The organism is Bacillus sp. NPDC060175 (assembly GCF_042728695.1).
GTDB lineage: Bacteria > Bacillota > Bacilli > Bacillales > Bacillaceae_G > Bacillus_A.
The window spans coordinates 1-53,413 of the sequence record NZ_JBHWYR010000035.1 but is presented as its reverse complement, the minus strand read 5'-3'; the positions used below and the strand labels follow the sequence as shown (position 1 = coordinate 53,413).

General features: G+C 34.8%; 44 protein-coding genes, 2 pseudogenes, 1 riboswitch and 2 other annotated features. Of the genes and pseudogenes, 34 read left to right on the top strand and 12 right to left on the bottom strand.

The genetic code is table 11. The features are described from left to right. Positions 1-21 precede the first annotated feature (21 nt). On the top strand, positions 22-1,356 hold the full coding sequence (locus tag ACFWDE_RS17840) for a D-serine ammonia-lyase (RefSeq protein ID WP_377893664.1): 1,335 nt from the start codon (positions 22-24) through the stop codon (positions 1,354-1,356). Between the two features lie 928 nt (positions 1,357-2,284). Continuing rightward, entirely contained in the window at positions 2,285-3,532 is a 1,248-nt protein-coding gene (locus ACFWDE_RS17835) for a DUF445 domain-containing protein (RefSeq protein WP_377893662.1), read from the top strand. Between the two features lie 30 nt (positions 3,533-3,562). Here the strand turns inward: ACFWDE_RS17835 and exsE are convergent, their stop codons facing one another. The 4 genes from exsE to ACFWDE_RS17815 are packed head-to-tail and all read right to left on the bottom strand — an operon-like array spanning position 3,563 to position 6,507. Beyond that, positions 3,563-4,519 carry an exosporium protein ExsE gene (exsE, locus tag ACFWDE_RS17830; protein ID WP_377893660.1) on the bottom strand — a complete coding sequence of 319 codons (957 nt, stop codon included), beginning with the start codon at positions 4,517-4,519 and terminating at the stop codon, positions 3,563-3,565. Further along, positions 4,516-5,586 carry a hypothetical protein gene (locus ACFWDE_RS17825; protein ID WP_377893658.1) on the bottom strand — a complete coding sequence of 357 codons (1,071 nt, stop codon included), beginning with the start codon at positions 5,584-5,586 and terminating at the stop codon, positions 4,516-4,518. Before ACFWDE_RS17825 ends, exsE begins: the two co-directional genes overlap by 4 nt. Next, complete coding sequence (locus tag ACFWDE_RS17820; protein ID WP_377893657.1) at positions 5,579-6,022, bottom strand: hypothetical protein; 444 nt, start codon at positions 6,020-6,022, stop codon at positions 5,579-5,581. The genes ACFWDE_RS17825 and ACFWDE_RS17820 overlap by 8 nt, the downstream gene beginning before the upstream one ends. After that, the gene (locus ACFWDE_RS17815; protein WP_377893666.1) at positions 6,019-6,507 is read right to left on the bottom strand and encodes an RNA polymerase sigma factor; all 489 of its coding nucleotides are present in this window, start codon (positions 6,505-6,507) and stop codon (positions 6,019-6,021) included. Before ACFWDE_RS17815 ends, ACFWDE_RS17820 begins: the two co-directional genes overlap by 4 nt. 276 nt (positions 6,508-6,783) lie before the next feature. Between ACFWDE_RS17815 and ACFWDE_RS17810 the strand changes: the two genes are divergently transcribed. The 5 genes from ACFWDE_RS17810 to ACFWDE_RS17790 all read left to right on the top strand — a co-directional run bounded on the left by ACFWDE_RS17810 (position 6,784) and on the right by ACFWDE_RS17790 (position 11,895). Beyond that, positions 6,784-7,422: a response regulator transcription factor gene (locus ACFWDE_RS17810; RefSeq protein ID WP_002064723.1), complete on the top strand. Its 639-nt coding sequence runs from the start codon at positions 6,784-6,786 to the stop codon at positions 7,420-7,422. A 4-nt stretch (positions 7,423-7,426) separates the two neighbouring features. Beyond that, complete coding sequence (locus tag ACFWDE_RS17805; protein WP_377893655.1) at positions 7,427-8,527, top strand: sensor histidine kinase; 1,101 nt, start codon at positions 7,427-7,429, stop codon at positions 8,525-8,527. A 136-nt stretch (positions 8,528-8,663) separates the two neighbouring features. After that, positions 8,664-9,602, top strand: coding sequence for an ABC transporter ATP-binding protein (locus ACFWDE_RS17800; RefSeq protein WP_002148977.1), 939 nt, complete (start codon positions 8,664-8,666; stop codon positions 9,600-9,602). 36 nt (positions 9,603-9,638) lie between these two features. Further along, a complete protein-coding gene (locus ACFWDE_RS17795) occupies positions 9,639-10,748 on the top strand; it encodes an ABC transporter permease (RefSeq protein ID WP_377893654.1) in 1,110 nt (369 codons plus the stop codon). A 1-nt stretch (position 10,749) separates the two neighbouring features. Further along, the gene (locus ACFWDE_RS17790) at positions 10,750-11,895 is read left to right on the top strand and encodes an ABC transporter permease (RefSeq protein ID WP_377893652.1); all 1,146 of its coding nucleotides are present in this window, start codon (positions 10,750-10,752) and stop codon (positions 11,893-11,895) included. Positions 11,896-11,939: 44 nt separating this feature from the next. On the opposite strand, the gene ACFWDE_RS17785 is transcribed toward ACFWDE_RS17790, so the two are convergent. After that, positions 11,940-12,878, bottom strand: a complete 939-nt coding sequence (locus tag ACFWDE_RS17785) for an esterase/lipase family protein (RefSeq protein ID WP_377893650.1) — start codon at positions 12,876-12,878, stop codon at positions 11,940-11,942. A 118-nt stretch (positions 12,879-12,996) separates the two neighbouring features. On the opposite strand from ACFWDE_RS17785, the gene cls reads away from it, so the two are divergent. After that, a complete protein-coding gene (cls, locus tag ACFWDE_RS17780; RefSeq protein WP_377893648.1) occupies positions 12,997-14,208 on the top strand; it encodes a cardiolipin synthase in 1,212 nt (403 codons plus the stop codon). A 57-nt stretch (positions 14,209-14,265) separates the two neighbouring features. Here the strand turns inward: cls and pyrH are convergent, their stop codons facing one another. After that, positions 14,266-15,006, bottom strand: coding sequence for a UMP kinase (pyrH, locus tag ACFWDE_RS17775; RefSeq protein WP_377893647.1), 741 nt, complete (start codon positions 15,004-15,006; stop codon positions 14,266-14,268). Between the two features lie 378 nt (positions 15,007-15,384). Here pyrH and ACFWDE_RS17770 point away from each other — a divergent pair, with 378 nt between their 5' ends. The 6 genes from ACFWDE_RS17770 to ACFWDE_RS17745 all read left to right on the top strand — a co-directional run bounded on the left by ACFWDE_RS17770 (position 15,385) and on the right by ACFWDE_RS17745 (position 25,532). Further along, a complete protein-coding gene (locus tag ACFWDE_RS17770) occupies positions 15,385-16,656 on the top strand; it encodes a cation:dicarboxylate symporter family transporter (protein WP_377893645.1) in 1,272 nt (423 codons plus the stop codon). 24 nt (positions 16,657-16,680) lie between these two features. Continuing rightward, positions 16,681-18,120 (top strand): aspartate ammonia-lyase, encoded by a 1,440-nt coding sequence (gene aspA / locus ACFWDE_RS17765; protein WP_078180912.1) that lies wholly within the window; start codon positions 16,681-16,683, stop codon positions 18,118-18,120. A gap of 74 nt (positions 18,121-18,194) precedes the next feature. Then, positions 18,195-19,907 (top strand): oxaloacetate-decarboxylating malate dehydrogenase, encoded by a 1,713-nt coding sequence (malS, locus tag ACFWDE_RS17760; protein WP_377893643.1) that lies wholly within the window; start codon positions 18,195-18,197, stop codon positions 19,905-19,907. Positions 19,908-19,972: 65 nt separating this feature from the next. Continuing rightward, positions 19,973-21,271: a sensor histidine kinase gene (locus ACFWDE_RS17755; protein WP_377893641.1), complete on the top strand. Its 1,299-nt coding sequence runs from the start codon at positions 19,973-19,975 to the stop codon at positions 21,269-21,271. A 2-nt stretch (positions 21,272-21,273) separates the two neighbouring features. After that, positions 21,274-22,206, top strand: coding sequence for a response regulator (locus tag ACFWDE_RS17750; RefSeq protein WP_377893639.1), 933 nt, complete (start codon positions 21,274-21,276; stop codon positions 22,204-22,206). A 119-nt stretch (positions 22,207-22,325) separates the two neighbouring features. Further along, complete coding sequence (locus tag ACFWDE_RS17745; protein ID WP_377893638.1) at positions 22,326-25,532, top strand: SNF2 helicase associated domain-containing protein; 3,207 nt, start codon at positions 22,326-22,328, stop codon at positions 25,530-25,532. 135 nt (positions 25,533-25,667) lie between these two features. Here ACFWDE_RS17745 and ACFWDE_RS17740 read toward each other — a convergent pair whose 3' ends face one another. Further along, positions 25,668-25,799, bottom strand: coding sequence for a DUF3934 family protein (locus ACFWDE_RS17740; protein ID WP_000047589.1), 132 nt, complete (start codon positions 25,797-25,799; stop codon positions 25,668-25,670). A 408-nt stretch (positions 25,800-26,207) separates the two neighbouring features. Beyond that, positions 26,208-26,467: a binding site (T-box leader), on the top strand. A gap of 70 nt (positions 26,468-26,537) precedes the next feature. Between ACFWDE_RS17740 and asnA the strand changes: the two genes are divergently transcribed. Then, on the top strand, positions 26,538-27,521 hold the full coding sequence (gene asnA, locus ACFWDE_RS17735) for an aspartate--ammonia ligase (RefSeq protein ID WP_377893636.1): 984 nt from the start codon (positions 26,538-26,540) through the stop codon (positions 27,519-27,521). A 144-nt stretch (positions 27,522-27,665) separates the two neighbouring features. Then, positions 27,666-28,115, top strand: a complete 450-nt coding sequence (locus ACFWDE_RS17730; RefSeq protein WP_377893635.1) for a helix-turn-helix domain-containing protein — start codon at positions 27,666-27,668, stop codon at positions 28,113-28,115. A 166-nt stretch (positions 28,116-28,281) separates the two neighbouring features. On the opposite strand, the gene ACFWDE_RS17725 is transcribed toward ACFWDE_RS17730, so the two are convergent. Then, positions 28,282-29,511 carry an aspartate kinase gene (locus ACFWDE_RS17725; RefSeq protein WP_377893634.1) on the bottom strand — a complete coding sequence of 410 codons (1,230 nt, stop codon included), beginning with the start codon at positions 29,509-29,511 and terminating at the stop codon, positions 28,282-28,284. A gap of 202 nt (positions 29,512-29,713) precedes the next feature. Further along, positions 29,714-29,900, bottom strand: a riboswitch (Lysine riboswitch). Positions 29,901-30,092: 192 nt separating this feature from the next. Between ACFWDE_RS17725 and ACFWDE_RS17720 the strand changes: the two genes are divergently transcribed. The 3 genes from ACFWDE_RS17720 to ACFWDE_RS17710 are packed head-to-tail and all read left to right on the top strand — an operon-like array spanning position 30,093 to position 33,248. After that, on the top strand, positions 30,093-31,001 hold the full coding sequence (locus ACFWDE_RS17720) for a DoxX-like family protein (protein WP_377893633.1): 909 nt from the start codon (positions 30,093-30,095) through the stop codon (positions 30,999-31,001). Positions 31,002-31,005: 4 nt separating this feature from the next. Next, a complete protein-coding gene (locus tag ACFWDE_RS17715) occupies positions 31,006-31,617 on the top strand; it encodes a DUF4166 domain-containing protein (protein ID WP_377893632.1) in 612 nt (203 codons plus the stop codon). A gap of 5 nt (positions 31,618-31,622) precedes the next feature. Beyond that, positions 31,623-33,248, top strand: coding sequence for a YndJ family protein (locus ACFWDE_RS17710; RefSeq protein ID WP_377893631.1), 1,626 nt, complete (start codon positions 31,623-31,625; stop codon positions 33,246-33,248). 28 nt (positions 33,249-33,276) lie between these two features. Here the strand turns inward: ACFWDE_RS17710 and ACFWDE_RS17705 are convergent, their stop codons facing one another. Beyond that, positions 33,277-33,762 (bottom strand): 8-oxo-dGTP diphosphatase, encoded by a 486-nt coding sequence (locus ACFWDE_RS17705; protein ID WP_002086348.1) that lies wholly within the window; start codon positions 33,760-33,762, stop codon positions 33,277-33,279. 137 nt (positions 33,763-33,899) lie between these two features. On the opposite strand from ACFWDE_RS17705, the gene ACFWDE_RS17700 reads away from it, so the two are divergent. Then, the gene (locus ACFWDE_RS17700; RefSeq protein WP_377893630.1) at positions 33,900-35,162 is read left to right on the top strand and encodes an MFS transporter; all 1,263 of its coding nucleotides are present in this window, start codon (positions 33,900-33,902) and stop codon (positions 35,160-35,162) included. A gap of 30 nt (positions 35,163-35,192) precedes the next feature. Beyond that, on the top strand, positions 35,193-35,471 hold the full coding sequence (locus tag ACFWDE_RS17695; RefSeq protein WP_377893629.1) for a hypothetical protein: 279 nt from the start codon (positions 35,193-35,195) through the stop codon (positions 35,469-35,471). Positions 35,472-35,490: 19 nt separating this feature from the next. Here ACFWDE_RS17695 and ACFWDE_RS17690 read toward each other — a convergent pair whose 3' ends face one another. After that, on the bottom strand, positions 35,491-35,955 hold the full coding sequence (locus ACFWDE_RS17690; protein ID WP_377893628.1) for a hypothetical protein: 465 nt from the start codon (positions 35,953-35,955) through the stop codon (positions 35,491-35,493). 465 nt (positions 35,956-36,420) lie between these two features. On the opposite strand from ACFWDE_RS17690, the gene ACFWDE_RS17685 reads away from it, so the two are divergent. From ACFWDE_RS17685 to ACFWDE_RS17670, 4 genes are all read left to right on the top strand, one after another. Then, a complete protein-coding gene (locus tag ACFWDE_RS17685; protein ID WP_002148908.1) occupies positions 36,421-37,233 on the top strand; it encodes a polyphosphate kinase 2 family protein in 813 nt (270 codons plus the stop codon). Between the two features lie 179 nt (positions 37,234-37,412). Then, entirely contained in the window at positions 37,413-37,952 is a 540-nt protein-coding gene (locus tag ACFWDE_RS17680) for a PadR family transcriptional regulator (RefSeq protein WP_377893626.1), read from the top strand. 36 nt (positions 37,953-37,988) lie between these two features. Further along, positions 37,989-39,743 carry an MFS transporter gene (locus ACFWDE_RS17675; RefSeq protein WP_377893624.1) on the top strand — a complete coding sequence of 585 codons (1,755 nt, stop codon included), beginning with the start codon at positions 37,989-37,991 and terminating at the stop codon, positions 39,741-39,743. Between the two features lie 182 nt (positions 39,744-39,925). Continuing rightward, the gene (locus ACFWDE_RS17670) at positions 39,926-41,194 is read left to right on the top strand and encodes an MFS transporter (RefSeq protein ID WP_377893623.1); all 1,269 of its coding nucleotides are present in this window, start codon (positions 39,926-39,928) and stop codon (positions 41,192-41,194) included. Between the two features lie 55 nt (positions 41,195-41,249). Here the strand turns inward: ACFWDE_RS17670 and ACFWDE_RS17665 are convergent, their stop codons facing one another. Beyond that, positions 41,250-42,233, bottom strand: coding sequence for a ketoacyl-ACP synthase III (locus ACFWDE_RS17665; protein WP_377893621.1), 984 nt, complete (start codon positions 42,231-42,233; stop codon positions 41,250-41,252). A 134-nt stretch (positions 42,234-42,367) separates the two neighbouring features. On the opposite strand from ACFWDE_RS17665, the pseudogene ACFWDE_RS17660 reads away from it, so the two are divergent. From ACFWDE_RS17660 to ACFWDE_RS17635, 6 genes and pseudogenes are all read left to right on the top strand, one after another. Continuing rightward, positions 42,368-42,919: pseudogene (locus tag ACFWDE_RS17660) on the top strand (cobalamin biosynthesis protein CbiN). Positions 42,920-43,399: 480 nt separating this feature from the next. Beyond that, entirely contained in the window at positions 43,400-44,659 is a 1,260-nt protein-coding gene (gene hflX / locus ACFWDE_RS17655) for a GTPase HflX (protein WP_377893619.1), read from the top strand. A 288-nt stretch (positions 44,660-44,947) separates the two neighbouring features. Beyond that, positions 44,948-46,159, top strand: a complete 1,212-nt coding sequence (locus ACFWDE_RS17650; RefSeq protein ID WP_377893617.1) for an MFS transporter — start codon at positions 44,948-44,950, stop codon at positions 46,157-46,159. Positions 46,160-46,169: 10 nt separating this feature from the next. Next, positions 46,170-47,087, top strand: a complete 918-nt coding sequence (gene cysK / locus ACFWDE_RS17645) for a cysteine synthase A (protein ID WP_002158380.1) — start codon at positions 46,170-46,172, stop codon at positions 47,085-47,087. Positions 47,088-47,181: 94 nt separating this feature from the next. Then, a complete protein-coding gene (locus ACFWDE_RS17640; RefSeq protein ID WP_377893616.1) occupies positions 47,182-47,694 on the top strand; it encodes a GNAT family N-acetyltransferase in 513 nt (170 codons plus the stop codon). A 93-nt stretch (positions 47,695-47,787) separates the two neighbouring features. Then, positions 47,788-48,612 carry a DUF4037 domain-containing protein gene (locus tag ACFWDE_RS17635; RefSeq protein ID WP_002158378.1) on the top strand — a complete coding sequence of 275 codons (825 nt, stop codon included), beginning with the start codon at positions 47,788-47,790 and terminating at the stop codon, positions 48,610-48,612. Positions 48,613-48,650: 38 nt separating this feature from the next. Here ACFWDE_RS17635 and ACFWDE_RS17630 read toward each other — a convergent pair whose 3' ends face one another. After that, positions 48,651-50,285 carry a putative polysaccharide biosynthesis protein gene (locus ACFWDE_RS17630; protein ID WP_377893615.1) on the bottom strand — a complete coding sequence of 545 codons (1,635 nt, stop codon included), beginning with the start codon at positions 50,283-50,285 and terminating at the stop codon, positions 48,651-48,653. Between the two features lie 220 nt (positions 50,286-50,505). Beyond that, positions 50,506-50,728: a binding site (T-box leader), on the top strand. A gap of 306 nt (positions 50,729-51,034) precedes the next feature. Here ACFWDE_RS17630 and ACFWDE_RS17625 point away from each other — a divergent pair. The 3 genes and pseudogenes from ACFWDE_RS17625 to ACFWDE_RS17615 form a co-directional block, all read left to right on the top strand. Next, the gene (locus ACFWDE_RS17625) at positions 51,035-52,378 is read left to right on the top strand and encodes a sodium-dependent transporter (protein WP_199660785.1); all 1,344 of its coding nucleotides are present in this window, start codon (positions 51,035-51,037) and stop codon (positions 52,376-52,378) included. 312 nt (positions 52,379-52,690) lie between these two features. Next, complete coding sequence (locus tag ACFWDE_RS17620; RefSeq protein ID WP_002202437.1) at positions 52,691-52,954, top strand: CD3324 family protein; 264 nt, start codon at positions 52,691-52,693, stop codon at positions 52,952-52,954. A gap of 136 nt (positions 52,955-53,090) precedes the next feature. Then, positions 53,091-53,413: pseudogene (locus ACFWDE_RS17615) on the top strand (FusB/FusC family EF-G-binding protein); the annotation flags it as partial.

The following is a 53,413-nucleotide window of genomic DNA, read 5'->3' as shown; positions in this document are numbered from 1 at the left end:
AGGATATGAGGAGGAAACAGAATGAAGGAAATAGGGGCATTAAAAGCAGAGTACCCATTAGTTAACAAGCTTATTGCAACAGAAGAAGTATTTTGGGTAAACCCGAATATAGAAAATTATGAAACAGCGATAAAGGGTTCACCACTAAATGAAGAAAATGTAAAAAATGCGGAAGAGAGGTTAAAGCGCTTTGCATCATATATTGCAAAAGTTTTTCCTGAGACGAAAGAGACGAGCGGCATTATAGAATCACCTTTAGTGAAAATACCTGCTATGAAGCAGTCTTTAGAGAAGAAATACGGGCAACCTATATTAGGGGAATTATTATTAAAGTGTGATAGTCAACTTCCGATATCAGGATCAATTAAAGCTAGGGGCGGCATTTATGAAGTGTTGAAACATGCTGAGCAATTGGCACTTCAGCATGGAATGTTAACAGAGAAAGATGATTATTCAATTTTAGATAGTGATAGATTTAGAGGTTTTTTTGCGAAGTATTCAATTGCAGTAGGTTCTACTGGAAATTTAGGGCTTAGCATCGGTATTATGAGTGCGAAATTAGGTTTCAATGTGACGGTTCATATGTCAGCAGACGCCAAAGAATGGAAAAAAGATTTATTAAGAAGTAAAAATGTAAATGTTATTGAATATGAAGCTGATTATAGTAAAGCAGTAGAGGAAGGAAGACTGCAAGCAGAAGCTGATCCTAGCTGTTATTTTGTAGATGATGAAAATTCACATGATTTATTTTTAGGATATGCAGTAGCAGCGTCTCGTTTACAAAAACAATTAGAAGAGTTAGAGATTGTAGTAGATGAAGAACACCCTTTATTCGTTTATCTCCCGTGCGGGGTAGGTGGTGGGCCTGGCGGAGTAGCATTCGGCTTAAAGTTATTGTACAAAGACAATGTGCATTGTTTCTTTGCTGAACCGACACATTCCCCGTGTATGTTACTCGGTTTAATGACAGGGCTTCACGATAAAATTGCCGTTCAAGATATCGGTATTGATAATGTAACGGATGCGGATGGGCTTGCAGTAGGAAGACCGTCTGGATTTGTCGGTAAAACGATGGAACCATTTTTGAGTGGAAATTACACAGTAAGTGATGAAGAGTTGTATAGATTATTAAAAGAACTGGCTGATACTGAAAATATTTATTTAGAGCCTTCGGCGTTAGCGGGTATGATAGGACCGTTGAATGTATGTAAAGCTGAAAATGAGTATTTACAAAAACAACAGTTAACAGAGAAGGTGAAGAAAGGTACTCATATTGTGTGGGGAACTGGTGGGAGTATGGTTCCAGAAGATGTGATGAATGGGTATTATAAGAAAGGTTTTGAATTAACAATATAAGAAAAATGAGGCTAGTTGTAGCCTCATTTTTTATTTATATGGTATATCTAAAAAGTCATGGATGAAAATAGGGAGGAGTAAATTATTATTCCGAGTGTAAATAAAAGCGGATAGCAAATGTCCAACAAGACCAGAGTTTACCCAGTCACCTATTCCTTAAGGAGTGTCTCCTAAAATTATAGGGATAAATGAATGAGCAATCCCGAAAAATTGGCCAAAGGTAGCCTCTAAATATAATTTCCTCTTCGAAACCAATATTAATTAAATAGTAATAGAGGTAATAGAACATTTCTAATTGAAATCCATTTTCTTTTATTTATATACGTATATAAATAAAAGAAATACACCAATTAAGAGGGAAGATTTCAATCCCTTTTTTCTAAAACCAATACTTGATAACGTTTGTTTCGATTTTTTCAAGATGAAGAGTAATAAGATTACGATAGGTATTTGATGTAAAGTAATTCCTAAAACCGCATAGAGACACGGGTGTGAGATCGAAAAGTGTGAATGTTTCATTGATGGAGAATGCCAAAAGTTCATTAGAAAATAAAAGTATGCCAAATAAATAGCGATAAAGAAAATAGCAATTAAACCATCTTTTTTGTTTGAAAATTGAAATGTTTCACCTTGGAATATACTTTTTTTGAGAATAGATAATTTGTTGGAAAACATCTTCAATCGTTCCTATCTATTATGGGGTTATATAGATAGTTTAACGTATAGAATTATGCAGAGGATGTTATGATTTTGAAAAAATGTAAAAATTTAACCTGAATGATTTTAAGGTATGTGAAAGGTAGGCTTGAAGTATTATAAATTCTTTGTTATTTTCACAATAGTTCTTTATAGTATATATAAAGGATAACTAATATCAAATAAATATAACAAAAAGCTTTATTTTACATAATAAGAGGATGTGTATACGATGTCATTGCAGACTAAATATATAGCGGGTATTTCGCTTGGGGTTATGGGCGTAGGTTTTGCGGCTTCGATCCCTTTTCAAGGAACGGTAGCTGGGGAGATTATTCAAGGGGGATTTGAAGCTGGGTTAGTTGGTGGACTTGCGGATTGGTTTGCGGTTACAGCTTTATTCCGTCATCCGTTGGGAATCCCAATTCCGCATACAGCTTTATTACCTAAAAATCGGAAGCGGGTAACAAAGGGGCTCGTTTCTACGTTAGAAAATGAATGGCTGACGAAGGAAAGTATTACAAGTAAAGTGAAAGAAATGCAGTTAGCACAAATGGTGCTGCAAATTGCTGAGAAAGAGTTACAATCAGATGCTGTGAAAAAAGGAATTGTAACAATTGCGGAGAAAGCGATTCTTCAAATAGATACAGAAAAATTAGCTGTTATTATTGAAAAAGAATTAAAAACGTATTTGCATACAATTAACACAAGTAACATTTTACAAGTGCTTGTTGATCAATTAGTTGTGCAAGAATATGATGAAAAGACACTTGATTACATACTAGTAAAGGTGAAAGATTGGACAGCGCAAGATGAAGCTCGTTATCAGCTCGGAAGCTTAGGAATGAAGGCGATGGAAAATATAAAAGTAGATGGATTCTTGCAGTTTACTTTGAAATCATTTATGAATATTGTAGATGAAGATAAAATTGGAGGCATTTTGCAGAAATTTATTATTAGCAATATTAACAGCTTACAAGATGCTGATAATAGCACAAGACAACTTATATTAGCGAAGATTCGTCAAGAAATTATAAATGTGAAAGAAAATGAAGCTTTACTACAGGAATTAGAAAATTGGAAAGAAAAGTGGATTGCAAATTGGGATGCTACTGACAAAATAAAAGAGATGCTGGAGCAAGTACAACAAAGAGCAGTTACCTTTGTAAACAATGAAGAATTTGCTGATAAATATGTTATTCCATTTTTAAAAACACAAATGAATAAAATAAAAGAAGACGAAGTGACGGTTCAAAAAATAGAAGATTGGTTACAAAAGCAAGTTGTCACACTTGTTGAAAAGAATCATTCGAAAATCGGAAAACTTGTGCAAGAAAACCTTGATAAACTAGACGATAAAACATTAATTGAAATGATTGAAAATAACGTCGGTAAAGATTTGCAGTGGATCCGAGTGAACGGGGCTGTGTGCGGATTTATGATTGGGTTAATTTTAGAAGGAATTAAAGCGATTATATGAGAAAAACCTTCCACAATTGTGGAAGGTTTCTTATTTTTCGATAACACTCATATTTATATTGTAAGCTTTCTCAATATTTAATTTGTACGTCCCATTTCCTGTTTTTATCGAGTTTTTATACCAATGCTCTTGCCCGTTTAATTCTGGATTTTCTTCTGAAGAATTATTTTCTTTTTTCGTTAAATCTTCTACTTGTTCCCAAGGTGTGTTCCCGTGAGCTTCTTTTTTGTTTGTTATGGCGATTAAAGATACATCACTTTCTTTTGCTAAATGAACAGATACATTTGAACTTTCTTGTACAAACCAATTATTTTGTAATTGACCTGGATAAAGAGATAGCTCGTTATTTGAAGCTCGAATCTCTACATTTTTATTTTGCGGAAGAACGAGTGTTTGTTTCACCTGTGGTGCTGAGTTAAATAACGTATGCTGAACTGGTAATGATTTTAAAGTTACATACATCGTTTCTCCAGCTGTTTGAATTGAAAGGAAATCCTCTTGTTTTAAATTGATTTTTTCATTTGCTTTCGTCGTCATTTCATATGTTCCAAGAAGATGAATTTGATTTGTATCATTTCCCTCTATTGTTAGAGGGTGATGCCCCGCATCCACTACGATTTTTTTGATAGATTCAGGTATATCAAGTTGTCCGTCTGGAATATTACTCGTTTGCCTAGTTGTGTTAATAGAATGACGAACTTCTTCTAGTAATCCAGTTGATAATAAACAGTAAAAAGCAATTCCAACACTTCCTAAAACTCCGATAAAGAAAATACTAAAAATATCATATTTAATAAATGAATGTTCCTTCTTAGAAAATAGAAGGTATAGTAAAATTTCAGCGCCAAGTATGATAAGTAAAACAGGCCACCATGCTGTTAATGTATCCAATACTTGAGTGCCCTTAATGACTGAAAATAGTAAGAAACAGCCTAATGTAATAATGGAAAGCCCCATTGAGAATGTTCCAACGCGCCATGTTCTCATTCTTTTGTACCACCTTTGTTTTCTTTATTTCCAAGTAATAATTTAAAGCCGCCACCAATTAAAAGGAGAGCAACGATAGAGGTTTGGAAATAGCGATAATATATTTCGCTAAGATGAATATTAAATATAGTTACAAAATAATCATTCAAAATAGGAAGGACTGTTTGATCTAATAAATAATAACCACCGAGTGTAATTAACCCAATGCCGATCCATCTTTGATGATTTATAAAATAATCGATAATTGGTTCGTCATGAACTCGTTCTTTTCCGTATTTTGCTGTTTGCTGTAAAGCATCAAAAAAGCTATAAAACCAAATGATTGGTACTAAAAATAAAAACGCAGAGAGTCGTAATAAATCGAGTAAATAAATAGATAGTAAAAAGGCTGCCATAAGCTGAAGACCACGACGTTGTAAGCCTAAATACATATGTCCTGCTCCAGGAAACATCGCTAAAATAGAAGCGAATGTTTTACTTTTCTTCCCTTGTTCTCGATGCTCTTCAAAGTCTTCAAAAATAGTACGATCAACTAATTGCTCGCCACGTTCTTTTTTCTGAAGTTGTTGAACAACGTCGAAGAAGTTATAAATCCATAAAACAGGTAACGTAATAAGGAAGATAAGGAAACTTCCTTGAGATGTTAATAATGTAACAAATATAATCATGCTGCCTAAGCCTGCGCAAGCGACTAAAAATGTAAGACCTCGTTGCATAAGCCCTAATTGGAAATGTCCAAGTCCAGGGATGACGGATAAGAGAATGATATAAAATCGTTCGCTCTCTTTAGAGGACTCTGTAAATTGTCCGGCTGCTTGTTTTTTCGATTGATTTATAATAGTGAAAATTAAATCCATTAAGTTGATTACCCATAACATTGCTAGTAAAAATAAAGAAAGAAAAGCAATATTACGCTCTCCTAATGCTATTGTACAAAATGCTGCAAAGATAAATAGAAATAAAGATCCTCCGCTATATAGAATGAAACGTCCAATCTTCTTTAAATATAGATGTCCAAGCCCAGGAATTAGCCCTAACACAAGCGCTAAAAAAGGGTTTTTATTCATGCTTTAAACCTCCGTCCTTTTTTGATGTGTGCACTGTTTTGTTTACAATTTGTTGTGAGATGGAAGTCTCATTATGTCTCGAAGATTTTTCGAAATTAGATGTCGCTGTGAAAATATAATGAAATAAACCACTTACCATAAAAATAATTGTAGCCGCAGTCGCAATGATGTAATGAATGATTGTGCGCTTTAGCTGGTTCGATTTCATAGTTTCATTAGATTGTAGCGTTTCAAAATTAATTTGTGCCATAACTTCGTTTGCAAATGAATCATCATTTATCATTGGAAGGTTTTCATTTTGTTCATCAATACTTTCCATATAAATTGCTAAACAATGATCACATTCATAGAGATGTTCTTCCATAGATTCACGTTTATTGTTTGATATAAAATCTAATGTATAATTGCGCCAATCTTCTTTTGAATAATGCATCATAGAAACTCTTCCTCCTTCCAATGTTTTTTAATCCATTTTCTTGCCCTATACAGTTTCATTTCGACTGTTTTCACTTCGATGTTTTCTTGCAATGCAATTTCTTGATAGCTTTTTTCCTCTAAGTAATGTGCGAGAACGACGTCACGGTAATTCTCAGGAAGTTCTCTTAGTTTTTGAGCAATCAATAGTCTTTGCTCTTTCGTCAATAATAAAGCTTCGATATTATGAGAAGACTTTATATTTTCTTCAGTTTCTTTACATAAGGAGAGTTCTTCGTTTTCTCTAGCGTTCTTCCTCTTATAATCAATAGCGTGATTGGTAGCAATACGTGCCATCCACGTTTTTAATCCGCGAAATTGATAATTAGGGAGAGAGGCGTGAATTTTTACGAATACTTCTTGTGTCACATCTTTAGCATCTTCTTCATGTCTTAAAATAGAAAATATAACTTGGAAAATATAATGACGATACGTTTGTACAAGGATGCGAAAAGCATGCTCACTTCCTTGCTGTGCTTTTTCAATTAATTGTTTTTCCTCAATCGCTTTCTCCCTCCTTTTTGACGCATTCTATTATATAGACGTAAGAAACGATAAGTCACCCTACACATGTTATAAAAAAAGAATAATATATTTTTAGCAGGAGGGCTATATGAAAAAGGTGTGAAAAAATGGTAAAGAGAAGTATATAATGAGCAAGAAGGAAATGTTACACAGAGAAAGGATGTGAATGTTAGTAGGGGAAAGGCCATACTAACAAACATGAAAATTAAAATATTAATAGCCGATGATAATTCTTTTATTAGAGAAGGCATGAAAATTATTTTAAATACATACGAAGAGTTCGAAGTGTTAGATACTGTAAATGATGGAAAAGAGGCTGTAGCGTATTGTAAAAAGCATGAAGTTGATATTGCTCTTTTAGATGTTCGTATGCCAAACATGAACGGGGTAGAGGCGACGAAGTTAATTTGTGAAGAGACAAAAACGAAGCCTCTCATTTTAACGACATTTGATGATGATGAATATATTTTGGACGCAGTAAAAAACGGAGCGAAAGGTTATTTATTAAAAAATAATGATCCAGAGCGTATTCGTGATGCAATAAAAGGTGTATATAACGGCCAAACTGTTATGCAAGATGTAGTGCTTGATAAAATTAAGTCTAATTTAATGGAAAGTAAAGAGGAAGAATCTAAAATTGATAAGAGCCTTTTTACAGAAAGAGAGCTTAGTATTATCGCACTAATTGCGAAAGGTTTCTCAAATAAAGAAATTTCGAAGCAACTTTTCATATCTGAAGGAACAATCGCAAATTATATTACATCAGTTTTGGGGAAAACTGGACTAGAACATCGCACGCAAATTGCGATTTATTACTTAACAGGGAAAGTAGATTAATGTTATGGAATTTTGGTTAACTGTAAGTAAATTAATTGTCTTTTTATATATAGTGTTCAGCTACATTCATTTAAATGTTACGAACTTACCATGGATTATACTTACTTTACTTATATATCTTTCTATAAATGTGATGATTTCTATATTGAAAAAAGATACGTACAATAAGATTTTAATCTGCGTATCAGTTGGCGTAGTTATGTTATTTACGTGGAGGGTTCATCCGTTTTTTATTTTGTTTTTACCTTTGAACTTATATGAAATTGCAAATTATTATATAGAAAAGAAATGGTTAATCTTTTTCATTATGGTCCTTCCTATTATTTTTATAGGTGAAGGTATTCAAATGACGTATGGACTTATTAGTGTATTTTGTTTTTTTTCCTTAACGATAGCCCACTGCTATATAGCGCGATTATTAAAACTCGAAATGCAAAATGATAAAATGAGAAAAGACATACAAAGACTTACGAAAAGTTTAAATGAAAATAAAGATTACATAAGGCAATCAGAATACACATTTAAGTTAGAGGAGAGAAATCGATTATCTCAAGAAATTCATGATAAAATTGGTCACTCGATGACGGGTGCACTTATTCAAATGGAAGCAGCAAAGAGATTAATGGAAATAGATAAAGTGAAATCTGCTGAGTTATTACAAAATGCAATTCATATTTCGAAAGATGGGATTGAAAGCATTCGGATTACATTGAAAAATATGAAGCCACCAACAGAGCAAATTGGCATTCATCGTATGAAATTGTTCATAGAGGAATTTGCCGGTAAGCATGATGTGAACATTCCTTTCGTATATAAAGGAAACTTAGATATGATTTCTCCAATTCAGTGGAAGATTATCGGTGAAAATGTTACGGAGGCGTTAACAAATACGATGAAATATGCTGACGCGACAGTCATCTCAATAGATATTCATGTACTTAACAAGGTGGTTAAAGTACAAGTGAAGGATAATGGTAAGGGGGCAGCTCTTATTAAAAAAGGCCTTGGTATTATGGGGATGGAGGAGCGAACAGCGTCTGTAAACGGTAAAATTATTGTAGATGGGACAAGTGGTTTTTCAGTAACAATGTTGTTGCCGATATAAGGGAATGGGGCGAGGATGAATCATCTCATATGAAAAAAGTGAATAATCTCATGTGAAAAGAATGAACTTCTGCACTGAGCAGGTTCATTCTTTTTGTTTATAATAACAGTAGAGAAACCGAAATAGGGGTGAAATGATGAACACATTGGAAATTAAAAATTTAACGAAAAAATTTGGTGATTTCATCGCGGTAGATAATATGTCTTTATCTATTAAAGAAGGAGAAATATTTGGATTTTTAGGGTCGAATGGTGCTGGTAAGAGTACAACAATTAATATGATTGCTGGCTTGTTAAGAAGTAATGAAGGTGAAATTAGCATACTAGGAAAAAATATAAAGAAACATAATCGATTTGCGAAAATGAACATCGGTATTGTTCCGCAAGATATAGCAATATACGAAGAGCTAACTGCCTATGAAAATGTGAAATTCTTTGCCGGATTGTACGGATTGAGAGGTGCTGAACTAAAAGCGAGAGTAGAGGAAGCACTTCAATTTGTGGGGCTTAGTGATAAACATAAAAGTTACCCGAAAAACTTTTCTGGCGGGATGAAAAGAAGGCTGAATATCGCTTGTGCAATCGCTCATAGACCGAAGTTAATTATTATGGATGAGCCGACAGTTGGAATCGATCCGCAGTCAAGAAACTATATTCTTCAGTCTGTCCGAAAACTAAATGAAATGGGAAGTACAATTATTTATACGAGTCACTACATGGAAGAGGTAGAAGAAATTTGTACGAAAATTGCAATTGTTGATCACGGTAAAGTGATTGCAGAAGGAACGAAAGAACAGTTAAAAGCGATTATTACCGATACGAAAGACATTTGGATTGAAGTGAAGTCAGTAGAAAATCTAGACGTTGAAAAATTAAAAGAGATAAACGGTGTGAAAGCTGTTCAAATTGAAGAGAACGTAATTAAAGTAAATTCTGATGCAGGATTAAATAATTTAAATAAAATTATTCAACACTTTATTAATCATGATATTGAAATTCGTTCATTAGAAGAGCAGGCTCCGAATTTAGAAACAGTATTCCTTACATTGACCGGAAGAAACTTACGAGATAAATAAAGTGATTGTAAGAATAGGAAAAGGGAGGTTCATCGATTGAACATCTTCAATATTGCAGTTATGCACATTAAAAGAGATTTCAGGGACGTAAGAACTTTAGTTTTTATGTTAGCATTTCCGATTGTGCTTATGCTTGTATTAGGAACAGCGTTAAGTAACGCATTTAATAGCGATAGTCATTCGATTAAAGATATACAAGTGCTTTATAAAGATAAAGCGGGAAGCACGTTTTCTCAATCATTTGAAGCATTTACGAAAGAGGTCGATAAATCGGGTATCCATTTTAAAAAAGCTTCCGAAGGTATAGATGGGAAAGAAGAAGTGAAGCAAAATAAATATGCTGCATATGTAGAATTGAATAAAGATGGTGCGACATTTTACGGAAGCGACAGAAGTAGTATTGAAGGAAGTATTGTTGAAGGAATGCTTACGACATTTGTTGATAAGTACAATGTAGCGGCAGAAGTTGCAAAAGTAGATCCAAGTAAGGTTAGCACAGTTATTTCAAATGGAAATCATAATGATTATATTAAAGAAACATCTTTACAAGCTGCTAAAAAACCAGGTTCTATGGATTACTATGCGGTTGTAATGACGACAATGATTGCATTGTATGCTGCAATGGGGGCGAGTTTTTTAATTCGAGGAGAACGAGTACGTAAAACAGGAGATCGTTTAATTGCAGCACCTATAAGTAAGGCTGAAATTTTCATTGGGAAAGTGCTCGGTAGTCTTGTAGCAAATGCACTTTGTCTATTACTCGTCGTTATATTTAGTAAATTTGTTTTTCAAGCGAATTGGGGCGACCATCTTGGAATTATATTTATTATTTTACTAACAGAAGTCTTTCTAGCAATTAGCTTCGGTTTAGGGATCGGATATATTACAAAAACAGGTGAGGCATCTAGAGCAATTATTATGGTTGTTGTGCAATTAGCTTCTATTTTTGGTGGTGCTTATTTCGTAGTGGAAGAAAATGTCGTTACGAATTTATCGCCATTAACGTGGGCCAACACAGCCATTATGAAAATTATTTATGCAAATGACATAGGAGCAGCACTGCCGGTTATTTCTTTAAATCTTGGAATTTCAGCAATCTTTTTATTAATTGCGATTATCGCATTACGTAGACGGGAGGGGCTGTAATATGAAAGATATTTTATGGCTCATACGAAAAACATTAGCTGCGCTTTTAAAAAATAAAAAAGGATTATTGCTTATTGTAAGTTTGCCGATAATAGGAACACTCATTTCTTTTTCAATATATGGGAATGTAGGGCAAGGAACGTTAAATATTGGGGTTATAAATAAAGAAAATCAGCCTATCGCAAATGATACAGTGAAATTTTTAGAAGGACTCAATCATGTAAATATTAGTAAAATTAAGGAATCTGAAGTGGAAGATAAACTCACTTCAAAAAAACTTGATGGTGTTGTTACATTACAGTCTGGTTTTTCCGAAAGTGTTCGAGCAGGGAAACCGAGTCATATTGAAGTTTCATCGATTAAAGGTGATCAAGTAACAGTATTTATAAAATCATATTTATATAACTATGTTGATAATATCACTGCGATTAGTAAAGTGGCAGGGGCGGATCAAAGTACGTTTGATAGTATGTACGCTGGTTATCAAAAAGGTTCATTTAAAGTAAAAGCAGAGACACTTGAAGATACTTCGAAAAATAAGGATATGACAAATCAAACGATTGGTTATCTTATCATGTTTATGCTATTTTCGGCAGCGAATTTATCTGGAATTATTTTAAAAGAAAAAGAGAACAGAACGTATTTTAGATTATTATCGACACCGATAGATGGAAAGAAATTTATATTATCTAATGTCGCGGTGAATATGATTATACTAACAGTGCAAATTGTAATTGCCGTATTATTTATGAAGTATGTTTTTCATACAAATATAAATATGCCTTTCACAGTGATGATTGGTGTACTCATGATATTTGCTTTAATCGCAATTGGTTTATCTTTAGTAATTGTGTCTTTTGCGAAAAATTCAACTGCTTCAAATGCGATGCAAAATGTCGTCATTGTACCGACATGTTTATTAGCGGGATGCTATTTCCCATATGATATCATGCCGAAAACGGTACAAAAAATAGCTAATTTTTTACCGCAACGCTGGCTAATGGACACGATTACGAAATTACAGCAAGGAATTCCGTTTTCAGATTTGTATTTAAATATTTTAATCTTATTCGCCTTTGCGATAGCATTCTTCTTAATTGCGATTTATAAGTTTGGAAGAAATAATGATGCAAGGAACTTCATTTAATGAAAAGGTGTGGCGCAATGCCACACCTTTTTTGTATTCGTAATTTAAAGTATCTTTTGTAATATAGGAATGCTTTTGTAGAGCACTTCGTTATGTGAAGCATGCACAACATATCTATTTCCCTCTAGAAGAAAAACGCTATGTAGAACAGCGTTACCATCACCATGTTTTGTAAGTACATCACCGACGACTTTTCCGTCTGTCCATTCCAGTTTTGAATGTGAAGGGACGACTTGTAAATATTGAATCGTTTCTACTCCATCTCCTGCAATGAGTGTAGTTTCAATATTTCTTTTCTCTATAATAAATCTATTTGCATTTAATGTATCGAGGAATGGATTTTTCGTTTTCATCTTGTTATAAGGAAGAAATGTAATAGAAGAGCCGGATCTTATAAATAAATAATTTCCGTAATCTTTACAAGGAATAACATCTTGTAATCCTGGAAAGTAACGGTGTATCGCTTCAACTCTATTCATTTTGTGTAAGGTGCTTACGTAGTGAATGTATTGTTCCATATAAAAATGAACGATATTTATTTTAGAAGATGTATGTACTGGGAGAGCACCTCCAGTCCAATAACTATAATTGGGGGGAGATCCAGCGTTTGGTGTACAGAGTATAATAAGTTGCTCCACATCATTTTCATATTCTTCACTTTGAACGTAAGAACGTGCAAGAAGTCCACCCATACTATGACAAACTAAATTTAGTTTGTCGCACCCTGTAAATTTTTTAACATAGGCAATTGTTTTTAATAAATATTTTTGAGTGGAAAAAGCAATACGCTGACGCCAGTCATAAAAACAGATAAACAAGTTTTTATTTCGTTCATAGCCGATACTTTCTAACATCATAATGAATGGTTCATAAATAAACGAAGAAAGCCCAAAGTTCCAATTACCGGTACCAGGAATAATAATATTACTCATTGAACCGAAAAGTCCTGGGATAAAAACAATAGGGATTTTTCCTTTTCTCATACTCTTCTCTCCTTTACCTGTTTAACATCGATAAAAATTAAGAACTACATTTCGTATGAAAACATATTTAAATGAAACACTACGGAGTAGAACGTAAATTGAGCGGAAGGAAATTAAAATGATTAAAAAAATATTGCGAGTTACTTCTATTATTATTGCTATTTTCGTTTTTATTTTAATTTGGATGCATATCGATGTTATCCTCGGCAGGAAAATGGAAGTTGGGAAAAATATGCCGACAGAGTATGCACCTCATTATAGTGACTTTCAATTATATGTAGAAGGAAAGTCGTTTTATAAACAGTTGTTTACGGACGTAAAGGAAGCAAAACAATCTATTTATACTTACTTTTATATTCTCTCTGATGACAAAAGTAGTCATACATTTTTAAACTTATTAAAAGAAAAAGCGAAAGAAGGAGTAAACGTATACTTATCGGTGGATTTAATTAATGATTTATCTTTTGAAAGAAAGATGAAAAACGAATTGCGGGAAAGTGGTGTACATTTTACATATAGTAGAAAACCTGAATTACCATTCGGATTTTATTCTCTTCATCATCGGAATCATCGCCGTATTACAACGATTGATGGGGAAATTGGTTATACGGGTGGATTTAATATGGGAGATGAATATTTAGGGAAAGATAAACGATTTGGATATTGGCGTGACTATCATGTGCGGATAAGAGGAGAAGGAGCAAAAGATTTAGAAGAACAGTTCGCTTTAGATTGGAAACGAGATGCGAAAGAAGATATAAAGAGAAGTACAAATAAGCCTAGTAAAGGGAATACATTACATACTATGGCCAGTTACAATGGGCATCATGTTGCTGAAAAATATGTAGAGTTAATAAAACAAGCGAAGCATTCGATTGTCATTACAACACCTTATTTTATAGCGAGAAATAAAGAATTAATGAATGCTCTAATTGGAGCACAAAAACGTGGTGTTACAGTAAAAATCCTTTGGTCATATAAACCAGATATTCCTCTCATTAAAGAGGCGGCATATCCATACATACGTCAAGCTGTTAATAATGGGATTACGGTATACGGTTATAAAAAAGGGATGTTTCACGGAAAGTTAATGCTAATTGATAATGAATTAACTGTTATCGGTACAACAAACATTACTGCACGTAGTTTCTATATAAATGATGAGATGAATTTATATATTCATGGTGGACAAATTGTAGCACAAGTTAACGAAGCGCTAACGCAAGACTTTCATGATTCGAAAAAGATGACAAAAACGTTTTTTGATAACTTATCTTTTTGGGAGCGGTGTAAGGAGAAAGTGGCGGGATTGGTGGATTTTTATTTATGATGATTAATGAGGAAAGGGTGTCTACAAAAGACACCCTTCTGTTGATAGGAAAAATTATTATTCATGCACAAGCATCGAAGCATCATCATTAATCAATGTCCCTACATGTTCTCCTAAACATATTTTCTTCATCACTCCAGGCTCATCAAAGTTAAATACATGTGCCGGCAAATTGTAGTCCCGAGCAAGTAATAAAGCCGCCTGGTCCATTACTTGTATGTTCTGCCTAACAACATCGTTATAGTTCAGTTTTCTATACATTTTCGCTGATTTATTATGTTTTGGATCACTTGTAAAGACACCGTCTACTCCTTGTTTTGCTACTAAAATGGCGTCACTATTCATCTCAATGGCTCTTTGTACACTTGGGTAATCTGTCGTAACGAATGGCTGCCCGTTACCGCCTCCAAAAATGATGATATAACCGTTATCTAAATGGTGGACTGCGCGTAGGCGAATATAAGGCTCAGCTACTGCATTAAAAGGGATGGAAGTCATAACGCGTACTTCTTTATCAGTTTTGCTAGTTAGAACGCCGCGAAGCATTAAACTATTAATAATTGTACCTAAAGTACCAATATTATCAGCTTCTACACGGTCAATTCCCCATTCCTCAGCTAGATGCCCTCTAAAAATGTTACCGCCGCCAATGACGATGGAGACCTCGATACCTAAATCAACAATCGATAAAATTTCATTTGCAATATGTTCTAATCGTTTGGAGTTAAAGCTATTTCCCGATTGATCGGCAAGTGCTCCGCCGCTTAATTTAATTAAGACACGTTTATATGGCTTCATAACAATTCCCCCTATATAGATTGCAATAAAAAAGGAACAAAGGCGAATGCCTTTGTTCCTTTTTAAGAAAATGAAATAGAAAAGAAATAGATATGATGAACTTCTTCACGTGATTTTTCATAACATCCACTCCTTTTCATCTCCATTTATTTTGAATACGTATATCTTTTAGATTATACGAAATAATCTGATGTTTTATCAAGGTTATTTTATTTCTTTTTTATAAAAAGTGTCAATGAATATTATAAGAAAAAAATTCGAATTTTTTGTGACAAACTTGTAGGTTTTTGTATGATTTTGTAGGTTCGCCTATATGATGTGTCAGTAAGCTTTTATAAATACGAAATGAAAGCGTTCGCATGAAGGGGATGAACATAAATGAAAAAATTCGGATTGGCAACACAAATTTTTGTCGCACTTGTTTTAGGGATTGTAGTAGGGGCAATCTTTTATGGCAATAAAACGGCGATTTCTTATATCACACCAATTGGGGATATATTTATTCACTTAATTAAAATGATTGTAGTACCGATTGTTATTTCAGCATTAATTGTTGCGGTAGCTGGTGTAGGAGATATGAAAAAGCTTGGGAAACTGGGCGGTAAGACAATTCTTTATTTCGAGATCATTACGACGATTGCTATTTTAATGGGATTACTCGCAGCGAATATATTCCAACCAGGTACTGGCGTTGATATGGATAATTTACAGCAAAGTGATATTTCTTCTTATAAACAAACAGCAGATGCTACAGAGAAGAAAGGTTTTGCTGAAACGATTGTTCATATTGTACCGAAAAATATATTTGAGTCTATTACACAAGGTGACTTATTACCGATTATATTCTTCTCAGTACTATTCGGTTTAGGAGTTGCGGCAATTGGAGAAAAAGGAAAGCCTGTTTTTAACTTTTTTGAAGGTGTACTCGAAGCGATGTTTTGGGTTACAAATCAAGTTATGAAATTTGCACCATTTGGTGTATTCGCATTAATTGCTGTTACGGTTGCAAAATTTGGTGTGTCCACACTACTTCCTTTAGGAAAACTAGTGCTAGCTGTATACGTAACTGTTATACTATTCGTTGTGATTGTATTAGGTATTAATGCACGAATGGTAGGAGTAAACATTTTTACATTAATGAAAATTTTAAAAGAAGAACTTATTCTTTCATTTACGACAGCAAGTTCAGAAGCTGTTTTACCTAATATAATGAGAAAGATGGAAGAGTTCGGTTGTCCAAAGGCAGTTGCCTCTTTCGTAATTCCGACAGGTTATACATTTAACTTGACTGGGTCAGCTATTTATCAAGCGTTAGCGGCATTGTTTGTTGCACAAATGTACGGTATACACATGTCACTGACAGAGCAAATAACGTTATTATTCGTTCTCATGTTAACATCCAAAGGTATGGCAGGAGTTCCAGGGGCATCATTCGTTGTTGTATTAGCAACGTTAGGATCAATGGGATTACCGCTAGAAGGCATCGCATTAATTGCGGGAATTGACCGTATTTTAGATATGATTCGCTCAGCTGTCAATGTATTAGGAAATGCATTAGCTGCCATTGTTATGTCGAAGTGGGAAGGCGAATTCGATGATGAGAAAGCAAAACAATATGTAGAAACAGTCAAACAAACAAAAGCAGCATAAGAAATCGTTAAGGAGTGAAGAATCATGGCAACATTAACTGAAGCTAAAAATGGAGTACGAATTGAAAAAGATTTTTTAGGTGAAAAAGAAGTGCCAAATTATGCGTACTACGGTGTACAAACAATGCGTGCAGTAGAGAATTTCCCAATTACAGGATACAAAGTCCATGAAGGTTTAATTAAAGCGTTAGCAATTGTAAAAAAGGCGGCAGCACTTGCTAATGCAGATGTAGGAAGATTGGAATTGAAAAAGGGTGGTGCTATCGCAGAAGCATCACAAGAAATCCTTGAGGGGAAATGGCATGATCATTTCATCGTTGATCCAATTCAAGGTGGTGCAGGAACTTCAATGAATATGAACGCAAATGAAGTCATTGCCAATCGTGCCCTTGAATTATTAGGAATGGAAAAGGGAGACTATGATTATATTAGTCCAAACAGTCATGTAAATATGGCACAATCAACAAACGATGCATTCCCAACAGCGATTCATATTGCAACATTAAATGCATTAGAAGGCTTATTACAAACAATGGGTTATATGCATGATGTATTTGAATTAAAAGCAGAACAGTTCGATCATGTTATTAAAATGGGTCGTACACATTTACAAGATGCTGTGCCAATTCGTCTTGGACAAGAATTTAAAGCATATTCCCGCGTACTTGAACGTGACATGAAACGTATCAAGCAATCACGTCAACATTTATATGAAGTGAATATGGGAGCAACTGCAGTTGGTACAGGCTTAAATGCAGATCCAGAATATATTGAAGCAGTTGTAAAACATTTAGCTACAATTAGTGAACTACCACTTGTTGGTGCAGAAGATTTAGTAGATGCAACCCAAAATACGGATGCGTACACTGAAGTATCTGCAGCACTTAAAGTATGTATGATGAATATGTCTAAAATTGCGAACGATCTTCGTCTAATGGCATCAGGTCCACGCGTTGGATTAGCAGAAATTATGTTACCAGCTCGTCAACCAGGTTCATCTATTATGCCAGGGAAAGTAAACCCTGTTATGCCAGAAGTAATTAATCAAATTGCGTTCCAAGTAATTGGTAACGACCATACAATTTGCCTTGCTTCAGAAGCAGGACAATTAGAATTAAATGTTATGGAACCAGTACTTGTTTTCAACTTACTTCAATCTATTAGCATTATGAATAACGGTTTCCGTGCCTTTACAGATAATTGCTTAAAAGGAATTGAAGCGAATGAAGATCGCTTAAAAGAGTACGTTGAGAAGAGTGTAGGAATTATTACAGCCGTGAACCCTCATATCGGCTATGAAGCAGCGGCTCGCGTTGCGAAAGAAGCAATTGCGACAGGGCAATCAGTTCGAGAACTATGTGTGAAAAATGGTGTATTGTCACAAGCAGAATTAGAGTTAATTCTAGATCCATTCGAAATGACACACCCAGGGATTGCAGGAGCAACTCTTTTAAAGAAAAATTAAAAGAAGAGGGGGACAATCCCCTCTTTTTTGTTTACAATATAGAAATGTTATATATGAATAGAGGTAGGGATGTTATGAGTAAGTTTACAGTGGATTCTAATGGTTCGTTAGAAACGACATTAAGAGGAGCAGAAGTATTATCAACACCACTTTTAAATAAAGGGGTAGCTTTCACGCAAGAAGAAAGAGAAGAATTAGGTTTAAAAGGGTTATTACCGCCAGCAGTTTTAACGCTAGATGAACAAGCGCGTAGAGCGTATGAGCAATTTTGTTCTCAGCCGGATGATTTATTAAAGAATGTATACTTAACAGCGTTACATGATCGAAATGAAGTATTATTTTATCGTATTTTAACAGAGCATTTACGTGAAATGTTACCAATCGTATATACACCTACTGTTGGTGTAGCAATTCAAAGATATAGCCATGAATATCGTAAACCACGCGGTGTTTATTTATCAGTTAACGATCCTTCAGGTATTGAAGAAGCGTTCTCAAATATCGGTGCAACAGCTGAAAATATTGACTTAGTCGTTGTAACAGATGGAGAAGGCATATTAGGAATTGGTGACTGGGGTGTTGGTGGTATTAACATTGCGATTGGAAAGTTAGCTGTTTATACGGCCGCAGTTGGAATCGATCCTAGTCGCGTGTTACCTGTAATTTTAGATGTAGGTACAAACCGTGAGGATCTATTAAACAATCCGTTTTATATTGGAAATCGCCATCCACGTGTAACTGGTGAAGATTACGATGAATTTATTGATACATTTGTACAAGCTGTAGGCAATAAGTTCCCGAAAGCACTTTTACATTGGGAGGACTTCAGTTCTCGTAATGCACGAAAAATTTTAGATAAATATCGTCATGACGTATGTACGTTTAATGATGACATTCAAGGTACAGGTGCAGTTTCACTTGCTGCAGTATTATCGGCAGTGAAAGCTTCTGGTGTACCTTTAAATGAACACCGAGTAGTTGTGTTTGGTGCGGGTACAGCTGGAATCGGTATCGCAGATCAAGTGAGAGATGCGCTGGTTCGCGTAGGATTATCAGAGCAAGAAGCACATGAGCGTTTCTGGTGTATTGACCGTAACGGGTTAATTACAGATAATATGGAAGATCTTCTTGATTTCCAAGTTCCATATGCAAGAAAAGAAGCTGAAGTGAAGGATTGGAAACAAAGTGATGCTATCGGACTTGCTGAAGTTGTGAAACATGTAAAACCGACAATTTTAATCGGTACATCAACTGTTGCTGGTGCATTCAAAGAAGAGATTATTAAAGAAATGGCTTCTCATGTAGAAAGACCAATTATTTTACCAATGTCGAATCCAACGCCACTTGCTGAAGCGAAACCAGTAGATTTAATCGAGTGGACAGAAGGAAGAGCGTTAGTTGCAACAGGAAGTCCGTTTGATCCAGTTACATACAATGGTGTAACGTATGTTATAGGGCAATCAAATAACGCACTTATTTTCCCAGGGCTTGGTCTTGGTACAATTGTTGTGCGTGCAAGCGTAATGACAGACGGTATGTTTGCGGCGGCAGCAGAAGCGGTTGCAAGTATGGTAGATACAAGTCAGCCAGGTGCACCGATCTTACCAGAAGTGGAAGAGTTACGTAATATCTCTGAAATGGTTGCAATTGAAGTAGCGAAAGTTGCAGTTGCAGAAGGTGTTGCTAGAGAGAACTTAAGTGATAACGATATCAAAATTGCAGTGAAAGAATCAATATGGAAGCCTGAGTATCGTCAAATAAAAGCGGTAGAAAAGGTTAGAATATAGAAAAAAAGCCCGTTTATTATAATAAGCGGGCTTTCCGTTTACATTCTTGAAAAAATACATAGGAAGTGGCATCTTTGAATTGGAATCAATTATGGAAGAAAGATATATCTCTTTTAATTATTTTAATGATTGTTGTCCCAATTGCTGGAGAGCTAAATTTTCATCCTTTCAACGATACGTTTCGCGTTAGCTTTGGGACACCGCTTTTCTTCTTTTTATTACTATTTTTAAGAAGAATACCAGCGGCGGTTGCAGGTATTCTGGCCGGAATATCTGTAGTCTTATTCCGTGTATGTCTTGACTGGGTGTTGCAAGGGTCTTTTTATATGACAGAATCATTTTATTTGCGCTATCCTGTGTTCTTTTATTATTTTATTTATGGAAGTCTTTTTTCGCTTTGTAGGGTGAATAAGTTCCATCAGAAGCCAATTATAATTGGCTACCTTGGGATTACAATTGAAATTATTGCAAGTATGTCAGAACTTGCAATTTATCATATGGTAGTACTTGGTACCACGATAACAATTTCTGAAGTGAATAAGCTAATCATTATTGCTATTTTCCGTAGTTTCTTTGCGCTTGGTTTTTTAAATATGATGAATTTATATGAAACGAAATTAAAAGAATCACAAGTTCGAAAAGAAAATGAAAATATGTTGATGCATCTTTCTAACTTATATGTGGAATCTGTTCATTTGAAAAAAACGTTACAAAATGCGGAGTTAATTACACAAGAAGCGTATCAATTATATCGGAATTTACAAGCGAACGATGATTCAAGTAGTAAAACAGCATTGAAAATAGCGGGAGAAGTGCACGAAATAAAAAAGGATAATCAAAGGATTTTTGCGGGATTATCTAAACTGTTATTAGATAAAAATGTAGCTGAGTATGTAGAAGGACATGAGCTTGCGGAAATGATTGTGAGAATAAATGAGAAGTACGCTGAAATGTTGGAAAAAGAAATACGTTTTTCTAAACATATTGAAGGTGAGCATGCAGAATATCATGTGTATACGGTCTTATCAATTTTTAATAATTTAGTTGCAAATGCGGTTGAAGCAATTGAGGGTAGTGGTGCTATCATTATTAAGTTATATAAACTTGATAAACGTATATTTTTTGAAGTAATTGACGATGGGCCTGGTATTGTACAAAAATATAAGAAATTAGTATTTAAACCTGGATTTACTTCGAAGTATGATCAAACGGGAACACCATCAACAGGAATTGGACTTTCTTACATAAACGAAATGGTAACAGAGCTCGGAGGAGAAGTAAGATTGGAAGACCTGGAAACTGGCAGAGGGTGTAAGTTTGTAGTTTGTTTACCGGAGTGCAGTTTAAAGCAGGAAGGGGAATAAAGGTGTTTTATTATATCGTAGATGATGATGAAGTTTTCCGATCCATGCTTTCACAAATTATTGAAGATGGCGATCTTGGGGAAGTAATTGGAGAATCGGAAGACGGAGCTTTTATTGAAGCAGATCAACTAAATTTTAAAAAAGTAGATATTTTATTTATTGATTTATTAATGCCCATGCGAGATGGGATTGAAACAGTTCGCCATATTGCATCCTCTTTTTCAGGGAAAATCATTATGATCTCTCAAGTTGAATCGAAACAGCTTATTGGTGAGGCGTATACACTTGGTGTTGAATATTATATTACAAAACCATTGAATAAAATTGAGGTTATATCTGTTGTACGTAAAGTAATGGAACGTATTCGTTTAGAGCGCTCTATACATGATATTCAAAAATCATTGAATAACGTTTTCAAGTGGGAACAGCCGCAAGTTCGAAATGAGCCAATGCAAGAAGGAAAAAGAATAGCAGATTCAGGGCGCTATTTATTATCAGAACTTGGTATAGCGGGAGAGAATGGGAGTAAAGATTTACTTAGTATGCTGGAATATTTATATGGACAAGAAAAAGCACAAACATTTGAATTTGGATTTCCTGCTTTAAAAGATATCTTTCACCATATAACTATAAGGAAATTAGAGAGTATAGCTTCAGATACACATATAGATAAGGAGAGAAAAGCATCTGAACAAAGGGTACGTAGAGCGATTTATCAATCGTTAAATCACTTAGCTTCCCTTGGATTAACAGACTTTTCAAATCCGAAATTTGAAAGCTATGCTCCGAAATTTTTTGATTTCACTGTAGTTAGAAAACGAATGACAGAAATGACAAAGGAAGAAGTAGCAACTTCTGGACATACGCGAATTAATACGAAAAAGTTTATTCAAGTGTTGTATTTTGAGGCGAAACGGTTGATGGAGATAGAGTGAAAAAAGGTGCTTATAAATGAGCATCTTTTTTTATTAAATCTACATTTTATATTTTCTCGTAGAGCATGTAAAATGTTAGTTAAGAGAAACTGGTTTTAAATTAAGGAAGTGTCAAAACAATGGGTTTTACATTAAATAAATCGATTATTAAAGAAGTATGCGGAGAGACCTCATATAAAAGAGGCGAAGCTTATTATAAATCAAATAAAGTAATAATAAATCATTATGATGAAAATAAAGAAATTTGCGAGGCGACGGTAAAAGGGAACGAAGATTTTCATGTTACAGTAGAAAAAGCTAAAAAAGGTGATGTTGTTGCGAAATGTAGTTGTCCTTCATTAGCGTCTTTTCAAACGTACTGTCAACATGTTGCGGCAGTATTGATACAAATAAATTATAATCAGCAAACCGGTGGAATGTTGCCTATTAGTAGCGGAAACATGAGCAAAAATGAACAATTAACAAGCGGGATGTTTCAGTTGTTTGCAGAACAACCACTGAGGCCAAAAAGTAAACAACACCGTTTTGATACACGTGAAATACTTGATATTGAGTTTAATTGTACACCAGTAGTTACGAAAAATGGTGGGGCACTTCTTGGGGTTCAGTTGAAGATCGCCAAAACGTATTTCGTAAATCATATTAGAGAATTTCTTTCTAAAGTGGAGAAAAGAGAGGCTTTTAATTGTTCTAATGAATTTACATACACACCAGATGTACATAGCTTCAAGCAAGAAACGGATGCGATTATTCAGCAACTTATTAAAATGTATCATAATGAAAAAATGTATGAAGATACACTAGAAGTACACGCAAAACAAGATGATAGCATGATTTTAATACCGCCAGCTTCGTGGATGGATATGCTTTCTTTACTTTCTAAAACTGAGTGTGTGAGACTTAATCAAGATGGACAATCTTTTCACGGTTTACAAATTTCAAAAGGACTACTGCCTTTACATTTTGAGTTTAATAAAGGGAGTAACGGTGGGTTTACACTTTATATTGACGGCTTACAACAAGTAGAAGTAATGGATACGTATAGTTATGCTCTATTTGGAGGGAAACTGTATCAGTTGAATGCTGAGGATTGTAAGCGGCTTATCGAATTACAAAAAATGATGAATCGTTCTAGTAGTAACCAATTGTATATTCCAGCAGATAAGATGGAACACTTTGTAGCAAAAGTTGTACCAGGATTAATGAAGCTTGGTACTGTGCGAATTGATGAAGTAATATCAAATCGTGTTGAAACGCCTTCGCTAAAAGCAAAATTATATTTAGATCGAGTGAAAAATCGCTTGTTAGCAGGTCTCGAATTTCATTATGGAAACGTCGTGATTAATCCGTTAGAAGAGGATGGGCAGCCATCTGTTTTTAATCGTGATGAGAAAAAGGAAAAAGAGATTTTAGACATTATGAGTGAAAGTGCCTTTGCAAAGACAGAAGGCGGTTATTTTATGCATAATGAAGAAGCTGAGTATAACTTTTTATATCACGCTGTTCCAACGTTAAAAGGTTTAGTTGATATTTATGCGACGACAGCAATCAAATTACGAATTCATAAAGGAGATACAGCTCCTCTTATAAGAGTTAGAAGGAAAGAGAGAATTGATTGGTTATCATTTCGCTTTGATATAAAGGGTATTCCGGAGGCAGAAATCAAAGGGGTATTAGTCGCTCTTGAGGAGAAACGAAAATATTATCGTTTAGCAAGTGGTGCTCTACTATCACTTGAGAGTAAAGAGTTTAATGATATTAATCAGTTTATAAAAGAATCTAGTATTCGAAAAGAATTTTTAAAGGGCGAAGAAATAGATGCCCCTCTTATTCGTAGTGTGAAATGGATGAATTCATTGCAAGAAGGAAACGTATTAAGTTTAGATGAGTCTGTTCAAGAATTGGTAGAGAACATTCAAAACCCTAAAAAGCTGAAGTTTGCGGTGCCAAGTGGCTTAGATGCGATAATGAGAGAGTATCAAACATACGGATTCCAGTGGATGAAAACACTTGCCTATTATCGTTTTGGCGGCATTTTAGCTGATGATATGGGACTAGGGAAAACGTTGCAAAGTATTGCTTTTATAGACTCTGTTTTGCCGGAGATTCGAGAGAAGAAACTGCCTATATTAGTTGTTTCTCCGTCTTCCCTTGTCTACAACTGGCTTAGCGAGTTGAAAAAATTCGCTCCGCATATTAGAGCAGTTATTGCCGATGGAAACCAAGTAGAGCGCCGAAAACTTTTAAAAGATGTAACGAAATTTGATGTAGTGATTACGTCATATCCTTTACTTAGAAGAGATATAAGATTATATGCAAGACCGTTTCATACGTTATTTCTTGATGAAGCACAGGCGTTTAAAAATCATACGACGCAAACTGCGAAGGCAGTAAAAACGATTCAAGCAGAGTACCGTTTTGGATTAACGGGAACACCTGTAGAGAATTCATTAGAAGAGCTATGGTCTATCTTCCACGTTGTCTTCCCAGAATTATTACCGGGAAGAAAAGAGTTCAGTGATTTAAGACGTGAAGATATTGCGAAGCGCATAAAGCCTTTCGTGTTAAGAAGGTTAAAGGGAGATGTATTACACGAACTCCCAGAAAAAATAGAGCACTTACAATCATCAGAACTATTACCGGACCAAAAAAGGCTCTATGCCGCTTATTTAGCAAAGTTAAGAGAAGAAACGTTAAAACATCTGGATAAAGATACGTTACGTAAAAATAAAATTCGGGTTTTAGCTGGTTTAACGAGGCTTCGGCAAATTTGTTGTCATCCTGCTTTATTTGTTGATGATTACAAAGGAGGTTCAGCTAAATTTGAGCAGTTGTTAGAAATTTTAGAGGAATGCAGAAGTACAGGGAAGAGAATTCTTATATTTTCTCAATTTACGAAGATGCTTTCAATAATCGGACGTGAATTAAATCGTCAAGCAGTTTCATACTTTTATTTAGACGGGAGTACACCAGCGCAAGAACGTGTAGAGCTATGTAATCGGTTTAACGAAGGAGAAGGGGATCTATTTCTTATTTCGTTAAAAGCTGGTGGCACAGGACTAAATTTAACAGGTGCAGATACAGTTATATTGTACGACTTGTGGTGGAATCCAGCTGTTGAACAACAAGCAGCGGATAGAGCGTATCGAATGGGACAAAAAAATACAGTGCAAGTGATTAAGTTAGTAGCACATGGAACAATTGAAGAAAAAATGCACGAGTTACAAGAGAGTAAGAAAAATTTAATCGCTGAAATTATCGAGCCAGGAGAAGAGAAGTTATCTTCTATTACGGAGGAAGAAATCCGTGATATTCTTATGATTTAGTATGGAAAAAGCTATGCTTTCACAGAGATGAAAGCATAGCTTTTTTGTTGTAATAATTATATTTTGTTTTGTACAAAGTAAAGAGATAAAGTGAAACTTTAATCAGTGGGAGTTGTTCATCTCCCACTATTTATTTTATTTCTTTGTACCTTTACTTTTGTATGGTTTTGCAGCTTTCTTTTTCGCACTTGATTGCCAACGGTTCCATCCTTTACTTCCTGTACCTTGTCCTACACCTTTTTTCGGTTTTGCTTTCGTTTTACTCATATGATCACTCCGTTATATAAAAAATCTGATTTGATAATAGCCAATGTTTTAGAAAAATACTATCGATAAATGACTATGTTTGCTTTAAGTAAAAACAAACTGCTTGAATGCTATAGTATATCATGAAATTGCAAATAAACTGAAAGGAATTACAAATAAAATGAAAATAATAAGAAATACTGCGGATTCTATTTTTCGAACGATCACATTACTGGTTGTATATATGTTAGTTTCAGTTAGTGAAATGTTTTTTGTATTGAAGAGACAAAGGAAATAAAAATGTTATATTAAGAACAGTCGGTAAAGACATAAAATAAAGAATTGAAAAATATTTTAAAACTTTTTGTTGACTTTATCTATTTTTTGTATAGAATAATCATTAATAAAATGTTTCAGAGATGTGACAATAAAACGACTATGAAAGGACGAGTAGTAGTAGGATGTAGTTTAAGCGAGTCAGGGGCGGTGTGAGCCTGATACGAAGCCTATTATGAAGAACCTCCTGGAGTCGCTAACCGAAATCCTATATAGGAAAGTAGACTTAGCCGGGAACTTCGCCGTTACAAGAAGAACAGTATCGAGATTTTTTAATCTCCGTACTGTATAAGTGAGCAACCTCTGTTGCTAATTTGGGTGGTACCGCGGAACCAAAGTCTTTCGTCCCAGTTTTTTGGGAAAGAAGGGCTTTTTTTGTTGGCTTTTTTCCACAACATCCAAACATTTTAGGAGGAAACAAGCATGTATCAATCATTAATGACAGTAAGAGAGACTCAAATCGCAATTAAGGAAGTTAAAACATTTTTCGAGGATCAATTAGCAAAACGCCTTGAACTATTCCGTGTATCTGCACCATTATTCGTAACGAAGAAATCAGGATTAAACGATCACTTAAACGGTGTAGAACGTCCAATTGAGTTTGATATGTTACATTCAGGAGAAGAATTAGAAATTGTGCATTCACTAGCGAAGTGGAAAAGATTCGCATTACATGAATACGGATATGAAGCTGGTGAAGGTTTATATACAAACATGAACGCGATTCGTCGTGATGAAGAACTTGATGCAACACATTCCATTTATGTTGACCAATGGGATTGGGAAAAAATCGTTCAAAAAGAATGGCGTACTGTCGATTACTTACAAAAAACAGTACAAACAATTTATGGAATATTCAAAGAATTAGAAGATCACTTATTTGAAAAGTATCCGTTCCTTGGAAAGTATTTACCAGAAGAAATTGTTTTCATTACTTCTCAAGAACTGGAAGATAAATATCCAGAATTAACACCGAAAGATCGTGAACATGCAATTGCGAAAGAACACGGTGCAGTCTTTATTATTGGAATTGGTGATGCACTCCGTTCAGGTGAAAAGCACGATGGACGCGCATCCGATTATGATGATTGGAAATTAAACGGTGACATTTTATTCTGGCACCCAGTACTACAAGCTTCATTCGAATTATCATCAATGGGAATTCGTGTTGATAGTAAAGCACTTGATGAGCAATTAACGAGAACTGGTGAAGACTTCAAACGTGAGTATGATTTCCATAAAGGTATTTTAGAAGACGTACTACCATTAACAATTGGTGGTGGTATTGGACAATCAAGAATGTGCATGTACTTCTTACGTAAAGCGCATATCGGTGAAGTTCAATCTTCTGTATGGCCTGACGATTTACGTGAAGCTTGCAAGAAAGAAAACATTCATTTGTTTTAATATAAGTAAGAGGGAGAGTAGCTCAGGAATAGAGCTATCCTCCCTTTTTTATTGTTTAAACGAGTGGTTTACAGTGAGCTTTACTAATGGTTTCTTTCTTTTTTATATCCTTTTATGTAATAATTTGTTAAAGGAGGGGACGTTATGAGTTTAGGAGAACAACTTAAAAGATTACGAGAGTCAAAAGGGTTTTCGCAGGAAGGTGTCGCTAAAAAGATTGGTGTGACAAGGCAAGCGGTTTATAAATGGGAAAATGATAAAAGCTGTCCGGACATTGAAAATTTGATTTTGTTGAGTGAAATGTATAATGTTACGCACGATGAATTAATAAAAGGGAATCAAGATTCAAAAAAGAAAATACATATTGATGAAGAAGATGAGGATTTTGAGAAAGAGAATGAATTTGGTTTTTATATGGGGTTTGGATTGCTAATTATGAGTGCTTTCATTGATTATGAAAGAATGCAGGTTGTTGTATTAGGAGTTGCGTTATTCATGATGGTTTTTTACTCGGATGTGAAGAAAGTTATTTTGAATGAATATAGATCGTTTTTTCAAGGGAAAGAGAGAAAAGATATATGTGATAAGAAGTAAAGAGAGTCAGTTATATTTCCTAGGAAAGTGTATAATGATTTTGGAATGTTGATAACAAGATAAAAAGCTGTCTGCATAGATTTTTAAAATTCTATGTGGACAGCTTTCTATTTATATAGGAAGGAAATAGATTAATATAATTTGTTGTAAGTTTTACTGGCGGAAATTAAATCATTTGCACTAAAGGCTCAATTTTCGCCATAAATGATTGATGGAGTGCTTCAACGCCATCTACTAAGTGAATACGGTCAATGACAACTGATACTTTAATTTCAGATGTACTTACCATTTTAATATGAATACCGCCTTCTTTTAAAGTAGTGAACATATTCGCAGCAACTCCTGGGTTAGATACCATACCAGATCCTACAATTGATACTTTTGCTAAATGATTTTCATGTTCTACAGATTCATAGTGAAGCGCCTCTTGATTTTGTTCTAACACTTCTAACGTTTCTCTTAAATCATTAGAATGGATTGAGAAGGAGAGGTGAACAGTTCCTTCATTTGTAATACTTTGAATAATAATATCTACATTAATATGTGCTGCTGCTAATGTAGAGAAAACTGTTGAAAGTGCACCTTGTTCTAATCCTTTAATTGTGATGCGTGTAATATTATCCTCAAATGCAATACCTTTAACGATTGATTGTTGTTCCATGTTACATTCTCCCCTTACAATTGTTCCGTTTTCTTGTTCCATGCTTGATCGTACTTCTAAAACGACATTATGATTTTTAGCAAATTCAACAGCGCGTGGGTGTAATACGCCAGCACCGAGATTTGCAAGCTCTAACATTTCGTCATAAGAAATTTCATCTAATTTATAAGCAGTTTTTACAACTCGTGGATCAGTCGTATATACGCCGGTCACATCCGTATAAATATCGCATTTTTTTGCTTTTAGTGCCGCAGCTAATGCGACAGCAGTCGTATCGGAGCCACCGCGGCCAAGTGTTGTAATTTCATTTTCTTCACTTACTCCTTGGAAACCAGCTACTATAACAATCGTGCCTTCAGCAAGATAGGATTGAATACGACCAGTATTAATGTCAGTAATCCGTGCACTACTATGTACAGATTCTGTCGTAATACCAGCTTGCCACCCTGTTAATGAAATTGCGTTATAACCTTTTGTTTGTATTGCCATTGTTAATAATGAAATGGTTACTTGTTCTCCTGTAGATAGGAGCATATCCATTTCACGTTTACTTGGATTTTCCGCAATAGCGTTAGCAAGTACTACAAGTTTATCCGTACTTTTTCCCATTGCTGAAACGACAGAGACAATACTATGTCCTCGTTCATATTCTTCAATAATTAAATTTGCTACATGTTGAATGCGTTCGACGCTTCCGACAGAAGTACCGCCAAATTTTTGTACAATCGTTTCCATTACGAATTCCTTCTTTCGTCCATTTTTAAGAATAGGTTAGGACATATACAAATCCCAATATTCCTGTAGTTACCAGAGAGAAAAACAAAAAACACCATCTCAAATAAGTGAGGATGGTGCTGTTACAGGAAAAGGGAAACAGAAAACGGAGCTAATAAAAAAACCGCCAAAAAAGGAATATCATAAAAAATGATATCTCTTTTTTGTAGATAGCTCTTCATACGTACACGTCTGTACATATGACAGTTCTGTTTCTATTCGAAAACAGCCCCAATTGATAAATGCAGAGAAATTTATCAATTTCGGCAACACTTCCTTTCCTCTAAGATCATAGACATCTCTGTGTCTCCTTTAGAATACTTATAAGCGTTGCAACCTCTATCTCACGTTTTAGGCGAGAGTGTTTGATTTATGAAGTTGTTGGTAACATTTGTTTTATAATAATTTAAATTTTTCAGGGAATCAAGTGTTTTATATATATTTTTAAAATTCTATCTTTTATTCAGATTAGTTTGTGAAAAATGTAGCAAAATCAATTCATTGCATGTACATTAAAAATATAGAGTATAGGAGGTGGAAGGATGGGGAAGAAACAGCCTATTTATGTAGCAACAGAAATGAACACAACAATGGAGAAACTATGGGCATATACACAAGAGCCTGATATACATACAGAGTGGGATGCCCGTTTTACGGAAATCTCGTATTTGGAGAAAAGAGAAGGAGAACCACAGAAGTTTTTATATAAAACAAAGATCGGATTTGGACTTGAAATAGCCGGAGAAGGGGAATCGATTGGTGAAATAAGAAAAGACACTGGGGAACGCATTTCGTCTTTGAAATTTTGGACAGACAATAAGCTATCACTTATTCAAATAGGACGAGGTTATTGGAAGTATACACCGAATGGAGAACATATTCATTTTGAAACGCAATATGATTATGATACAAGGTTTGGTCATATAGGGAATGTGATAGATTCATATGTTTTTCGCCCTTTATTAGGTTGGGCGACAGCATGGAGTTTTGATGCCCTTAAATTATGGTTGGAAAAAGGGTTTCATCCTCGCTTGTTAATTAGAAAAACGATGACATATTGGCTCGTTTGTTTTTTAGTTGCTTTTGTATGGATATATCAAGGAATCTTTCCAAAAATAATTTTCACTCATCCAGAAGAGATGAAGATGCTTTCTATGATTATTGGTTCAACTGAAAATAGTATTTTGATTCTTAAAATAATTGGGTGGTTAGAAATTATTTTTGGTGTCATATGGCTATTGCCGCGTCCAAAACGAAAATTATTTATATTACATATTTTTATGTTAATAGCCCTAACAATAGCGGCAGGATTTACGAATATCGAAAGCTTTACAGAGCCGTTTAATCCAATTACATTAAATTTTCTTCTAATAGGGTTATCAATTGTCGGTTATATGAATAGCACTAATTTGCCGAGCGCAAAAAATTGTAAGAGGACGAGAAAGGGATAAGTATATGGTTAATATTTATGAAAGATTATTAGGGGATTCTTATAAAAGGCTTCATCCAAAATTGCAGGAACGATATGCGATAACAAAGGAAAATAGCTTTATTGGGGAAGGGGAAATGGATGAAATTTACGGTGGCTCTTTTTTCGTTAAATTGATTTTGAAAATTGCATCGAAGTTCCGCATGTTTTTCTCTGAGCGAGGGAAAAAAGTTCCGTTTGTGATACATAATACCGCTGAGCGAGATGCATATGGGAAAGAATTTGTAAGATGGAATCGTACTTTTTATTTTCATAATAAGAAAAGGTATTTTAACGCTGTTATGCAGTTGGATGAAGAGAATAATGAAATTGTAGATTATTTTGGCGAACCGCATATGCTCGTTTCTACATTGAATTTTTATATTGATGAAAAAGGCGGGATGCATATTTCTTCAAAGAAACAATGTTTTTTTATGTTTGGAAGAAAAATACCGTTACCAAAATTTTTATATGGAGAGGCAAAAATTGTTGAAAGTTATGATGATGCACGGCAATGTTTTCGAATTCATGTACAAGTACGGAATCCGTTAATTGGGTCACTATTTTCATATAAAGGAACATTTGTGGAAAGGAAATAAACGAAATGAAAAATATAATATTTGGACTGGTATGTTATATTATTTTTCTTGTATGTGAGTGGTCGAATTTAGACCCAGTTGAGGCAATTATACTATTATCTATTTTATTATTTATACCGATGTCATTTTGTATTATTGATAAAGAAACGAGAAATAGATCGTATTTATTAGTTTATAAATTTGTATCGTTTTTATATCCAATTGCAGCAATCAGTGCAATGCTAGCTTTCGTAACAAATCACTATTTCTTTGCGCTACTTTGGTGTGCATATACAGGAATCGTTGCATTATTTGGTATAAGTAGATTGCTAGAAAGAGGATGGAAGCCGTTAGAGGAAGCAGCTATAGATAGTGCTTTTATTTATTTGTTTTTAGGTGGTTTTTGGTTTTTTGCTTCTGTAGCAAAATTCCCCATTATGCATTTTAGTTCTGACATAGTTTTACTCACAGCTGCACACTTTCATTACTCGGCATTTCTATTGCCGTTATCAGCTGGTTTACTTGGAAGGAAAAGAGAACGGGGAAGTAAGTTATATGACGCTATTATGTTTATCATCGTCATTTCTCCAATGACAGTTGCAATAGGAATTACGTATTCGAGGGTGTTTGAATTCTTTGCAGTGTTCATATATTTATGTGCCATTTATGGATATGGAGTTTACGTGTGGAGAACGAAATTCAATACTATAAGTGCGAAGGTACTTTTAGTTCTTTCTTCTAGCACACTTATGGTAACAATAATGTTTTCACTCATATATTCATACGGAAATTTCAAACAAGTAATGACGATTACAATTGCACAAATGGTTTGGATTCACGGTGTTGTAAATGGAATTGGAGTAGCGTTACCAGCATTTGTTGGCTGGATGATTGAAAAGAGTACTCCGAATTATAAATATTACGGGAAACCAATGAGCAGGTTAAGAGGAAATGCGACAGTTGGTGAAGCATTTTTACATAACAGAAATTTAATAGATAGCAAGGAATACAAAGGTTTAGTTGATAAAATGAATGATTTTCATAGTGAGGCATTTGACGCGACGAAGATTCCTTTAAGTATTATTCGTTTTTATGAAAATACAAAAGAGTATCAGTTACAATCGCATATTAAATGGACTCGTTGGTTCCGCCCGGTTGCATTTTGTTATGAGAAAATGAGTAAGCGTGTAGGACAAATACATTTAGGAATGGGCGGCAAGTGGGAAACGATGCATGGCTCTATCATTGGGATAATAGATGAGAAGGATGGAAGAGAGAATGTAAGGGCTTGGCTAAGAAAAAATGAAGCAGGAGAATCTATTTTTGTAGCTCTTTACTCAAAACATACACATAAGAATGAGACATATATGAATATCGGATTATCTTTACCATATTCGAATATGACGGGAGTTTTGAAATTATGTAATAAGAGTAATGATTTAATCATTACTAGTAAGCTGAGAAGAAATGGTAAGGGAGATGAGGGGATTTATTTACATACTCGTTTCTTTACAATACGTTTACCATTAGCGGAGACTTTTATTATTAAAGAGAGCAAGGATCAAATATTAGAAGCTAACCATAGAATGTGGATATTCGGAGTTAAGTTTTTAGAAATTGATTATGAGATTAAGAAAATAGAGGGAAAGTAAGAAGAGCTTGGAGAGATTCCAAGCTTTTTTACGTATGGGTAATTGTCATAGCAACTTGTTTATCCAAGTCTCGGTCCCAAACACGTTGAATTTCAAACGTACCTTTTTCAAAAAATAATGGGAATCTCTCTTTAAACCAATCTTGCATAGGAAGATTGAGTGCTGTATCAATTGGCACCCATAATAATTCGCCTTCAGGAGGATTCAAAAGGAGTTCACCTTCAAATGAATCTGTCCAATAGTTAAATACCATATATCGAACATTTTCTTTCGGATTTACGTATTCGTCTAACCCCTTGAAAATTAAATTAGAAACGTGGAGTCCGGTCTCCTCTTTCGATTCTCGTATAGCAGCTTGTAATATGCTTTCTGGGAAATCTACTTTTCCACCAGGAGCTATGTAGCCAGGAAAACCTCGATGGTCGGGGCGTTTTATAAGTAAAGCGTCATTATTTCGCTGGATCATACACATTGTATAGATGCGGTGCTCGATGTTATGAGAATTTTGAGGCATAATAATGTATTCTCCTTTATCTTTTCTTGATAATTTTACCATAACATAATAGTTTCTTATATAATTAAAAATAGAATATTATTAATTTTCGGTTATTAATTATAAAGTCTATAATCATTTGAAAAGAGGAGAGAGATATGCAAGGAGAAATACCAACAGAGAAAAATTTAAGTTATGTCGGTAAATTGTTATTGCCAGTTAAAGCGTCACCACATTTTAAATTTTTATGGATTGGGCAACTACTTTCAACTTTAGGTAGTTCGATCACGATGGTCATTCTCCCAGTCGTTGTGTATTCATTAACTGGTTCAACAGTTGTAATGGGAATGACTATGGCAATGTACATGCTTCCTAATATTCTTGCGTTACCGTTTGCTGGATTGGTCGTGGATCGAATTAACCGGGTGAAATTGATGTTATTTACAGATATAATCCGCTGCATATTAATGCTATTACTTGCAACACTTATATTTATGGACGTTTTAACGATTCCACTTTTATATGTACTTGTTGCATTATATGGACTTATGGAAGGTATATTTCAGCCGGCATATTCAGCTGTAAGAGCGAAAGTATTTGTACCGGAAATTCGAAATGCAGCTAACGCATTAACGCAAATGAGTAATCAGGGTATACGATTAATTGGACCGGCTCTTGGAGGGTTGATTGTTTCAGTTACATCCGCCGGAATTGGGTTTGGATTGGATGCAGTAACGTACTTGCTATCATTTGTATGTTTATTATTTTTAAAAGAAATAAAGTTTAATAAAGTACAGAAATTTGAAAGAAATAAAGTCAATTACAAACAAGATTTTATGGAAGGGATTCTTGTTCTAAAAGGCCATCCGTGGTTGTGGATTACTATTCTAGTCTTTTCTTTCGTTAATATTTGTTATGCAGGCATTATCGTTGTATTAATTCCATGGTTGTTTAATGTTCATCATCATTTCGAAGCTTACGTATATGGATTGGGTATGTCTGCTTCTGGTGCTGGAGCTGTAATTGCAGCGCTAATTTTTGGTGGGAGGCAGCAGTGGCATAAGAGAGGATTACTTGCATATGGCGGTGTGTTAATAAGTGGAATGGCACTATTAATTATGCCTTTCGTTTCTTGGGCACCTGCTTTAATTGGATTAATGGCAATTGAAGGATTCGGTATAATGATATTTGGGCTCATTTGGGAAACGAGTTTACAAGAGCTTGTACCAGAAGAAGCATTTGGAAGAGTGGCAAGCCTTGATATGTTAGGTTCATTTGCTTTATTACCATTAGGATATGTGGTTGTAGGCTGGTTAGCTACTGTAATAGGTGGAAAGATAACAATTATAATGCTAGCTATTTTAGTAATCATAACAATTGGAATAGCATTGTCTGTACCGAGTATTCGGCGGTTCGATTGATTATGTAGGCTAAAAAGGGGGATATGGTATATGACTATAGAAAGCTTAAATGGATTAGTAGTAGATAAGTTGGGATGTAAATACGTTTTGGGAGAAAAGGTATTTAAAGCAAGGAATTTTACGGTGTATATTGCGACTTCTATAGAAAATAAAATGACATATAATCGATTCATCTTAATTAAGCATTTGTCTAATGAAGTGCCTTCCGTACATGTTTGGGACAAAAAAATTTGTGTAGACGATACAAAAATAGATATTGCAAAAGAAGTGACAGAAGCAATTCAATCGGGTTTTGTAAATAAAGAGTAAGCCCTAAACAAATTAGGACTTACTCTTCATTAAACACAAATGTTTGCTTCATTTTTTTACCCTCATTTACTGGATGGCCGTTGTAAGAGAAATTCTTTTCTTCCCAAGTAATGACGACTTTAAAATTATGGCTATTAAAGTCTAATGGGAATACCATGTAGTCAAAGCTTGTATGACTTTTTGAAACGTTGTTATTTGATGTAGTAGGATTAAAGGTAGCTTTAGATGTAGGGTTATTATCAAGTATTTCCACGGATACATTTGCTACATCATTACCAATATTTTTTAAGAGTAAACTATACGTATCATATACACCTTGTTTTGGCTGCACCGCTTGCTTGTTTGAGTTATGAGATTTGTCAATTTCGATATACCACTGTTTAGACTTTGACGCAATTGGTAGTGATTGAAATGTGTATGCATTAGCTTGTATTGGTAGTGCTAAGCAGATAAGGGAAAAAAGAGATATTATTTTTCGTTTCATTTTGAAAAACTCCCATTCTTTAACAAAGTTATTTGTTATTATTCGCTCTGTTTGAGAAAATATACCATATAATGTAAAGGGGTAGGGGGATGAGTCTCGGCTTAGGAATCATTATAGTATTCGCTACGGTTATACTTGGCACGTCTGCTTAATAGCTGGTATTCCGCCGGTAATTAGTTTGTAGTATAAGTGGATGTGTCAAAGGATAAATGCTATTAAAGTGAGGATAAGTAGTATATTAAGGGGAATTAGATAAGGAAGCTGTTTAGAGATTTTTCTACACAGCATTTTTTATGTCTAGCGTTCAATTACATATGTTTGTTGGTACGTATATCGCGCCTTTGTATCAATTTATTAAACTAAAGATGTAGAGTCTTACGTATGAATCAAAAGAATATTAATATGAAAAAATTACCAATGAATATGTTAAAATAACATTGTCATATAACAAGGGGGATTTGTTTGATGGAAAAAGAGCATCTTGCTAAAGTAGATTTAACGAAAAGAATTGATTCGAAATCTAAGTACAATAAGAAACTCGAAAAATATCAAATGCGTTTATTAGCACTACAGCAAATTTTAAAAGAAGAGAAAATAGCCGTTATGCTCGTTATGGAAGGTTGGGATGCGGCAGGTAAAGGCGGAGCGATTAAGCGAGTGACTGAACATCTTGATCCACGCGGATTCCAAGTAAATCCAATCGGAGCGCCTGCTCCCCATGAAAAACGGTATCATTATTTGCAACGTTTTTGGCGGAAAATTCCTCAATATGGGCAAATTACTATATTTGATCGTTCATGGTATGGGCGTGTATTAGTTGAGCGTGTTGAAGGATTCGCCACAAAGGATGAGTGGACGAGAGCATATGATGAAATCAATGATTTTGAGAAACTATTAACAGATGATCATTACATAATAGGAAAGTTTTTCTATCACATTAGTAAAGACGAACAGTTAAAGCGATTTAAAGAAAGAGAGAACAACCCTCTTAAAAAATGGAAAATTACAGATGAAGACTGGCGAAATCGTGAAAAATGGGATGAGTATGTAGAAGCAATGGAAGATATGTTTGAAGAAACAGATAAGCCGAATGCTAAATGGAATATTATTGCGAGCAATGATAAATTATACGCTCGTTTGAAAACATTGAAAGTAATTATTTCGTTAATTGAGGATTATTTCTTAGAACATAATATGGAATTACCTTCGTATTATTATGAAATAAAAGAAGGTAAGAAAAAGGAAATTAAATCTATGCAAGATGTAGGGGTTAAATAGTAAAAAGGTTTGTATAGGAAATATGAAGAGAAGCTGTCCTGTAATTTGGCAAAACCAAATTACAGGACAGCTTTTTTAGTTAGAAACATTTTACAATTTACAGAATAAAGTATATAATCAATAATCATATTAACAATGTTAATATGATTATTGATTATATACTATGTGGGGGTCTTATTTTGAAGGGAAGAGATGTTGTTTTAGGTTTATTAATGGAAAAAGAATTGTCTGGTTATGATATTAAAATTGTGTTTGAAGATGTATTTACTCATTTTTTTGATGGAAGCTTTGGAATGATTTACCCAACTTTAAGACAATTAGAAAAAGAGGGGAAAATAAAAAAAGAGGTTGTTATGCAAGAAGGGAAACCGAATAAGAAAATGTACTTTATTACAGATGAAGGGCGTGAAGAGTTTTATCAATACATGCAAACGGATGTAGAGAAAGACGTTTTACGTTCAGATTTTTTAATGAGGATGTATTTTGGCAATTATAGTGATGATAAGGCGATAAAAAAATGGATTGAAGACGAAATTGAAAGGAAAGAAGCGTACATTGCAGATCTTCGTTTGAAATATGAACAATGGAGAGAAGGTATTACTTTCGTTGAAGAAATTTCGCTCGATGTAGGTATTGCATCATATAGTGCACAAGTAGAGACGTTGAAGAGGAAGTTACAGCAGTTAGAAGCGAAAGAAAATAATAAAACAGAAGAATGAAAAACACGTTCACAATAAATAAAGGGGTAGATGAACATGGAGCAATCAAAGGGACTGAAAATTGTCTTTTTAATGTGCTTAGGTATTTTTCTTTGTATGATTGATACAACGATTATGAATATAGCTTTACCAGCTATACAAACAAGTGTGAATACTTCATTAGAAAAGATGTCATGGGTATTAAATGTATATACAATGACTATTGCGGTACTCGCAATTCCGCTAGGACGGATAGCTGATATTTTTGGAAAAGCAAAGATGTATATTCTTGGTTTGGTGATTTTCGGTGGTGGGTCAGTACTTTGTGCTTTTGCTAATACAGGTGACTTCCTCATTTTTTCTCGTTTTATACAAAGTGTTGGAGCAGCAATTTTATTTCCGACAAGTATGGTAATTGGTGTATCAGCTATGCCGTTAGCAAAGAGGCATGTTGCACTTGCTATTTTAGGAGTAACACAGGGGTTGTCAGCTGCAATTGGTCCAGTAATAGGCGGGATTATTACACAAAATTTAGGATGGAGATGGGTGTTCTTCGTCAATGTTCCAATTTGTATTATTGGGATCATTTTATGCTGTATTATGCTACAAATAAAAGATGAAGAACGTATTATCTCAAAAATAGATTGGATTGGGCTCATATTAAGTAGTTCAGCGATTTTCTCTTTTACTCTCATATTAGTGAAAGGAAATACGTGGGGATGGCAAAGTGATATTGCTTGGGCTTGTTATGTAAGTAGCATTATTTCTCTTGTTCTATTTGTTTTAGTGGAAAGAAAGATTCATAATCCAATGGTGAATTTAAAACTATTTAAAGATAGGATGTTTGTAGGAGCATCTATCGTTGTTGTATTAAGTAATTTATTTTTAATTGGAGTTACTGTATTGCTTCCAACTTTCCTGACAAAAATACAACACCGAACGGAAATTGAAGCTGCTTTTTTAGTGACACCTATTTCAGCTATGATATTTTTTATCTCACCTGTTGCAGCAACTTTAATTAAAAAACTTGGAAAAGTAACTATTATTTTGTCAGGGTTTCTTGTTATGGGCCTATCCTACTATTGGTTGCAAATGATTGACGTTAACTCAACAAATATAGAAATTATTATTCCATGTATGATATTAGGTGTTGGATATGGTTTAGTAGTGGGGCCAATTACAGTTTTAAGTGCATCTTCGTTTGAAGGGGAATTATTAACTGCTTCTCAAACTGTCGTATCGATGTTACGTCAAGTAGGTATTGTATTAGCAGTAGCGATATTTGTATCTAACTTAACACACAACTTATCTGTAAATAAAGAGAATGTATATCGTTATGCAGAAGAAAAAGTGCGTAATATTCATGTGGATAGTGCTCAGCAAGATGAGATATTACAAATGACTAAAGAGAAAATAGAGAATCAAAGTTTAGAGTCGAGTATAAATAAGAAACAAAATGCAATTACGATGGGATTAAGTAAAGAGAAAAAGGAAGAATTGATTCATAAAAAGACGGATGAAATATTAAGCGGGATTCCAGTAGAATATCGGGATATGAAAAGAGAAGAAGTAATAATTCAAGTAACAAAAGAAGTTGAAAAGGAGGAGGAAAGTATAAAGAAAGAAGTACTAGCATTTTCAAATGATGTAAGTCAGTATGCCCAAAATAAGATGGTTATGAGTTTTACAGATTTATATAAAGCAAGTGTTCCAGTTATTTTAATTTGTGCTTTAATAAGTTTGTTCTTTTGGGAAGGGAAAGCTTTAAGTAAGAGAAGAGGGGAAAAGAGTAGTAGAGGAATTGTGCTCTAGTGATGGAACGTTGGCTGTCAAAAAATTAGTATAGTTATTTTGGGAACTCCTCGGTAATGGGCGAAACATAAACCGTGGGGTTCTTTACATGGATAAAAAAATTGTAGCATTTTAAATTTGGGGATTTTGTTGTTCTATAGTACATTAACAAGAGATATTAGTTTTATAGAGAGGGTGAGAAAATGATAGATACAGCAGATGCTTCAATAAGTAATCATATGTATACAGAAGAAGAGCAACAAAAATTATATAAACGAACGTTAATAATCGTAAGTATTTCACAAATGTTTGGTGGAGCGGGGCTAGCTGCTGGCATTACGGTAGGTGCACTTCTTGCACAGCAAATGCTTGGAACAGATGCATATGCAGGATTACCGGCCGCTATGTTTACATTGGGATCTGCGATAGCGGCTTTCTTTGTTGGGAAGTTATCGCAAAAATATGGTCGCCGAATAGGGCTTGCAACAGGGTTTATAGTAGGGGGACTAGGGGCTATTGGAGTTGTATTGGCTGCGTTAACAAATAGTATTATTCTATTACTAGTCTCTTTACTCATATATGGTGCAGGTACAGCGACGAATCTACAAGCTCGTTATGCTGGTACAGATTTAGCGAATAAGAAGCAACGAGCAACTGCTGTTAGTATTACAATGGTCATGACGACTTTTGGTGCAGTTGCAGGACCGAACTTAGTAGGCGTAATGGGAGATTTTGCCCATTCAATTGGAATTCCTAACCTTGCAGGTCCGTTCATATTATCAGCAGCGGCATTTATACTTGCGGGCCTTGTCCTTTTTGTTATGCTTCGTCCAGATCCATTAATTATTGCTAACATAATAGAAACATATAAACAAGAACATACATATAAAGGGCAACCAGTAACAGAAGAAATGATAGAAAATAAACGTGGTGTTACTGTTGGAGCAATCGTAATGATACTTACTCAAATAGTGATGGTTGCGATTATGACTATGACTCCAGTACATATGGGACACCATGGTCATGGATTAAGTGCAGTAGGTCTCGTGATTGGTTTTCATGTAGGTGCAATGTACCTTCCATCACTTGTTACAGGAATGTTAATTGATAAAATTGGCCGTACTAAGATGAGTATAGCTGGTGGGGTGATTTTACTTGCAGCGGGTGTCATAGCTGCGATAGCACCGAGTGATTCTTTAATATTATTAATTGTTGCTCTTTCTTTACTTGGATTAGGATGGAATCTCGGATTGATTAGTGGTACAGCACAAATTGTTGATTCCACAACTCCTTCTACACGTGCTAAAACACAAGGGAAAATAGATGTTTTTATTGCGTTAGCCGGAGCTTCAGGTGGAGCGATGTCAGGAATGGTAGTAGCTAATTCCAGTTATGCGGCATTATCATTAGCGGGAGGCGCTGTAGCCTTATTACTTATTCCTGTTGTGATATGGTCTCGGAAAGGTAAATAAATTTCATGAAATTAAAAAGAGGTTCTAGTTATTTCTAGAACCTTTTTTCATACATTTAATTCAAATCCCACTCCACAATAAGCCCTAAATGCGTAAGTCCACCGCCAAACCCGTACAGTAAAAGTGTATCTCCATTATTTAATTTTCCTTCTTTTCTAGCTAAATCTAAAGCGAGTGGAATGGAAGCTGAAGATGTATTCCCCATGTATTTTACACTGGTTAAAGTTTTTTGAATTGGAATTTCGGTTTTCTCGCAAATAGATTCAATCATTCGTAAGTTAACACTGTGTGGTACGAACCAGTCTATATCATCTATTTGCATATTTGTGGTATGTAATAGTTCTTTTATACCTGCTGGTACTGTGCGTGTTGCCCATTTATATACTTCTCTTCCGTTTTGAACGATTTTTTCATTTGTTTGCAGTGGTGTGCCATTCATAGTAGTAGATAAGTTTGTTCTGTATAGATGAATGCCGCCTTCCCCATTTGTTCCCATGTGAGTAGCGATAAAGCTTGGTTTGATTTCATCTCTTTCTAATAAAATAGCTCCAGCGCCATCACCGAACAAAATACAGGTCGTTCTATCGGTGTAATCAGTAACTTTAGATAATGTCTCTGTCGCTATGACGAGTACTTTTTGATGTGATCCAGAAGTGATTAAGCTATTACCGACATGCAGTCCGTATGTGAAACCAGCGCAAGTTGCATTTAAATCAAAAGCTAGTGTATGAGGTATGTTGAAGTATTGTTGTATTTGGCAAGCAACACTAGGAAAAACATAATCAGCAGTAGTTGTAGCGACGATGATACAGTCAATATCTTCTAAGTTTTTCTTATATGTTGTACATAAATTTTCGATGGCTTTAATGGCTAAGTGTGAGGAGTATTCGTCTTCGTTAGCAATTCTTCTTTCTTTCATGCCTGTTCTTTGTACAATCCATTCATCATTCGTATGGACCATCTTTTCTAAATCGTTATTAGACAATACTTGATCTGGAACATAAGTACCAATTGCGGTAATACGAGATTTAGAATTCATAGGGACATCTCCTAATTTTTATTTTTATTCTATGGGAACGATAATGTTTAATTTACTCTGGAGGAATTTGGCGAGTAGCGTAAAAATAATATACGAGAAGCTTTTGAAATTGATAATGAAGGGAGTGGGGCTCCTTGAAAAGAATTTTGCACATGTTGCCTGTTGTCATTATTTGTAGCTTTATTCTTATTGTTTTTTCAGATAAATCTTATGCTTGTGACTGTATTAAAAAATCTCCAGAGGATGCATTTCAAAAAAATGATGTGGTGTTTGAGGGGAAAGTAATTGAAATTGGAAGGAAAGAGGGAGTTGGAACTGAAGTATTATTTGAAGTGAAGAACATTTGGAAAGGGACAAGTTCTTCGTAAATTATTATATATACAAGTGTTAGTAGCTGTGCATTTCCTTTTGCAAAGGGAGGAGAGTACCTAGTCTTTTCTTCTTACAGAGGAGAAGAAAAGTTAGAGACATCTATCTGCAGTGGAACGAAGAAATTAGATGAGGCAGAGATAGAAAAAACGGCTTTAAGTCATATTGCAAAAGAGTCTGTTCCGACGAAGAAAGTGGATTTAAAAGGGGGTATGGTTAACGGTTTTAGATGGGGACAGCTTGTTATCATTTCTATAGGTCTGTTATTGATAATTGCTGTTGTTATTTTTATTGTGAGAAGAATTCGCAAAAAATGACGATTAAAGTAAAAATACAAAGATTTTCTTTCTGTTTCTATAGGTGGTTTAATCTTGTGAAAGCGAATTACTTATGCTACACTTTATGTAACTTAAAATGAACGGAGGGGCTTCCTTTGATCTTAATCAGATTACGTCTCAATACTTTGTGCCGATAATTGAATAGCGCTCAAAGGCTCTGTCTGTGTACAGAGTGAACGGGATTGGTCTGCCTATTTTAAAGGAACCCTTTATTAAGCTTATATGTGAAAAAGAGGGAGGGACGAATACGCCCTCTTTTTGTTTTGCCTTTATAAATAGAATGGGATAGTATAGGTGAACACTTGTTGGATACGTATACTATCTTGGGACTTTTTGACCATGTATAGGACGAAAGCACTGCTTTCTTCTATTTCTTTGGTGAACCCTTATCCGTTTACGAAAACACAGGCAGTGACCTGTGTTTTTTATTTTGCGTAATCGAAATGGAGGAATAAATATATGGAAGAATTATTACAAAGAGCAATATTAGTTGGAGTAAATTTAGGTAAGGAAGCTGATTTTGCATATTCGATGGAAGAGTTAGCAAATCTTACGGAAGCTTGTGATGTGGAAGTAATCGGTCAAGTGACACAAAATTTACAACGAGTAAATCCGTCGCATTATATTGGAAAAGGGAAGATTGAAGAAGTAGCAGCGTATGTGAAAGAAGCAGATGCAAATATGGTCATCTTTAATGATGAATTATCTCCTTCACAAATTCGGAATTTAGAAGAAGATTTAGATTGTAAAGTAATTGATCGTACCATTTTAATTTTAGATATCTTTGCGCAACGTGCGAAAACGAAAGAAGCACAGTTGCAAGTAGAGGTGGCCCATCTTCAGTACATGATGCCTCGTTTAATCGGTCTTCGTGAATCTTTAGGAAGACAAAGCGGGGGAGTTGGCACGAAAAATAAAGGTGTCGGTGAGAAAAAGTTGGAATTAGATCGTCGTAAAATTGAAGAACAAATTGCAGCTCTAAATAAAGAATTAGAAGCACTTGTTGCGCAGCGCCAAACGCAGCGTAAACAACGTAAGAAAAATGAAATTCCAGTTGTGTCATTAGTAGGATATACGAATGCAGGTAAATCAACGATAATGAATACGATGCTTGAAATTTTTAATGGTACTGTAGAGAAACAAGTATTTGAAAAAGATATGTTATTTGCGACGTTAGAAACATCTGTACGAAATATTGATTTGCCAGATAATAAATCATTTTTATTAACGGATACAGTTGGATTTGTAAGTAAATTACCGCATCATCTTGTGAAAGCATTCCGTTCAACGCTAGAGGAAGTGGCGGAAGCAGATTTACTCATTCACGTCGTAGATTACTCAAATCCCAATTATGAGCAATTAATTGATATTACAAATGAAACGTTAAAGAAAATTGGCGTGAAAAATATCCCGACGATTTATGCATATAACAAATCAGATTTGATAGATGTTGAAATTCCAAAAGTACAAGAAGATCGCGTTTATCTATCTGCGAAGAAACATGTTGGAATTGAAGAACTTGTAGAAATGGTTCGCTCACACATTTATAAAGAGTATACGAAGTGTGAAATGTTAATTCCATATGATCAAGGGCAAGTAGTTTCGTATTTCAACAATCATGCACACGTTTTATCTACGAGTTATGAAAACGAAGGTACGAAAATGGCACTAGAATGTAAGACGAGTGATTACGAGAAGTATAAGCGTTTTGCTATTTAATAGAAAAGGCGATCCTAATATGTTTTAGGATCGTCTTTTTCTTCATAGTTGCATGCATTCCTTTCGTCTGTCCCAGTATAAAAGAAAATACAAAGAGTTCATAAAAATAAATCTGATAAAACAGATAGAAAAAATATATTATTTTAGAAGTGATATTTCTGGAAAAAGAAATGAAACCAGTATAGAATAGAAATGTTTCAAAACTCAGAATTTATTCTAATTAAAGTCTTAATTTATTACACTAACTGTAATAAATATATATTTTGTACAGGAAGGAGAGGTTCGTATATGCAGGCAGTTTCACAAAAAAATACAGTAGAAACACCGACAATATATCGAATATTATTTGCGATTAGTTTCGGGCATTTTTTAAATGATTCGATGCAAGCAGTTGTGCCAGCGTTGTTTCCTATTTTGGAAAAAACGATGAATTTATCCTACATGCAAGTAGGTTGGATAGCGTTCGCGCTAAATATGACGTCATCGATTATGCAGCCGGTTTTTGGTATGTATTCAGATAAGAAGCCGTCACCATTTTTATTACCACTCGGTATGTTTTCGAGCATGCTTGGGATGATTGGGCTCGCGTTTGCCCCGAATTTTATTATTGTTATTATTTCTGTTTTATTTATTGGATTAGGTTCGGCAGTCTTTCATCCAGAAGGTGCCCGAGTTGCTTATATGGCAGCAGGTGCCAAACGTGGTTTAGCACAAGCGATTTATCAAGTGGGGGGGAATACAGGGAATTCGCTAGCCCCTATTTTTACAGCGCTCATTTTCGTTCCACTAGGTCAAATTGGTTCTCTAGGTTTTACTGCTTTCGCAGCGGTAGGGATTGTATTGTTACTTTTTGTTTCAAAATGGTATAAAGATGAATTAGCGACTGGTGCTGTAAGAAGGAAAAAGAGGGCTGCACTTGAGGCTGAAAATGCGATTGTAAGTACGCACATTAAATTTGTTATTATACTTCTTGTTTTTCTAACATTCGTACGTTCTTGGTACGGTGCTGGTATCGGGAATTTCTATCAATTTTATTTAATTGAGCATTACGGTTTATCGATAAAAAATGCACAGTATTTCGTCTTTGCTTTTATGATTGCTGGTGTATTAGGTACTTTCTTTGGTGGTCCGCTAGCGGATCGATTCGGTAAGAAAAAGATCATTGTCTTTTCGATGCTCGGTTCAGCGCCGCTTGCGCTTTTACTACCTCACGTTTCGCTCGTATGGGTAGTACCGTTATTTTTATGTATCGGTTTTATTAGTTCAAGTAGTTTTAGTGTAATCGTTGTATATGCACAAGAGCTTGTTCCAGGTAAAGTTGGAATGGTATCGGGATTAATTGTTGGTCTTGCGTTTGGCCTTGGAGCATTAGGTGCTGTAGTTCTTGGGAAATTAGCTGATATGTATAGTCTTCAGTTTATTATGCTATTATGTAGTTGTTTACCATTAATTGGACTAACTTCATGGTTACTGCCAAATGATAAGAAAACGATAGAATAGGAGATGCACTATGAAAGTATGTGAAAACGTTACAGAATTAATAGGAGATACACCTGTCGTTCGATTATCTAAATTTATTCCAGAAGACGCAGCGGATGTGTATGTAAAATTGGAAATGTTTAATCCGTCACGCAGTGTGAAAGATCGTGCTGCTTATAATTTAATTCATATTGCTGAGGAACACGGTCTCATTAAGCCGGGGGATACAATTATTGAACCGACGAGCGGAAATACAGGAATTGGCTTAGCGATGAATGCGGCTGCTAAAGGGTATAAAGCTATTTTAATTATGCCAGATAATATGTCCAAAGAGCGTATTAATTTATTGAAGGCATACGGAGCTGAGGTAGTTTTAACACCGGCAGAACAAAGAATGCCAGGAGCAATTGCAAAGGCGATAGAGTTACAAAAAGAAATTCCAAATAGTTTTATTCCGCAGCAATTTGAAAACCCAGCAAATCCGGATGTTCATCGTTATACGACTGCACTTGAAATTTATGAACAAATGGATGGAGAGCTTGATGCATTTGTAGCAACCGCAGGAACAGGTGGAACAATTACAGGGACCGGTGAAACATTAAAAGAGAAACTACCAAACTTATATATTGCAGTAGTAGAACCGAAAGGATCACCAGTGTTATCTGGTGGTGTTCCAGGCCCTCATAAACTAGTCGGAACAAGCCCAGGGTTTATTCCCAAAAACTTAAATACAGAAGTGTATAACGAAATTATGCAAATTGCAGATGAAGAGGCATTAACTACAATGAGGAACTTAGCAAGACAAGAAGGTTTATTAGTAGGGCCGTCTTCAGGGGCTTCTGTGTACGCAGCGATTATGATAGCGAAGCGCCTAGGTGTTGGTAAAAAAGTTTTATGTATTGCGCCTGATACCGGTGAACGTTATTTAAGTATGGGGCTATTTGAATAAAAGTGATGAAAACACCTTAATAGTAAGGATGGAAATCCTCTATTAAGGTGTTTCTTTTAGAAAAATAGAGAATGGATGAGTGGGGAGAATGACAATGAAACTATTGAAACTGACATACGAATATCGCGAACAAATTATGGAGTATAGGCAGGCGTTTTTAAATTCAGGAGAACAACCACACGGTAGTAGTTCTTTACAAAATTTTGATTCTCTTGATGAATGGTTTGAAAAAGTGAGTATACAAGAAGTAGGAGAAAACTTACCATCTAATCGAGTACCATCTAGTCAATTTTTAAGTTTTGAAAAAGGAGAACTTATAGGTTTTGTGAATATTAGACATCGATTAAATCCAGAATTATTGCTGGAAAGCAGTCATATCGGTTATAGTGTGCATCCTAATAAACGTCGCCAAGGATATGCTACTAAACAACTTCAACTTTCATTGGCTGAAGCGCAAAAATTAGGATTGAAGAAAGTGTTAATAACTTGTGACAAAGAAAATATTGGTTCTGCTAAAACGATTCAAAAGGTTGGCGGTGTGTTAGAAAATGAAGTAGTTTCTACTCATACTGGCGAAATTGTTCAGCGTTATTGGGTAGAAATATAATTTAGTAGGAATTTGAAAAGGTAATGTAATGCGGAATATTGAAATAGATAAATGAAAAGTAAGGGGAGTACTGCAGTTTTAGGGGGAAATGAAATGGGATTAAAAGAGAAAGCGATAAAAATGTCGGAGATTTATAGGCAAAACCCGAAAGTCGAAGCTATTATTTTAGCAGGATCTGTAGCTAGAAAGTTAGAAGATGAACATTCAGATATTGAATTACATATTTTATGGTCAGCACCGCCAGAGGATGAGGATCGTCAAGGACCTATTAACAATATTGGTGGAACGATTTTGTCATATCATCCTTACGAGGAAGAAGAATGGTCGGAAACATATTTGACGAAAGAAGGAATTAAACTAGAGATTAGTAATTTTTTAACAGTGACAGTAGAAAAGGTTATTTCAGAAGTTATAGAGCAGCATGATATAAATTATGAGAAACAATGTATTGTATCATCGGTTCATGATGGTGTGAGTTTGTATGGAGAAGTGAAAGTACATGCTCTAAAAGATAGAGTTGAAGCATATCCAGAAGAACTGGCGAAAAGGATGATTTCAGAAAACCTTTGGTTAAGCAATCGTTGGCATAATCGAGAGGCTCTTTTGAAACGAAAAGATTGGCTTATGCTTTATGATGTTATTTGTGAAGTACAAAGAAATATATTTGGGGTCTTGTTTGGAATGAACCGAATGTACGTGCATCATCCTGCATTTAAATGGATGCCAGATAATGTGGAACGAATGAGTATTAAACCTGAAAATCTATATGAGCGTCTGGCAAATACGCTGATAGGGGAACCGGAGTATAGTGTACAGGAGTTAGAAGTGTTAATCGAAGAGGTATTACATTTAGTAGAACAATATGCTCCAAAATTAAATATTGTTGAACAACAAAAGCATATTCAATATGCGAAGTAAAAAGAAGAGATGTAACAACAAGTTACATCTCTTCTTTTTTATTTAACTAATTTCCCTAGTACAGGTAAACGTTGAATACGATCACCGAGAATATGTGAAGCAAGTCCACTTGTTAATACGAATAAAAGATAAACAAATCCTCCTGCTGAGGCGCATATAAACACAATAATCAGTGATTCTACATAAGATTGACCAGGAATAATCCAGCTTATAAATGCTCTTAATGCGATTACAACAGCAGACATTGCCGCGGAGTAAACCGTAATAAGAAATACTGTTTTTGCTGTTTCGCCAATGTTAAATTTCGCAAATTTAACGATGCAGTACAACATAATAATATTTGAAACGAGGTATCCAAGAATTGTTCCAAGCACAGCGCCATGTCCACCGAATAAGTGTAAAAGTGGTGTGTTCAACAGAATTTTAACGAGAATACCGACTGAGAATGCAATCATTGTTTTTCTTTGATAATCAATTCCTTGTAATATAGCTGCTGAAACGGTGAAAATCGCACTTAATATAGCAGACGGTGCAAATGAAATTAAATATTGTGATCCATCAAGTGCAATTTCAGGATTTACATAAACCATGCGGAATGCATCGTAAGCGATACTAGCTAGACCGAATGCGGCTGGGATAGTGAAGAATAACAATACTTGAAATATCTTTGAAATTTGTCCTTGTAATTCATCTAGCTTCCCGCTTGTAAATGATTTCGTAATAGCTGGAATTATCGTTAATGAGAATCCGGTTGCAAGTGAAGCTGGAATCATAATTAACTTTTGGGCATAGTTCGTTATATAAGCGAAAACTGCATTAGCGGTTTCTAAAGGCTCACCCATTGCTCTAAGGACATCAGCAACGGTATATTGATCTACTAACGTATAGAGAGGGATTGCAATGCCTACAAATACAATTGGAATTGCATAACGCAGTAATTCCATATAAATACTTCTTAACGGAATGTTTGATGATCTTGTTTTTAGCTCACCTTCAGGAGGTTTTAATCCATTATATTTTTTCCAGTACATCATTAAAATAGAGACGCTTGCAAGTGCCCCGATAACAGCACCAAACGTAGCAACTGCAACAGAAGAAGCTACTGAACCTCCTAATAGTTTTGAGACGATAAAACTACCAACTAAAATGAAAACAACGCGTGCGATTTGTTCTACAACTTGAGAAACAGCACTTGGTTTCATATGTTGAAAACCTTGGAAATAACCACGTGTAACACTCATAGCTGGTACGATAATAAGCGCGAAACTTAATGCTCGCATCGTAAGTGTTACGTCGGCGATAAATTGTGGATCTGGCGTTTTCGAGCGAATAATAAATTGTGATATGTACGGTGCTCCAATAAATAAAATTAAAAATCCTAAAAAGCCCATAAACAACATCAATTTTACGCTAGAGTTGTATAATTTTTTACTTGTACTATAATCACCAAGTGCATTATGTTTTGCAACAAATTTGGAGACGGCAATAGGAATACCAGCTGTTGAAAAGCTTAATAAAATACCGTACCAAGAGTATGCATATCCATATAAAGCGACCCCTTGCGTTCCAACTAATAATTGAAAGGGGAAAAAGTATATAAAACCTAAAATTCGTGAAATCATTGTTGCACCGCTTAATAAAGCAGTACCTTTTAAAACTTTTGCAGTAGACAAAATTCTTTCCTCCTACTCGTGCTGCCTTGCATTTATCGTATACTACTATAAACCTGTTAGAGAAGTTAATACAGTATAAACCATAAATGTTCTAATACTATTCATTTAAAAGTCATATTTTGAATTTTTAAATAGAATGTAATACATAAAAATTCAAAATATAAGTTGACACTATTTTTAATGTATGATAAAAATGATAGTAATCAATTCGGAAAATAATATTTGGGCAATGAAAGGGTATAGTAGTGAAAATCTCCCTATTTCAGAGAGCTGATGGTTGGTGTGAATCAGTATATAGATTATTCATGAAGTTCGTCCTGGAGCATCTTTCATAAATTTCACATTGTGAGGAAATGAAAGACGGTAGTTCATACCGTTATCAAATAAAGTGGTGAAGATTTTTTCACAACTAGGGTGGTACCGCGATATATATCGTCCCTACGTATTTTACGTAGGGACGTTTTTTATTTAGGTCCTAACTTTGTTGTGGCTTCATAACTAGGGTGGTACCGCGATATTTTATCGTCCCTACGTATTTACGTAGGGGCGTTTTTTATTTAGGTCTTACTTTTGTTGTATCTTCATAACTAGGGTGGTACCGCGATATTTTTTGTCGTCCCTACGTATTTGCGTAGGGGCGTTTTTTATTTGAGAGGAAGTGGTTGGATTAGAACGGGCTAGTAATAGAACAATATGAACATAGAGCGAATTATAATGAAAAGAAATAGAAAAAGAGAGGAGATAAAAAGATGAATTCACAGCAATGGACATCGAAATTAGGTTTCGTATTAGCTGCAGCAGGTTCAGCAATTGGTCTTGGGGCGATTTGGAAATTCCCATATATGGCCGGTATTGGAGGAGGCGGGGCGTTCTTCCTTATTTTCATCGGTTTCACATTATTAATTGGTTTACCGCTATTATTAGCTGAATTCGTTATTGGAAGAAGTACACAAAAAGAGGCTGTTGATGCGTATAGAGAGATTGCTCCTAAAACGCTATGGCCGTGGTTAGGTAAATTAGGGATTGTAACATGTTTCATACTACTTTCTTTCTACAGTGTTGTAGGAGGGTGGATTTTATTATACTTATGGAATGCAATTACAGGTAGACTATGGGAAGGAAATGGTGCATACGAAGCTACGTTTGGTGAAATCATTTCCAATCCGTATTTAGCAGTAGGATCACAGCTATTATTCATCCTTATTACTATTTTTATCGTAAGTAAAGGCGTGCAAAATGGTGTTGAAAAAGTAAATAAATATTTCATGCCAGCACTATTCGTTTTATTCTTTGTATTAATTGTTCGTGCACTTACGTTAGACGGTGCTGGAGAAGGAGTTCGTTTCTTCTTACAACCTGATTTCTCAAATGTAACATCAGAAATCATTTTATATGCAATGGGGCAATCGTTCTTCTCGCTATCTGTCGGTGTAGCCGTTATGGTAACGTATAGTTCATACTTACCGAAAGAAGAAAGTTTACCGCGTTCAGCATTTTCTATCGTAGCTTTAACACTTGTTATTACATTACTTGCAGGACTTGCAATTTTCCCAGTTGTGTTCGCATTTGGAATGGAACCATCTCAAGGACCAGGACTATTGTTTATCGTATTGCCAGCTATTTTCAGTAAAATGGCGTTCGGAAAATTATTCTTCATCGTGTTCTTATTACTATTTTTCTTTGCTACTATTACATCAGCAATTTCAATGCTAGAAATTAGCGTTGCATCTTTAACAACAAAAGGTAAAAGCAAAGGGAAACGTGAAAAAATGGCTTTAATTGTTGGGTTGTTAATCTTTGTTGTTGGGGTTCCATCAGCATTATCATTCGGTTTGTTAAGTGATGTGAAACCATTCGGGAAAACAATTTTTGATTTAGCAGACTATGCGGTTAGTAACATACTAATGCCACTTGGTGTTTTATTAGTTTCTATCTTTGTTCCGTTGAAAATGAAGAAAGATGTATTAATGAAAGAGCTTGGTGTAAGTAAAAATAAAGGCTATAAACTATTCGTATTATGGTTATTTTTACTTCGCTATATTGCACCAATTGCGATTATTATCGTATTCTTAAATGTATTAGGAATCATTTAATTTAAAGCGTTAGTCTATCGTTTTAACGAAAAGACTAGCGCTTTTTCTTTAAAAGATTATGAAGATGCAAGGCGAGAAAAATTAGCATATAATAAAATGCAAAAGGTATATTAGGAGGTGTTTAGATGGCGATTACAATTCAATTGCCAGACACTGCAGCGTCTCATGCAAAGCCAAGTATGGAAATGGTGATACTTTGCGTGAGGTAGACAAGTAATATACAATCAATCGCCAAAATGAGCTCGTATCATTTTTTATATTTGGCTTTGCACCTTATTGAAATGAACCATAAAAAATAAGGGGCGAGCAGAAATGAAATACGTAAAAGCTGCGACTGTTTTACCGGAAAGTTTAATTGCTGAAATTCAAAAGTATATACAAGGTGAAACAATTTACATTCCAAAACAAGAAACAAAACATTATAAATGGGGTACACGATCTGGCGGAAGAAAACAACTGGATGAAAGAAATAAAGCAATTAAAGACGCTTTTAAAAGTGGAATTGCAATTCATCAATTAGCAGAAGAATATTTTCTGTCTGGAGAAACGATTAAGAAAATCGTGTATTCTAAATAAGGAAGCCGCCTCTAATTGGAAACTTAGAGGCGGTTTTGTTATGTAAAGTTCTTTTGTAAATCGTCTTTTACATACCGTAAAAGATAATTATTGTGTACAATAAAACTAGATCAACAATTTGTATGGAGTGATAACGATGGAAGCTTTTATTAGAAGTGATCAATATAATTTTATAAAGTCACAAGCTTATATTTTAGCAAATGGACACGCGACAGCGAATGATAGAGGTGTTATTGCTGCACTAAAATCTCTTGCTATTGAGAAAGTACTACATGTTTTTGGGAATTTAACAACTGAACAAAAAGAACTAATTGATATGGTAATAACAGTTGAAAATAGAGAAGATGCAGAATCGTTTTTACTGAAAATAAATCCGTATGTAATACCGTTTCAGGAAGTTACAGCACAAACGTTAAAAAAATTATTTCCTAAGGCGAAAAAATTAAAACTTCCTGATAT

Excerpts from the sequence above, each read along its gene's own strand:
- ACFWDE_RS17840 (WP_377893664.1), top strand. The coding sequence starts at position 22 with ATGAAGGAAATAGGGGCATTAAAAGCAGAGTACCCATTAGTTAACAAG.
- ACFWDE_RS17835 (WP_377893662.1), top strand. The coding sequence starts at position 2,285 with ATGTCATTGCAGACTAAATATATAGCGGGTATTTCGCTTGGGGTTATG.
- exsE (WP_377893660.1), bottom strand. The coding sequence starts at position 4,519 with ATGAGAACATGGCGCGTTGGAACATTCTCAATGGGGCTTTCCATTATT.
- ACFWDE_RS17825 (WP_377893658.1), bottom strand. The coding sequence starts at position 5,586 with ATGAATAAAAACCCTTTTTTAGCGCTTGTGTTAGGGCTAATTCCTGGG.
- ACFWDE_RS17820 (WP_377893657.1), bottom strand. The coding sequence starts at position 6,022 with ATGATGCATTATTCAAAAGAAGATTGGCGCAATTATACATTAGATTTT.
- ACFWDE_RS17810 (WP_002064723.1), top strand. The coding sequence starts at position 6,784 with ATGAAAATTAAAATATTAATAGCCGATGATAATTCTTTTATTAGAGAA.
- ACFWDE_RS17805 (WP_377893655.1), top strand. The coding sequence starts at position 7,427 with ATGGAATTTTGGTTAACTGTAAGTAAATTAATTGTCTTTTTATATATA.
- ACFWDE_RS17800 (WP_002148977.1), top strand. The coding sequence starts at position 8,664 with ATGAACACATTGGAAATTAAAAATTTAACGAAAAAATTTGGTGATTTC.
- ACFWDE_RS17790 (WP_377893652.1), top strand. The coding sequence starts at position 10,750 with ATGAAAGATATTTTATGGCTCATACGAAAAACATTAGCTGCGCTTTTA.
- ACFWDE_RS17785 (WP_377893650.1), bottom strand. The coding sequence starts at position 12,878 with ATGAGAAAAGGAAAAATCCCTATTGTTTTTATCCCAGGACTTTTCGGT.
- cls (WP_377893648.1), top strand. The coding sequence starts at position 12,997 with ATGATTAAAAAAATATTGCGAGTTACTTCTATTATTATTGCTATTTTC.
- pyrH (WP_377893647.1), bottom strand. The coding sequence starts at position 15,006 with ATGAAGCCATATAAACGTGTCTTAATTAAATTAAGCGGCGGAGCACTT.
- ACFWDE_RS17770 (WP_377893645.1), top strand. The coding sequence starts at position 15,385 with ATGAAAAAATTCGGATTGGCAACACAAATTTTTGTCGCACTTGTTTTA.
- aspA (WP_078180912.1), top strand. The coding sequence starts at position 16,681 with ATGGCAACATTAACTGAAGCTAAAAATGGAGTACGAATTGAAAAAGAT.
- malS (WP_377893643.1), top strand. The coding sequence starts at position 18,195 with ATGAGTAAGTTTACAGTGGATTCTAATGGTTCGTTAGAAACGACATTA.
- ACFWDE_RS17745 (WP_377893638.1), top strand. The coding sequence starts at position 22,326 with ATGGGTTTTACATTAAATAAATCGATTATTAAAGAAGTATGCGGAGAG.
- ACFWDE_RS17740 (WP_000047589.1), bottom strand. The coding sequence starts at position 25,799 with ATGAGTAAAACGAAAGCAAAACCGAAAAAAGGTGTAGGACAAGGTACA.
- asnA (WP_377893636.1), top strand. The coding sequence starts at position 26,538 with ATGTATCAATCATTAATGACAGTAAGAGAGACTCAAATCGCAATTAAG.
- ACFWDE_RS17730 (WP_377893635.1), top strand. The coding sequence starts at position 27,666 with ATGAGTTTAGGAGAACAACTTAAAAGATTACGAGAGTCAAAAGGGTTT.
- ACFWDE_RS17725 (WP_377893634.1), bottom strand. The coding sequence starts at position 29,511 with ATGGAAACGATTGTACAAAAATTTGGCGGTACTTCTGTCGGAAGCGTC.
- ACFWDE_RS17720 (WP_377893633.1), top strand. The coding sequence starts at position 30,093 with ATGGGGAAGAAACAGCCTATTTATGTAGCAACAGAAATGAACACAACA.
- ACFWDE_RS17715 (WP_377893632.1), top strand. The coding sequence starts at position 31,006 with ATGGTTAATATTTATGAAAGATTATTAGGGGATTCTTATAAAAGGCTT.
- ACFWDE_RS17710 (WP_377893631.1), top strand. The coding sequence starts at position 31,623 with ATGAAAAATATAATATTTGGACTGGTATGTTATATTATTTTTCTTGTA.
- ACFWDE_RS17705 (WP_002086348.1), bottom strand. The coding sequence starts at position 33,762 with ATGCCTCAAAATTCTCATAACATCGAGCACCGCATCTATACAATGTGT.
- ACFWDE_RS17700 (WP_377893630.1), top strand. The coding sequence starts at position 33,900 with ATGCAAGGAGAAATACCAACAGAGAAAAATTTAAGTTATGTCGGTAAA.
- ACFWDE_RS17695 (WP_377893629.1), top strand. The coding sequence starts at position 35,193 with ATGACTATAGAAAGCTTAAATGGATTAGTAGTAGATAAGTTGGGATGT.
- ACFWDE_RS17690 (WP_377893628.1), bottom strand. The coding sequence starts at position 35,955 with ATGAAACGAAAAATAATATCTCTTTTTTCCCTTATCTGCTTAGCACTA.
- ACFWDE_RS17685 (WP_002148908.1), top strand. The coding sequence starts at position 36,421 with ATGGAAAAAGAGCATCTTGCTAAAGTAGATTTAACGAAAAGAATTGAT.
- ACFWDE_RS17675 (WP_377893624.1), top strand. The coding sequence starts at position 37,989 with ATGGAGCAATCAAAGGGACTGAAAATTGTCTTTTTAATGTGCTTAGGT.
- ACFWDE_RS17670 (WP_377893623.1), top strand. The coding sequence starts at position 39,926 with ATGATAGATACAGCAGATGCTTCAATAAGTAATCATATGTATACAGAA.
- ACFWDE_RS17665 (WP_377893621.1), bottom strand. The coding sequence starts at position 42,233 with ATGAATTCTAAATCTCGTATTACCGCAATTGGTACTTATGTTCCAGAT.
- hflX (WP_377893619.1), top strand. The coding sequence starts at position 43,400 with ATGGAAGAATTATTACAAAGAGCAATATTAGTTGGAGTAAATTTAGGT.
- ACFWDE_RS17650 (WP_377893617.1), top strand. The coding sequence starts at position 44,948 with ATGCAGGCAGTTTCACAAAAAAATACAGTAGAAACACCGACAATATAT.
- cysK (WP_002158380.1), top strand. The coding sequence starts at position 46,170 with ATGAAAGTATGTGAAAACGTTACAGAATTAATAGGAGATACACCTGTC.
- ACFWDE_RS17640 (WP_377893616.1), top strand. The coding sequence starts at position 47,182 with ATGAAACTATTGAAACTGACATACGAATATCGCGAACAAATTATGGAG.
- ACFWDE_RS17635 (WP_002158378.1), top strand. The coding sequence starts at position 47,788 with ATGGGATTAAAAGAGAAAGCGATAAAAATGTCGGAGATTTATAGGCAA.
- ACFWDE_RS17625 (WP_199660785.1), top strand. The coding sequence starts at position 51,035 with ATGAATTCACAGCAATGGACATCGAAATTAGGTTTCGTATTAGCTGCA.
- ACFWDE_RS17620 (WP_002202437.1), top strand. The coding sequence starts at position 52,691 with ATGAAATACGTAAAAGCTGCGACTGTTTTACCGGAAAGTTTAATTGCT.